This is a genomic window from Acinetobacter johnsonii, from assembly GCF_048551975.1.
GTDB classification, from domain to species: Bacteria; Pseudomonadota; Gammaproteobacteria; order Pseudomonadales; family Moraxellaceae; genus Acinetobacter; species Acinetobacter johnsonii_A.
The window spans coordinates 230,687-273,362 of the sequence record NZ_JBIMCF010000003.1; the positions used below are offsets into that span (position 1 = coordinate 230,687).

Consider the following 42,676-nt stretch of genomic DNA (forward strand, 5'->3'; position numbering starts at 1 on the left):
TTCTGTACTGAGTGATATAAAGGCCAAGTGATGTAGGCAATAATCGCAGCCCAAAGCACAGGTACAATAAAGTATTTCAGGACTTGAAAGCTCAAATAGAACAGAATAAAAATCAGTCCAAATAACAATACTTTTTGTAAGGCTGGTGCGTATCGTTGCACGGTATTCACTGCTATATCTCTAAGGTCAAAGTCATATTAACTGAAAAAAATGCGCACGAGAACGTACCCTTAGTAAGTTCTCGTGAATAACCGACTATAAATAGGGAATAGCCCCGTTTTATCTATAGCAAATATTTTAGAACCAAGCACTTGGGTCATCGACAATGGCGTTGAGCAGCGGTTGCCATTGACTTTGAATGGAGAGGTAATTCTTTTGTGTTTTATCAAATACGCTTAAACCTTGCATTGCCAATTGGCCATACGCAGTACGTTCTGAAATCCATGCTACAGGTTGCTGTTCAATTTTCGCAAAAAAATCTTGGATATCTTTGGCACTGGCACTATTGGCTTTGACCCGATTAGCCAAAAGCAAAATTTGCACTTTGCCTTTACGAATGCGTTTAATGTCTTGTAAATGCTTTAAAAAACGACGGGTACTGTCAATATCAAAAAACGAGGGTTGCAGTGGGGTCACAATCGCATGCGCTTCACTGACCAGCTGTTCCGCATGCTCACCAGACAGCGCACCCGGCGCATCGATAATTAAATATTCAATGTTTTTAGGCACTTCACCAATTGATTTTTCATGACGCCAATCCAAACTTTCAATATGTGCTATGTGGTCAGGGCGTTGTTTTAACCACTGACGAGCAGATTTTTGATTATCAGCATCGGCCAAAGCCACTTTATAACCTTTTTGTGCGAGTGCCGAAGCTAAATTGATTGCGGTTATTGTTTTGCCACAGCCACCTTTTTGGTTGGCGATTAATATCGTTTTCATGACCTTAAATGATTTTATTCTGCTCACCTCTAGCATATCATTCTTTTGTGTGTCGCATATGGCACCAAACCAAAGTTGTAAGTTTAAATCTTGCTACCTGTAGCACAAAATTAGGAAAAAACCATGTCCATATGGATGGCAATGTTGATCGGTGCAGCAATTGGTGTGGTCTTGACCACTCTTATTTTAAGTCACAGCCGAAATGGACGCATCAAAGCAGAATATGAGCGCTATATTGCCGAATTAGAACTAGAGCATCAGCAGGCTTTGGCTCAAGCACAAAAGCGCAGTGTCAATACCAGTCGTGCAGTGCTCAAAGGTAAAATGGCAGAGCAACTGGCACCGATTATGCCCCAGTTTGAATATTTACCCAGCGATGCCAAGTTTTTGGGTGATCCTGTCGACTATGTGGTATTTGATGGTTATACCGACCTGCGTGATGGTGAGGGAAGAGCAGAAGATATTGAAATTGTTCTCATTGATATTAAAAGCGGTGGGGCGAGGTTAACCAAAGGACAAGTTGCCATTGCGCAAGCGATTCAAGCAGGGCGGGTTCGTTTTGAAACGGTTCGTATCGACTTCGATACGATCGAATAAGCTTGATGATGTCTACCCATGAAAGTATCTTGCTTGATATAGAACAGATACCTTCTACGTGGCTATCATGACCCATCGCTTGAGTGTGGCTTTTGAGCACGTGCAAAAAACATCAATTGTCCGAGTTTAGGAATACCTTCGGCATAAAAGTAGTGTTGTTCTATCAAATTAAAACCTGCTGTTTTTAAGGCCTGTTCAATGTTTCGATTGAGATGGCAACCATCGGCTAAACGCTTTTGCACAGGTGTGAGTAAGTGTTGTAGACGTTGAATATAAAGGTTATTTGTATTTAATACATGTTCGACTACATGTAAGGTGCCACCCGGTTTGAGCACGCGTAATATTTCCGCCAAAGCCAGATCTAGCTCAGCAATACTACACAATGTCCATGTACTGACCACATGCTCAAGGCTCTGGTCAGCAAAAGGCAGCTTTTCCGCACGGGCTTGTACATGATGCACTTCAAATGCTGCTGCTTGTACCCGCTCTAAAGCCAAATGATAAATTTCAGGACTGGGTTCAAGGGCAAAGACAGTATCGACATTTTGATAAAAGGGCAGATTCAGCCCTGTACCAAAACCAATTTCCAATACCTCTCCCTGAATGGGTAAAAGCAGTTCGCGGCGCTTGTCCATTAAGCTTGGTACTTGCATGACCTGATTCAGGACATGTGGAAAGATGTGTTGTTGATAGTATTTATAAAGCATGATTGTTTTTGAGGCTCTGTTCTTCAGCTCTAGCCTAACTGAAAAGTGCTGTGGCTAAAAGTAGACTGCATAATTCGTTCACAATGTTACTAAGTTCATAAGCTTCTTTTCAGAAAACTGGACTATGATGAAATTGGTTCGTATTTTCCTAGGTTGATGGGAATGAGGTTTGCAATGAAATCTAAATTTATCCTGCTCAGTTTACTCAGCAGTTTGCTGTTACCCATCAGTGCAAGTGCCACTGTAGATTACAACATTGCCAAAGGTTTAGCGCCGACCTCTAAAGATCAATCGATTTCGGTGTTGAAACCGTTTAAAGGTGATTTTCGAATTTTAGGTTCTAAAATGTATTCGGATGATGCACAAGCCAAATTCTCTCCGATTGACTACGCCGTAAGCTGGGGCTTGTTCGCTGAACCTGAAATTGCACGCCATATTACCGTGAATCAATACGACCGTTATCTCAACTGGAAAATCGATCGTTTGCCTGTGCCTGCCGAGCAAGCCATGCAAATGGTGTCAAATATGCACATTATTCCAGCCAACCCAGAAATTGCTAAACAAATTAAACATGTAAAACGTGGTGATTTGGTTCGTTTAAAAGGTGAGTTGGTTGAAATTAAAGACAAAGATATGGTCTGGACCTCATCCTTAACCCCGACCGATACGGGCGATGGAGCATGTGAAGTATTTCGGGTCAGCTCAATCCAATGGATCGAACGGGTAAAGGGGTAATGTGGAAGTAGCGCTGTGTTACTTCATCGTGCTGTTTTAATGTTTTCTAGGCGATTAATAGTCATATGAAGTCTTGCTCCACGTGAAACCTAGTTGTCAAATCTGTGGATGCTTATAGGTGTATCAATGTTAATGTGTTTATAAATATTTGATAATAAAATTAATATTGTGATATTCGAAAACCACGTTCAAGTTGCTTGAACGTGGTTTTTTATCTTTATTTTGCAGTTAATGCCGTACCATCAAATTCAATACCATCCCATCCATTCAACATGAACTGACGAATATTTTGATGATCTGTTGCATCAGGTGTGGCTAAAACAGAAGCATAGTGTTCTGCAAATAGGCTTAAAGTTTGCGCTTGATCGAGACCTTGAAGTTGTGCAAACGAAAACACTTTTGCACTGCCTTGGTTTTCAGTTGCTGCATTGTGCTGTAAACCATTTTTAAATGCAGTTGGTGTATGTGTATAGGCTGCTTCAATAAAAGCCAATACATCTGAAAATTTTGCTTCGCCCGCTGCAAGCTGAGCCAATAGTACTTGTGCCATGCGTCTATTTCCGACTAAATTTATGTCCACATCATACCCAAAAATTGTATGTTTGGGAGTTTTTGCCTGAGAGAAAACCTTCTGTTTTGCATGAAGAACTGTTGCTAGTGATTTTGGGAATCTATGTTTTATTGGTCATAGAGCACACTAGGGTGAAGTAAATATATTCGGCGATGCAGGATTCAATATCCCATGTAAAGAATGTGTGAGTTTTGCATTTGAGAAAACTTTTGAGCTTATGTTAAGAATTGGCTCAAGCTTGAAAAGCCTTGATGTCGTTAGATTGATTCAGGTTTAATAACGTTATAGTTGATGAACTGTGGATAACTTTGGACTTATCCATACCGCATTTTGTAAAGAATAGGATAGGTCAATGAATTGGATCTTGGTGGCAATGGGGGGTGGAATAGGTGCCTGTTTACGTTACGGTGCAGGATTATGGTTGTTTAAACCCAGTATGAGTTTTCCATGGTCGACATGGTGGATCAACATCATCGGTTGTTTTGCTGCGGGTATTTTCTTTGCTTTTAGCCAGAAGTTTCCAGTACTACAACAAGAAGCGCGTTTATTTTTGATGGTGGGCATATTGGGCGGTTTTACGACATTTTCGAGTTTTGGCCTCGAAACTTTTCAGTTATTTAGACAGGGACAAACAGTGCTGGCTTTGAGTTATGCACTGTCGAGTTTAGTGGTGGGGGTCATCGTCCTTGGGATCGGATTTTATCTGTTAGATAGTGTGCTTAAACATTAAGAAAAAAGCTGGTTAAAATAGAAACCAGAAAAGAACGCATAAAAAAGAAGCCTAAGCTGGAGGAGGTCTTAGGCTTCTTGATATCTTTACTATAACGCGTATAGCTTAAAGAAAAATGAAATTATTGTGAGCGTTTGAAACGCGAGAAACGTTTATTGAAGCTTGCAACACGACCTTCATTACTGGTTTGGCGTTGTTCACCTGTATAAAATGGATGCGATGCACTTGAGATATCTAAACTGACGTAAGGATATGTCTTGCCTTCATACTCACGAGTTTGATGACTTTCTAAGGTACTGCCGATCACGAAAAACGCATCGGCATTGGTGTCGTGGAACAGGACTTCGCGATACTCTGGATGAATATTGGCACGCATAGACTTCTCCTTAAATGTATTATTTTGAAATGTTATAATATAACACTTAAGAAGTCAAAATAAACCCAGTGACTTTATGTAACTGGGTTTATTGAGTTGTAGCGATTTTATCGTGCCCGCAGTCTTTATTTATGCAGGAGGCGGGACCAACTCTTCAAATAGATCATTGAGGTTGTCGTGTACTTTGAGATGAATCAGATTCCAATAATGTCCTGAGACTGTGCGATTGACCATTAGTGTATCGGGGGAGGGTTTAAACACATCCCAATATTTTAGCGATGGTTTGACCAGTTCAATACCATCATGATGCGCTGAGTTCTCAGCAAAGTCATACAAAGTGGTCAGTGGACGCATGAGCACTTCTAACCATGCTTTATACAGTTCGGCAGGGAACTTGCCTTGCTCAGACATCGAGTGCAAAGCAGTCAGTTGCTGCTCGATGACCAAGATATTACTGTCACGCGCTGCTTGAATCAGTTGCTTAAAATGCATCAAGATTTCAGGCGATAGGGTTTTTACACCGCCATAGTCATACACGATCACGCTACCATCTTCTCGGAAGGCAAAGTTGCCCGGATGTGGATCGCAGTGGAAGCGCTTTAAGAAGAAAATCTCACGGCCAATGGCACGAAATAAACGACGCCCCAGTTCATTGCGTATGTCTTGTGACCATGTACTGGCAGTTTCAATGCTTTCGCCGTGCTCTAAGCTTAAGGTTAAAATATGGCGGCTTGAATAGTCTTTATAGACTTGAGGAATAATAATCTTAGGGTCTAGGGCCTGATGAAAGGTTCGTGCGACCTCCAAGTTTTGCGCTTCTATTTGATAGTTCAGCTCGTTATCCAAACTGTCTTGAATTTCTTTAAAGAGTTGATCTTGCAGCTTACGGTCAATTTTGAGCACACCCATTAAGCGGAGCGCTAAACGGACTTGTTTTAAGTCACTTTCACAGGCTTCTTCTACACCCGGATATTGAACTTTAACTACAACTTGCTCACCACTCGGTAAAGTAGCTTTATGCACTTGACCAATGGAGGCCGCGGCAAAGGGTTGTTCTTCAAAGGCTGTAAAAATTTTATTGAGCGGTTTACCCAGTTCTTTTTCAACTTGAGCTTTGATCTCTTGAAAAGGCATCGCAGGCGCTTGACGTTGTAATTTACTAATTGCACGTGCCACTTCAGGCGGGAAAATGTCTTTGTATTGAGATGCAATTTGCCCGACTTTCATCACGGCACCTTTCATTTCACCTAAGGTATCTGCAATTTGAAGTCCAATGTCCTGAAAAAGCTGACTGCGCGCCGCATTTTTTTTATCTTCATCGGCATTGAAGTTTTTAATTGAATTGGTCACAGTTTTGGTTGCGATACTTGCTGTCATACTGGCAAGTTTCATAAAGCGACGACCGGGCGTACGAGTCGTATTTGCCATGCGATATTCCTCGGGGCATTTTTCATTACATCTCAGATTTGATCATAGGCGACAAATGCAAAACCGCCTACTTTAAATTGTTAAGCTGATGTTTCTATTTAAATAATAGTGGTCAGTTGAGTGAATTGCACACAAGATGTCTCTGCATTTAAAAATCGCGTTACACTGTACGAAAAATTTTGAGTAAGAAATAAATGAAAGTTTATCGTTATTTTACAGGCAAGGACGATGTGCATTTTTGTGCGCGTGTCACACAAGCACTGAATGAAGGTTATAGCCTGTATGGTTCACCCACCATGACCTTTAATGGCAGTGAAGTGATCGTGGGGCAGGTGGTGGTTAAAGACGTTGAGGATGAAAGTGAGGTGCCGCAAGGTCTGAAAGACGCTTTGGCACAGCAGGAGAACAGCTAGAATAGGAAGAAACGGCCTCCTTCCTATTCATTGCCATGTATGGCTTATGGATAGTCCTGACTGAGGCGTTTATTGTTATTATAAAGACGGAGCAAGAGCAGTGCACACGCCACGCTTAAACCGACAATTAGTCCAATCCAAACACCTGCTGCACCTATGTTGGTATAGCGCGCTAAATAGATACTAACCGGAAAGGCCACGATCCAATAGGCAACCATGGTAATCCACATTGGGCCTTTGGTGTCTTGCATGCCGCGTAAGCAGCCTGCGGCACTAATTTGCCAAGCATCCATCAGCTGGTAGGCGAGTGCGAACAGCAGTAAATACATCGCAACTTCCGATACTTCATGATCTGAGGTATAAATCGCCACAATTTCAGGGCGAAACAATGCAATCAGCAGCATGGTCATCAGCGCCAAAACCGTACTTGTCGCCAGTCCGAGTTTTTGCACCTTTCGCATAGCCTCCCAGTTTTTTTCGCCATAATAGGTCCCAACACGAATAGTCAGGGCGATGGCAAGGGACATCGGAATCATAAACAACTGAGAGGTGACCGACATTGCAATTTGATGCGCTGCCACAATGGTTTCACCCAATGGGCTGAGAATAATCGCAGCGGTGCTAAAAATACTGACTTCGAAGAAAATAGCTAAGCCAATAGGTAGGCCAAGTTTTAAAATACGCTCGATCCAATAGCGATCCATCTTCTCCCAAGTACCAAACACTTGAGTTTTTTGATACGCCGAGGCTTTAAAAATGTAAGTGGCTAAGGTGAAAAACATGATCCACTGTAAAATCGCAGTGGCAAATCCGCAGCCTGCTGAACCGAGTGTTGGAATTGGGCCGAAACCATACATAAAGACAAAATTCAGGGGAACCAAAAGGACTAACGCCGCTAAGCTAATGACAGTGACAGGACGTGGATGGCCGAGTGCTTCTGAGTATCCGCGCAGTGCTGCATACATAGTCACCGCAGGCATGCCAAAGCCAATGGCATGTAAAAATAGGCTGGCTTTTGGCAGTAAGTTTTCAGGTACACCCATGAGTGGCAGTAAGAGTGGCATGCTTTGTAAAATTAAACCCGCAATGCTCCCCAAAATAAATGCCACCCAAAGGGATTGACGAGCAATAGTGGCGATTTTTTCAGGGGTGCGTGCACCATTGGCTTCTGCTACCAACGGTGTTGTGGCAATCATGATGCCGCTGAACAGCAACATTACTGGTATCCATAAACCGACACCGACGGCAATTGAGGCTAAATCGGTAGGGGATAAATGCCCCGCCATGATGGTATCAATTAACCCGAGACCCGCCTGAGAAAACTGCGTGATCAGGATGGGCAGCATTAACACCAGTAACTTTTTTAATTCGAAACGATGGGACGTGATTTTATTTGTAGTCGACACAAAAATTACTCATATTCATCATGTGCTTGGTCTAAATAAATTCAGCGTTGTAAAGTGAGAAGCACACCAATAAAAATTACGACGCCACCAAGTAAACGCTGCCAATTGACAGGGATTTTTTCGGTACCCAGTAGACCATAATGGTCAAAAATCATCGAAGTCAGGATTTGTCCAAAAATAACCAAGCCTGAAAACGTGAGAAAGCCTAATTTAGGCGCAGTATAGATGCTTATACTGATGGCATAAACCCCTAGACAGCCGCCGAGCCATAAGTACCACGGAATATTGGAAAAATCATGTAACTGTGGTTTGTCTACAGGTTGGAGCACAACCAAAAGCGCTAAAACGCAGGTCCCAATGAAAAAGGATAACAGCGCGGCTTGCAGGGGTGAGTATAGATATTCTCGGAGCTGTGTATTCAGCGCCGTTTGAAAAGTCATAGCAATGCCAATACCAAAGGCCAGTGGTAGCATAAACAGCAAGTGGCTCGATATTTTCATCATTTTAAACCATTCATTCTTCTTGTCTTTTTATCAGTCTAATTCAAATAGACACAGATTTCATAAGTGTCTTGATGTAGTCATGTTAAAATATGCAAGATTATCGCTGTGCTTTAGAGTCTCTTCCTTGACTGATTTACATCCTGCAAATATTCCGTTGTCTTTATATATTCACATGCCGTGGTGTGTGCGTAAGTGTCCCTATTGCGACTTTAACTCGCATGCGGTGCCAGATGGCAAACTCTCTTTAGATTTAGAGCAAGAATATTTACATGCTTTGGTGGAGGACTTTAAAACTCAACTCGATTTTGCTCAAGGGCGTCATATTCATAGTGTGTTTATTGGCGGCGGAACGCCGTCTTTGATTTCAGCGCAAGGGTATCAATGGTTATTTTCACAGTTAAAAGCATTACTGCCTTTTGAGGCGGATTGTGAAATTACCTTAGAAGCGAATCCGGGTACAGTTGAACATGACCCTTTTGCAGATTATTTGGCGGCAGGTATCAATCGGTTATCGATCGGGGTTCAAAGTTTTAATACTGAACATTTAACCAAGTTGGGACGAATTCACAGTAACGCCGATGCTATTTCAGCCATTGGTTTAGCACGTGATGCAGGTTTTAAACGCATTAATGTCGACCTGATGCATGGTCTGCCTGAGCAGACTTTAGAGCAAGCTCTACTGGATTTGAAGCTTGCCGTGGACAATGGTGCAACCCATATTTCATGGTATCAACTCACGATTGAACCGAATACCGTGTTCTTTAGAACCAAGCCTGTCTTACCTGTGGACGATGTGCTTGAAGAGATTCAAGCCCAAGGTGAAGCTTATTTAAAAGCGCAGGGATTTATTAATTATGAAGTTTCGGCATGGCGTAAAGAGCAGCCTTCCGCGCATAATTTGAATTATTGGCAGTTTGGCGACTATTTAGCGATAGGGGCAGGTGCACATGCCAAAGTTACCCAGCCAGATGGGGTCTATCGGTTCCAGAAAACTCGTTTACCGAAAGACTATTTAGCTAAAGTCCCTGCGGAGCATGTGCAGTTTAAGCGAATTGAAGCCGACGAACTTCCATTTGAGTTTATGATGAATGCTTTGCGTTTAAATGATGGGGTTGCAGCTGAATATTATGCACAGCGTACAGGTTTGAATCTGGATAGTTTGGCTGAAACGTTGGACTCATTACGCAGTCGAAAATTAATGGTAGATGATGCCACGCGCTTAACATGTACCGAGCAAGGGCATGTGTTTTTAAACTCAGTGTTAGAAGAATTTATCTAAGTTTTATCAAATCGAACGTAAAACCCCGTCCTTTAGGTCGGTGATATAAGCGAGTCGCGTCAGCGATACGACATGAAATGTCGTTTTAATTAAATTATTTACTTTTTGTCATTCTATTCTTTGATTAAATTGATAAAGTAATCGTATGAAAACACTTAAATTACGCATAAAACACAAACACAGCAAGGTGCTCGAACAGTTAGCATCTGAGGTGAACTTTGTCTGGAATTATGTCAATGATTTAAGTTTTAGACACCTAAAAGGGAAAGGTGAATTTCTTAGTACTTACGACATTGCCAAGTACACAAAAGGCACATCCAAGGAATGTAATTTACACAGCCAAACGATTCAGGCTGTGACCGAAGAATTAGTCATACGAAGAAAGCAGTTTAAAAAATCAAAATTGAAATGGCGGGTCAGCAACAGGAAATCAGCCAAAAAATCACTTGGATGGATACCATTCAAAAAAGTTGCTGTGAAATATACAGATGGCTATATCCAGTATGGCAAGCATCAATTCAAACTATCGGATAGCTATGGCATTGGCTCATACAAGGTTAAATCGGGTTCATTTGTTGAATATAGTCGTGGGCATTGGTATGTCTGCCTGACAGTTGAAGATCATACCAAGTCTGTCCAGTCCAAAGGTACAACTGCGATTGGTATTGATTTAGGCTTAAAAGACCTAGCCACCTGTTCAGATGGTTATGTGGTGACAAATCCAAAGCACTATCGTAAATATGAACAGAAACTAGGTATCGCTCAAAGAGCAAAGGATAAAAAACGTGTACGTGCATTACACACCAAGATCAAGAACTGTCGCAAAGATCATTTGCATAAAGAGAGTTCTAAGCTTGTAAAACGCCATGCAATGATTGTAGTTGGAAATCTGAGTGCAGCTAAACTGGTCAAAACTAAAATGGCAAAATCTGTTTTAGATTCAGGGTTTAGTGCATTCAAAACAATGCTTCGGTATAAATGCGAGAGCGCAAAAGTATTGTTTGAAGAAGTGAGTGAGAGATTCACGCCCCAAATCTGTTCGAGCTGCGGTGAGATCACCGCAAGCAGTCCGAAAGGTAGGATAGATTTGCGAATAAGAGTATGGGAATGTGAATGCGGTGCTGTCAATGATCGTGATTGCAATGCTGCCAAGAACATACTCGCGCTTGGACATAAGCGCCTAGCAGTAGGAATACCCGTCCTTTAGGTCGGGGAGGATGTCAAAAAGCCATGATTACTTAAATGGCATTCGATCAAGCCAAGAACTCCAATTAGTATAACCATCATCAAAGCCGATATATTTCAACATCACCAGTGGGTGATGTGTGCTGAATTAGCAGGAGACTTTCACTTAGGAGATTTTAGGCAGCCAACTTGCAAAAGTCTTCTGCCATTTGATTTGGTGTCTTAAAGTCCAAACGTTTTTGAATTCTTCGCTGATTATAAAATAACTCTATATATTTTGTAATCTCTGCTTTAGCTTGTTCCCTCGTTTGATAACTATGATGATGAACTCATTCATTTTTGAGTATGCCCCAGAAGCCTTCGATCGGTGCATTATCAAATGAGGAATATAGTCAAATCATTATAAAACCAATACAATGGTGCAATGAGTTATTCAGAACATTTTAGACGTAAAATTTTAGCTAAGCTTGAGGAAGGTTATTCTATTCGAGCGGTAGCTGCACAATTTGAAATTAATAAAAATACCATTGTTGAATGGAAGAAACGTATAGAGATTAAAAAAACTCGTGTACGTAAACCTTCTAAAATTAACGATGATGCTTTACGTGCAGATGTTGAAAAGTATCCTGATGCTTATCAATATGAACGTGCTGCACGTTTTAATTGTGGTGTTTCATCTATTGGTGCTGCATTAAAGCGCTTAAATATTACAGTTAAAAAAAGACGTTAATCCATCCTAAAGCAGATACAAAGCTTAGGGATAAATTTATTCAGCAAGTGAATGAATTAGAAAAAAACCACCCGATTATTTATCTGGATGAAAGTGGTTTTAAGTCACATGATTACAGACCTCATGGCGACTCACGAAAAGGAGTACCCTGTTTAGGGCAATATAATTGGCAATTAAAGAATCAGACCAATGCCATTGGAGCAATCCATAAAGGGTATTTATTTTCAGTCGGTTTATTTGACTGCAAAATCAATTCAGATGTTTTTCATTTTTGGATTGAGCAATTCTTCATACCAGCATTACCAGAAAATAGTGTAGTGGTTATGGATAATGCAGCATTTCATAAAAGAGCAGATATTCAGGAGTTATTGGAACAACAAGGGCATAAAATTCTTTGGCTTCCTGCATACAGCCCTGATTTAAATCCTATAGAACAGATGTGGGCATGGGTTAAACGTAAGCGTAAAGAATGGTTGATCGACTCAGTCGATGAGTTATTTCAAGTTTTTTTCGAATCCTGTACGAATAATAAAGTAGTTTGACTATATATTCCGCAAGGCCACGCTTACTCATTTAACTCAGGTTAAGGATGAGGCCAGAAAATTGGAGCGAAGGGGAAATTACAGGGGGAGTTGAATTTTAAGGTCAGACAGGAAATAAAAAGAGCGCCTAGGCGCTCTTTTTATGGGTCTAATACTGTTAGTTAGTAGTCAAAGCTAAAGTGTTCAGGTGCTAAAGAAGTCATGGTTTTTGAAGGATTGACCATTGCTTCAGCATGTCCTTGGGTACGTGGTAATAAACGTTCGAAATAGAAGTCTGCAACTTTAATTTTTGCTTTGTAGAATTCAGGTGTTTCTTGACCTTCACCAGATGCCAATTTAGCAGAAGCTACAGCCGCTTGTTGAGCCCAGAAGTAAGCCATCATTACATAGCCCGAGAACATCAAGAAATCGACAGATGCAGATGACACGATGTCACGGTCTTTACGAGCCGCCAGCATGATACGAACAGTTAAAGCATTCCATTGCGCGCAAAGCTTAGTTAAGTCCCAAGCAAAACGGCGCATGTATTTGTTGCGAGCATGTTGACCACAGAATTTCAGAATTTCAGCAGTGTAGTCACGAATGACTTTACCTTTAGAGGTCAGAAGTACTTTACGACCAATTAAGTCCAGTGCTTGAACACCTGTTGTACCTTCATATAGTGTCGCAATACGTGCGTCACGTGCAATTTGCTCCATGCCCCATTCTTTAATGTAGCCATGACCGCCATAGACTTGCATACCGTGGTTTGCAGCTTCCAAGCCTAATTCAGTTAAGAAGCCTTTTAAAATTGGAGTATAGAAACCTAAGTGATCATCATGTGCTTCAAATGCAGCAGTATCGCCACGTTCAAGCGCATCGGCCATTTTGTCGGCAATTTGCGCTGCATAATAAATCATTGAACGACCGCCTTCAGCAATCGCTTTTTGTGTTAGCAACATACGGCGAACGTCAGCGTGATGAATAATGGCATCCGCCACTTTTTCAGGGTCTTTTTTGCCAGAAAGTGCACGCATCGACATACGTTCTTTGGCATATGGAAGTGCACCTTGGAAAGAAAGCTCAGCATGTGCAATACCCTGAATTGCCGTACCGATACGTGCGGTGTTCATAAAGGTAAACATGGCATGTAAGCCTTTGTTTGGCTCACCAATCAAGTAACCGATAGCATTGTCAAAGTTCAGCACTGCGGTTGCAGAAGCACGAATCCCCATCTTATGCTCAATTGAACCACAGGTCACAGGGTTACGTTCACCAAGGCTACTGTCTGGATTGACCAAGAATTTAGGCACAATGAACAGTGAAATTCCTTTGGTGCCTGCTGGTGCATCTGGAAGACGAGCAAGTACGATGTGAATGATGTTTTCAGTTAAATCTTGCTCACCTGCAGAGATGAAGATTTTGGTGCCTGAGATGTTATAAGTGCCATCGGCATTTAATTCTGCTTTGGTCTTTACTTGACCTAAGTCGGTGCCACACTGAGGTTCAGTTAAACACATGGTACCAGACCATGTACCTGCCACTAAGTTCGGCATATACAGATTTTTCTGTTCGTCTGTACCAAACTGTAAAATGGTGTTCATACAGCCGATGCTTAAACCTGGGTACATTTGGAAAGACCAGTTTGCTGTGCCCATCATTTCCGATTTAATTAGGTTTAATGATTGTGGTAGGTTCTGACCGCCAAACTCTTCAGGGAAAGACAAACCTTGCCAGCCACCTTGGACAAACTGGTCGTAAGCTTCTTTGAAGCCTTTTGGTGTTTTTACTTCACCATTGTCGAAGGTACAACCTTCTTCATCGCCCGATTGGTTTAAAGGAGATAAAATATTTTCACAAAAATCTGCTGCGCCTTCTAAGATCATATCTACCGTATCAGCGTCGGCAGCTTCACCATTCGATAGGGTTTGATAATGTGCAGGATAATCCAGCACTTCATTCATTAAGAAGCGAATATCATGTAAGGGAGCTTTATATGCAGGCATGTGTGTAATCCTAATTTAGAAATAGTATTGGATTATTTAAATCGATCATTTCATTATTCATACATCGTATCAAAATACATTGATAGATCCGACTTGAGAAAATGTCAGAAAGGCGAATTGGTAGATAAAATCATCAATCAAAAAAGACAGTTCTGTTACACTGACTCGATGGTCTTTTGATCATGTACTTTTTTAATAAACTATAATTAACTCAGGTTTTCAGCAAGTATTATGCGCTTAAAATATATAACACTTTGTTTATTGGGTTTGAGTATCAGTGGGTGTACTCAGCATGTCATTAAATCCAATGCCTCTTCAGATCAGCAGCTCGGGCAACAAGCCACTCAAGGCCTTAATGCCATGTTTGAAAATGCCAGCTATGATTTTAAAGGTCAATTCTCTATTCAATCTGACTTTAATTTTAATGAGTCCAAGCCAAATTCCAAGTCCAATGCCCACTCAAATGGGACGAATTTAGATCCAGAGCTTAAAAAACAATTAGATCAACTATTAAAAAATCAAAAGATTTCCTTTACCACCAAAGAAAAACAAGCCTTATATGATGCACTTGCGCGTGAACAAAATTCGTATGCATCGTTGTATGGCAGTGGTGAATCACGTTCTGCTAAGGTTCAAATCGCAGAATCTTTGGTAAATTTACTCAATGACTTACAGTTTAGTTATCAAGGTTCTGTGCATTTCCGTCAAAAATTGGTGGCATTGACTTTGCAGTTAAGCTATCAAAAACCAACCTTACAAGTGCAAGCACAGTTGCCGATGGTGGTTGATTTTAATGATTATAAATTTTACACCAACTACCTTGCCTTTATGCCGTTCATGGTAAACCGTGAAAGTCAGGATCGCTTTGCCTATATTGACTTTTCTAAGCATAAAGAAGCATTCGGTAATATCGATTTTAAAAAGTTTGCTGAATATTTGAAGCAGATGAATGCACTGCCATATGCTTTGGCAGAGCCAAATCAGGTGCATAGTGTTGATTTAAGCAAGTCAGAAAAAGAAGCAGGCCTAAGCAAAAAAATTCGCTATATGGGTGACTTAGAAACAGCACAAATACAATTGGGCTTGTTTGAATACGTCAATAAACTACACTATACCCAGCAAATTCAAGCTTTTGATGCTAATAGTCTAATCAACGACGTCGCCAAAACGCCAAGTGCAGCGGATGTGGCAGCAGAAGCCGCTGATGCAGCCGAGATGGCTGTAAGTAGTGCAAGTGAAGACCCAGCCTATGATTCACTCGAACGTGTCAGTCATTTGGTAAACCAAAAAATGCAGAAACTGAGTGGTTATGGGCAGAGCGATGAACAAGATATTGTTGTAGATGCCGCTGCCGATGCTACGGTTGATGCAGCAGCAGATGTGGTTTATGCGCAGGCCGCGACAGAAGATGCTGATGAGACAACAACTGAAGTGTCTGCTTCTGCAGCACCAAATACGCTATCTGAAGAAGCTTGCGATGCGCTCATCAACAGCAAGAACATTCCTATTGGGAAGGTGACCGCATGCCGTGATTATCAAGATATTGATGTACTTGCACCTAAAGTAACCAATGAATCTGCAGATGAAGAGAGCTTTGGACAAACAGCGACCAATGTCTTGGAAGAGCTGAAACCACTTTTTATCGCGTATCAAACAGAGCAACTGGTAGACGCACAAAGCTTTAGACAGCTTTGGCAAAAACATCAGGCTGAAATTACACCGATCATGGCACAGCTGGGTAGCGAGCGTTCACCGTTTGTGATGGATGTTGGACTCGACCAAAAAGGTCGTGCGCAAAACATGGATTACAACATTGTGATTAGCGATGAGCAAATTGGTAAGCTGCAAATTAAGAGCACCAATCAGGTGTTTAATTATGGCAGTGCGACCGCCATTGACCGTCAAGCTTTAAGAAATGCCAAATCGATTGAGGAAGTGTCTAAAGGTTCATTGCTGGAAAATGTAGTGAAAGGCATGCTGGGCCCGTTAGGTGCAGATTCATCAAGTGTAGAGAGCGCATCATCAAGCACAACAGAATTACCTAAGGCTATTTCAGATTATTACCAGCAGGCAGCGCAGCAAAGCTATGCACGTCATCATTCTGAAGTCAAAGCCTACCAAGCGGTATTTGCTTTGATGTTTGCCGCACAGCGTCCAGAGTATATTCGTTACTATAGCTCAGCGACCATCAATGAAATTTCAGAAGTGTATGCCTATGAGTTCATGGATGTTGCAGAGCCGAAGGGTGCAGCACTTAAACGTCTGACTCAGTTACGTCAAAAACATGCTTTACAACACCAACAAGACTTTGACGAATTGGGCGAACGTGTCGCCAATATTGTTAATGATGCACTGGAAGATGTGCAAGAAAATCAGCAATCGAAAGATTTGGCGAAGAAATACAAAACCAAGCAAGCGGTCTTTGCTCAGGTCTATCAAGACAAATTTACCGATACCTATGAAATTGACCAAGAGCAGAGCGCATATTTGACTCAGTCTGCACAAGTCTTTGCTAAAGCATTTGCAGATGACTTAAAAGGTCAATTGACAGAAAAATCGTTGCAAGATTTGAAGCTTGAACATGACGACTTCTTTAGCGATTCGACCTATTACGAGACCTATAAGGCCGTACAGAAACACATGAACTAATCTGAAAAAAGAACCTCTGCAGAGGTTCTTTTTTATTTGTGCTTATAAAAAGTCTCTGAGGTTGGGTTTGATGCCATTCCAAATCGAAAAAGATTCAATTGCCTGACCAACCAGCATGCCGTAGCCTTCTGAGGTAGGTACGCCGCGAGCTTTGGCTTGATCTAGAAAGGTCGAAGGTTTGCCATAGGCCATTTCATAAGCATATTGAAATTGCAAAGCTTCAGGCAGAATTAAGGCATCGCCACTTAGGCTGGCAGAGGTTGCGTTAATCACCAAATCAAATTGCCCTTCGAGTGCATCTAAGCCGATGGCTTGTAATTCAGCTTGCGGTACAGCTGTTTTTAAGTCACTCACCAGTTGCTCTGCACGGGCAAGGGTACGATTGGCAATCACAATTTTTTTCACCCCTGCTTGGACCAGTGGGTAGATAACACCACGAGTTGCACCACCTGCACCGATGATTAACACATCAGTCTGGTCTAAGCTCCAGTCCAACGCACGAATGGCATCGACTAAGCCTTGTCCGTCGGTGTTGTCACCATGTAATTGACCATCGACCATCCACAGCGTATTGACTGCTTTTGCGATTTTAGCGCGTTTAGTAAGGACTGTGCAGGCTGCAAAAGCTTGCTCTTTAAATGGAACTGTGACGTTTAGACCAATGCCACCCTGTGAGAAGAATTCTTGGATGTTGGCGACGAAGCCATCGAGTGGCGCAAGACGTTTACTATAGTTGAGGTCGAGCCCCATTTTTTGTGCAAAGGCATGGTGAAGTTCAGGTGAGCGAGACTGCTCAATCGGGTTGCCAATAACAGCGAATTGTTTGCTCATCGCACCAAGTCCATGTGAGAAATGCCGTTCAATATACGGCAAATTAGACTCAGGCTAAAGCGTTAGACTATTTTTTTCTGAAGCAGAAGGCTTATGGATTACAGATGTTGTGAATCGTATCAAACAATAGCTTTGCCGCGGTCAGGATTAATCCGATACCTGCAAATACGGTGATGCTGATAGAAGCATTATCATTGAATGCACTTTCGGAAAAAATAGTGGTACTGATCGAGCTTAGCAACACAATAGCAAAGCAGAAAAGAACCATGGCGGTAGAGCTAACTCTTTTTGCGAACATGTTTGGGGCCTCATAGAACACAAAGGAGGATATTAAATATTGATGTCATTAAAATGAATGTATTGAAAATGACTTAATTTAGCTTACGGTTTTTGCGAATTTAAAAGAATCCAATTGCTGTTTTAAACCTGTGACAATGTTTTAATAAATGCAAAGAAATGACGCTTTGTGTAGTGGTCATTCTACGGGGAATTGATCGGGAAATATATAAAATTTAATGTATAAGCTGCCCTAATCTGGTGAAAAGGGCATACGTGGAGGATTTAGAATTGTAAGTCTATGTGTCTATTTGAGCAGCTTGAGCCAATCTTGCGGTTTGAGGTAATAATCGGTCAATTTTTTCTCAGCGGAATCAAGCTCCCATTCAGGTCGATATGACCAACCCGCCAAATTCGGCAAACTCACTAAAATCGATTCAATCCGGCCACCTGTTTGTAAACCAAAAAGTGTACCGCGGTCATAAACCAAATTATATTCGACATAACGACCACGACGATAGATTTGAAAGTCGCGTTGTGCTTCGCTATAAGGCTTGTCCTGGTTGCGCTGGAAGATTGGAAGAATGGCGTTGAGGTAGCCATTGCCCACAGCTTGGATATATTGGAAACAGGTTTCAAAGTCCCATTGATTGAGATCATCAAAGAACAATCCACCGACACCACGTTGTTCGTCACGGTGTTTTAAATAGAAGTAGCCATCACACCATTGTTTATGTTCGGCATAGACTTCAGCGCCAAAGGGCGCACATAAGTCATGCGCTGTCTGATGCCATGACAGTACATCTTCATCGTTGGGATAAAATGGAGTGAGATCGAAGCCCCCTCCAAACCACCAAATTGGATCTTGACCTTCTTTTTCAGCCACGAATAAGCGCACATTTGCATGTGAAGTCGGGACATTTGGATTTTTCGGATGGATCACTAAAGAAACACCCATGGCCTGTGCTTTGGCGCCTGCAATTTGCGGATGGCGTTCAGTCGCTGAAGCAGGGAGTTTAGATATGTTGATGTGTGAGAACATCACTCCACCTTTTTCAATCACCGTACCATTTTGCAGTACGCGTGAACGACCCCCACCGCCTTCAGGACGTTCCCAATCATCTATTCCAAACTGCGCAGTCCCGCCACCTGCACGTTCTTGTTGTTCAAGTGCCGCACAAATACGAGCTTGTAAGTCGAGGAGAAATTCGCGAACACGTTGGATATCCGCAGACGTTGGGTGCTGCATGAAAAGCCTCATGGGAAAAGATGAAAACTGCCTACATCAAAACATAAAACAGCAAAAAGATTAAGAATATTTTCCGAAGAGTCCTACTGCAGCATTCGATGTTGTTAAGCAATTCAAAAATGAAATGCTGCCATTCGAAAATAACCTGACCAATTCGCTAGGTTGAATTCTGATTCTAAGCTCAGCAGAATAACCACAGTACAGACCCGAGTTTGGCGATGCAGAATGGGCTGCATCTTCTGAATGCGGAAGAACTGATGGTAAATATGCGCGATTCATTGATTCAAAAATACAATGTTCCTGGTCCACGTTATACCAGTTATCCAACGGTGCCGTATTGGGAAGAGGCGCAGTTTTCTTTAGAGCAATGGAAACAGACGCTGAAAACATCGTTTGCTGAATCGAATTCAACTGAAGGCATAAGTTTGTATATTCATCTACCTTTTTGCGAAAGTCTTTGTACTTTTTGTGGCTGCCATAAACGCGTGACCAAAAAACATGAGATGGAACAGCCCTATATTCAGGCGGTTTTAAAGGAATGGTCTCTTTATTGTGACTTGCTTGAAGAAAAGCCGCGCATTAAAGAAATTCATTTGGGTGGAGGAACGCCCACTTTCTTTTCTCCAGCGCATTTAACTCAGTTAATTGAAGGCATCCTTGCGCAGGCAGAGATTGCCGAACAGCATGAGTTTAGCTTTGAAGGGCATCCGAACAATACCACACGGGAGCATTTGCAAGCCTTGTATGACTTGGGCTTTCGCCGTGTTAGTTATGGGGTGCAGGATTATAATGAAACCGTACAAAAAGCCATTCATCGGATACAGCCTTTTGAACATGTCGAGCAAGTGACGCAGTGGGCACGTGAAATAGGCTATAGCTCAATTTCACATGATTTGGTCTTTGGTCTGCCTTTTCAAAACCTCGATGATGTGCTCAATACCATTGATCAAACCAATCGTTTACGCCCAGATCGTCTGGCATTTTATAGTTATGCGCATGTGCCTTGGATCAAGGGCAATGGACAGCGTGGGTTTAAAGACCATGATGTGCCGAAAGATGAAATAAAGCGCCAGTGTTATGAAGAAGGGAAAAAGAAGCTGCTTGCGCAGGGTTATCATGAAATTGGTATGGATCATTTTGCTTTAGAAAGTGACGCGATGTACCAATCATTTCAGTCAGGCACTCTGCATCGCAATTTTATGGGCTACACCGCATCAAAAACCCAAGTGATGATAGGTTTAGGTATCTCATCCATCAGCGATAGTTGGTATAGCTTTGCGCAAAATGAAAAAAAACTCGAAGATTATTATGCGCGACTCGAAAACAATGAAATTCCCGTCTATCGCGGGCATATTTTGAGTACTGAAGATCTGATGATTCGTCGTCACATTTTAAATTTGATGTGTAGCTTCCAAACGTCGTGGGCAGATCCAAGTATGCAGTTTCCTGAATTGGCTGAGGTCTTGGGACAACTGGAAGAAATGCGGGACGATGGTTTATTAGAGATTGGACTACAAAGTATACGGGTGACTGAGCAGGGCAAAGCCTTTGTACGCAATATTTGTATGGCGTTCGATTTGCAGTTAAAACGCCGTCAACCCGAGAGTCGTATTTTCTCCATGACCATCTAATTTGATTGAAGTGCTCTAAGCCGGCCTTTTTTAAGCAGGCTTGCTTAGAGTATGTTTTCAAATTTTAAAAATCATCTTTCTTGTACAAGTGTGCCATGCGTTCATGTTTGGTTTTTAAATATTCTTCATTGAAAGGATTTAAACCGACCGTCAAAGGCACACGATCCACGACATTGATCCCTTGCTCTTGCAGTGCCGCAATCTTTAACGGATTATTGGTAATCAAACGGACTTGTTGAATATTTAAATGATCCAACATAATGCTGACCATGTCATAACGACGTGCATCGGCAGGGAGATTGAGCATTAGGTTGGCATCAACGGTGTCATGCCCTTGGTCTTGCAGCGCATAAGCACGGATTTTATTGGTGAGACCAATGCCACGACCTTCTTGACGCAAATACAGAATCACCCCTTGTCCAGCTTCATTGATCAGTTTTTGCGTGGCTTGTAATTGTGGGCCACAGTCACACTTTAGCGAAGCGAAGGCATCGCCTGTGAGACATTCTGAATGAACACGGACTAAAACGGGTTCTGTGATCGGCTGATCCAAACCTTTTGAGAGTGCAACATGTTCTTCACCGGTCTTAGGATCTTGAAATACGGTGATGTTAAATTCACCAAAAGCAGTCGGTAAACGGGATGTGGCAACAAATTCAATAGGCACAGCTAAACCTGTAAATAGTTCAGAAATTGGCTAAAGTATAGCGTAATGCATCGACATTGGTAGAATTGCATCAGCGAATTTATGCAGAAGATTTTCTTTTTTGTATAAAGCGAACGATAATAGTTGATAAATAGTAAGATTATTCAGGATAATCACCTGCACTAAACGAACACCCAGTGAGAGCACTGCTCAAAACTGCATCGCTAAAAATATGGCTGATTGAAGGTGATAGCATTCGACGATATGATCGAATTACCCATTTGACCTAGCTAGATTTGCCAGGCTTTAGAAGGCTTTGCCATATTATGTTGTATACAGAAATACCAGCTCATCGCCCTGTAACACCGTTGTTGGATACGATTGATCATCCTCAACAACTTCGCTCGCTTGAGCAAAGTCAATTAGCACAAGTGGCAGACGAGCTACGTCAATTTATTCTGTATGCCGCAGGACAAAGTGGGGGACACTTTGGTGCAAACCTCGGCGTAGTGGAGCTCACCGTGGCATTACATTATTGCTTTAACACACCGAATGACCGCTTAATTTGGGATGTCGGTCATCAAGCTTATCCGCATAAAGCATTAACGGGCCGCCGTGAACAGCTCACAACGATTCGTGCTAAAGATGGTTTGGCTGCCTTTCCTGCGCGTGATGAATCGGTGTTTGATACCTTTGGAGTCGGACACTCTTCGACTGCGATTTCAGCAGGTCTAGGTATGGCGCTGGCACGTCGTTATCAAAACAATCCATGTGAAGTGGTCGCGATCATTGGCGATGGAGCGATGACAGCAGGTATGGCCTTTGAAGCCATGAACGATGCAGTCGCGCATGATGCGGACCTGATGGTGGTGCTGAATGACAACGATATGTCGATTTCATGCAGCACAGGTGGTTTTGCTAAACATTTGGCTTCAATTTGGGAAAGTGGTAAGTCCATTAATATTTCAGCGGATGGCGAAGCTTATGTGCAGCCACATCCTGAATGGACCTATAACTCACGCTTACATAGCGCAGCGACAGATGCCGCTGACAACGTATTTAAAGCGATTGGTTTTGATTACTTTGGGCCTTTCGATGGCCACGATGTCGAACAGCTGACACAAGTCTTTACCGCATTGAAAAAACGTAAAGGACCACGTTTAATTCATGTCTATACCAAAAAAGGCAAAGGCTTCGCCCCTGCTGAAGCTGACCAAATCAAATATCATGCGATTACAAAAATAAATGCTAAGTCTGCGCCACAAACAGCGCCCAAATATTCAGATGTCTTTGGTCAATGGTTGTGTGATGAAGCCGCACAAGATGAGCGTTTACTGGCGATTACCCCTGCCATGTGCGAAGGCTCAGGTATGGTGGGTTTTGCTAAACAGTATCCACAACGCTTTTTTGATGTTGCGATTGCAGAACAGCATGCCGTGACTTTGGCGGCGGGTATGGCGTGTGAAGGCTTAAAACCTGTGGTGGCCATTTACTCGACTTTCTTGCAACGCGGCTATGATCAATTGATTCATGATGTGGCCTTGCAAAATCTGGATGTTACCTTTGGTATCGACCGTGCAGGTTTAGTGGGTGAAGATGGGCCAACTCATGCTGGGGCCTATGACTATGCCTTTATGCGCACTGTGCCGAACCTTGTGATTATGGCGCCTAAAGACGAAAATGAATGTCGTCAAATGTTGCATACGGCTTATTTATACAATGGTCCTGCCGCAGTGCGTTACCCGCGTGGCAATGGTTTGGGTGTTGAAATTCAACAACAGATGACCCCGATGGAAATTGGTCAGGCTGAAATTGTAGCGAGTTTTAATGATGCCCAAGACGACGTTATTAGCATTCTCGCTTTTGGTAGTCGTGTTCAGGCCGCAGTAGAGGCAGCACAGAAATTGGCTGAACAAGATTTAGCGGTTCGTGTGGTGAATATGCGCTTTGTTAAACCGCTTGATGAAAAGATGATAGCGACTTTAGCACCATCAACGGCTTTATTTGTTACGGTTGAAGAACATGCAGTAATGGCGGGTGCGGGCAGTGCAGTCAATGAATATTTGGCACAGGCTCAAATCGTCAAACCGATGTTAAATCTCGGTTTAGCGGATACCTTCATGCATCAAGCCACGCATGCGCAAATGTTGCATCAGGCGGGACTAGATGCAGAAGGCATTGAAAGCTCGGTGCGCCAAGCGTGGTCAAAACTTGTACATATGGTTTAAGCACCGTTTTTAAATTTTAGAAACATTTTTTCCCTAAAAGCCCCGATCTTTGATAAGATGCGCAGGCTTTTATGCATTATTCTTTATCAATATCTTCAAATTGTAGTGGGTGTTCAATGGAACCTATGGTGGTGATGGCTGCGCGTGCGGCTCAATTAGTCGGTCAAGAGCTTTTAAAAGCGCATCAAAATCGTCATAAGCTCGATCTACAAGTCGAAGAAAAAGGAATTGATGGTCCTGTAACGCGTGTAGACCGTTATTTGGAACAATTGGCTATCGATACCCTACGTAAAAGCTATAAAAATCACAGCTTCCTTGGTGAAGAGTTTGGTTTTCAAGAAGGTAAAGGTCACGACGCAGATTGGTGTTGGATCATCGACCCACTTGATGGTACGCTAAACTTCATTAACGGTGTTCCTCACTTCTGTATCTCTATTGCAGTTCAACATAAAGGCATTACTCAACACGGCGTAATTTACGACCCTGTGAAAGATGAATTGTTCTCTGCAAGTCGTGGTCGTGGTGCCATGATGAACCAACGCCGTATTCGTGTAAATGTGAAAGACAGCCTTGAAAATACATTCATGTCTGTAGGTCATGCTTACCGTGCAAAACGTAATGGTGAAGTGATTTCTTATGCAAAAAATCATTTTGATTCATTGTTAAATGTGACTGAAGCTGGCGCGCAGTACCGTCGTACAGGTTCTGCAGCATTAGATTTGGCGTATGTGGCGGCAGGTCGTTTCGACGCGTACTTCGAACTCGGTTTAAAGCCTTGGGATATCGCAGCTGGCGAGTTGATCGTGAAAGAAGCGGGCGGCACAGTGGTTGATGCACGTGGTGGTAGCGAATCTATGGAAAATGGCCAAGTACTGGCATGTTCTATGAAAATGTTAAAACCTCTGATGAAAGCAGTTGTACCTGCTTGGGGTGAAGCGGCTAAGTAATAGCATGCAGATCGTGTTTTAAGACATTGAAAAAGCCCTCATAAGAGGGCTTTTTCTTTGATAAGGATGAAAAAAGTAAAGACTTTTGTGGTGATTTATTTTATGGCTTTAACTTCTATAGATTGTAAAACATAGCCTGTGCTAGATTATGATCACGTCTGAATGAAGATCACTCTATCTCAGAAATAAAGTGGGTTAAAATTAGCCAACGTCCCCTATTTAATTAGCATTATAGACCTGTATTACCTTGCCATATCCTGATAGTACTAGAACAAGAGCTAGTACAATTAATTGCGTTTTATGGCTGATAGTTAAGGGATAGAACGTAGAATACTATTCAATATTTTTCTAGATGGTCAAAAAAATAAAGTGAAAACCTGCATTTATTCAATCTTTGAGGAAAATATTGTATCAATTTCACAAAAAGAGGTGACTTTTAAAAATATCCTGCTATAATCCGCCCACGCACTAAATTTCGTTCATTACCTGAACATTCTCTTCTATCATTGTGTATGCGCGTCCGGTCCAAAGAGAGGACATTATTTCGCGCCCCACCCAATCGCTTAAGCGATTCCTTCAGGTTGCGGCTGTAATCAAATGTGCGTTATACGCATCGTCGTTCTCGGATCGCCGCTGATTCTATATTTTCAGCGATTATTGCTGTGCCGCTTTTTGCCGATGTCCATCAGACCATATATTTAATGGAGCACCCATTTTTCGGGTGAAATACTCTATGAGCAAAACTTTTGCTGATTTTCCTTTACATGAATCGTTACAACAAGCTTTACAAAGCTTAGGTTTTACTTCTCCTACGCCTGTACAGGAACAATCGATTCCTGCAGCTTTAGAAGGTAAAGACCTTTTAGTATCTAGCCAAACAGGTTCAGGTAAAACTGCAGCGTTCTTACTTCCAACGTTAAACGCACTTGCAGCCCAAGAGACTTTCGTTCCGTTCAAAGAACGTATGAAAGTAATTACTCAACCAAATATTTTGGTTCTTTGCCCAACTCGTGAGTTGGCGCAGCAAGTAAGCCAAGACGCGATTGGATTTGTCCGTCACATGAAGGGTGCACGTATTGCAGCGATCATGGGTGGTATGCCTTTTGGTAAACAAATTCAACAGTTAAAAGGTGCACAAGTTGTTGTTGCGACTCCAGGTCGTTTACTTGACCTTGTAAACCGTCGTCAAATTAAATTAGACCAAGTTGATGCGCTTATTGTTGACGAAGCAGACCGTATGCTTGATCTAGGTTTCTCTGAAGACTTAGAAGCAATTAGCGATCTTGCTGCAAACCGTAAACAGACTTTAATGTTCTCTGCAACATTTGCTGGTCGTATCATTACACTTGCTGAACGCATGATGAATGATCCACACCGTATTGCAATCGAAACTGGTCACTCTACGAATACTGACATCACTCAGACTTTACACTGGACTGATGGCTTTGAGCACAAGAAAAAATTACTAACGCATTGGTTAAGTGCTGAAGACTTAGATCAAGCAGTTGTATTTGCTTCTACTCAAGAAGATACTGATATGTTGGCTGAAGAACTTGCTGAAGCAGGTTTATCAGTTGTAGCACTTCATGGTGCTATGCCACAAACTGTGCGTAACCGTCGTTTACGTAGCATCCGTGAAGGTCGTGCAAAAATTTTAGTTGCAACCGACGTTGCTGCACGTGGTCTTGACGTACCAACCATCTCACACGTAATCAACTTCGGTCTTCCAATGAAGAACGAAGACTATGTACACCGTATTGGTCGTACAGGTCGTGCGGGTCGTACTGGTAAAGCAATCACTTTAGCAACTTACCGTGAACGCGGTAAAATCCGTGCTTTAGAAGATTTCTTAGATGCGCGTTTGAATGTATCTGAAATTGAAGGTCTTGAGCCATCTCCACCTCCTGCACGCGGTAGTCGTGATGGTAGCGGTCGTGGTCGTGATGGTCGTGGTCGTGGTCGCGGTGGTTTCGGTGGTCGCGATGGCGGTGGTCGTGCTCGTTTCGAAGGTGAGTCCAACTTTAAACGTCGTGAAGGTGGTGATGACCGTCCGCGTCGTAGCTACGATGACAAACCTCGTGGTGATCGTCCATCATTTGGTGGTGAAGATCGTCCACGTCGTGAGTTTAATAATGATCGTCCACGTCGTGAAGGCGGTTTCGGTGATCGTCCACAACGTTCTTTTGATGACCGTCCAAAACGTGATTTTGGTGATCGTCCAGCGCCACGTCGTGAAGGCGGTTTCGGTGATCGTCCACAACGTTCTTTTGATGATCGTCCAAAGCGTGAATTTAACTCTGATCGTCCACGTCGCGAAGGCGGTTTCAACGATAAACCACGTTTTGACTCGAATGATGACAACCGCGGTAACCGTGTAGACTACAAACCACGTCGTGAAGGTTCTTTTGGTGACCGTCCAAAACGTGATTTTGGTGATCGTCCAGCGCCACGTCGTGAAGGTAGTTTTGGCGACCGTCCACAACGTTCTTTTGGTGATGACCGTCCTAAACGCTCTTTCGGTGGTGATGACCGTCCGAAGCGTACTTTTGGTGAAGATCGTCCAAAGCGTGAATTTAATTCAGATCGTCCACGTACTGAAGGCGGTTTTGACCGCCCACGTCGTAAGTTCAACGACTAAGTTGAGCTGAAACGAAAAAACCAGTGGAAACACTGGTTTTTTTTGTGTCGATTACTTTTAAAACATAAATTAAAATGTATACTGGATCATATTTTAATTGTTTTGATAATAATGATGCACAATAATGAGGTTGAATCCATCGCCACACTCTCTGACGTGAAAGAGGTCAATATGGCACATTATCTCGGACTCTTTTTGCTGATTTGCAACATTCTTTTCTTTGTCTATAGTCGTTATGGATGAAGAAATTCATCTTATGTAGCTTGTTTTCGCCGTTCAAATAAATATAAATACAACCAACTGAAATCAATTCGTGCACAAAATTAGACACGGAATACGCTAACATATCGTTTTTTAATCCTTTATAGTATGCATGCTGAAAAAATGCAGGAAAACGCACAGCTATGAATAATCAAGCGCCTCTGACTGCTCAAGCCCTCATTGAGGTCAAAGACCTGAGCTTTAAGCGAGGGGAACGTGTCATTTATGATCAGGTCAATTTAAAAATTCGACAGGGTCAAATTACGGGCATTATGGGACCATCGGGTACAGGTAAAACTACTTTACTGCGTTTAATTGGCGGTCAATTGACCCCTGAGCAAGGTGAAGTGCTTTTTGATGGGCAAAATCTTTCGAAAATGTCACGCAAAGAGTTATTCGCTGCGCGTGCGCGTATGGGTATGCTTTTTCAAAGTGGCGCTTTGTTTACCGATATGTCGGTGTATGAAAATGTGGCCTTTCCGATAAGAGCACATACCAAGCTGCCTGAGCATTTACTGTCAGAAATTATATCTTTAAAACTAGAATCTGTCGGCTTACGTGGTGCAGAACAGATGATGCCTTCTGAGCTCTCAGGCGGGATGAACCGTCGTGTGGCTTTGGCACGTGCAATTGCGCTAGATCCTGAGCTGATCATGTACGATGAGCCATTTGCAGGACAAGATCCAATTGTGAAGGGTGTACTCACACGTCTGATTCGATCATTACGAGAAGCTCTTGATTTAACAACAATTATTGTCTCACATGACGTGGCTGAAACCTTATCGATCGCAGACTATATCTATGTTGTTGCTGAAGGTAAAGTGCAAGGTGAAGGCACGCCTGAACAGTTACAGGCGAATGCTTCTCCCTTTGTTAAACAGTTTTTAACAGGTGCAGTTGAAGGGCCTGTCGATTATCAATTTAGCCATAAGGCATATCTAAATACTGAGGTGCAAGCATGAATGCGATAGCACTCTTAGGTCGACGCGTGATTGAACGGGTTCGCGGCATTGGTGTTGCCAGCCTAATGTTATTACAAATTTTATTTTCGATGCCCAATGCTTTAGGTGTTCGGTTATTTGTTTACCAAATGTACCGTGTTGGGGTGTTATCACTGCTTATTATTGTGGTGTCAGGGCTATTTATTGGCGCGGTACTGGGCTTACAGATGTATAGCATCTTGGTGACCTTTGGTAGTGAAGCGATGCTGGGTACAGCAGTTGCGTTAACCTTACTTCGTGAGTTAGCACCTGTAGTTGCAGCATTGCTGTTTGCAGGTCGTGCAGGTTCTGCATTGACGGCTGAGATTGGCTTAATGAAAGCCACAGAGCAGTTGTCCAGTATGGAAATGATTGGGGTTGATCCACTTAAACGTGTGATTTCGCCGCGACTTTGGGCCGGTATTTTCAGTTTACCGATGTTGTCTGTCATTTTCGCTGCGGTGGGGATTATGGGTGGTAAAATGGTGGGTGTGGACTTCTTGGGTGCAGATGAGGGTTCTTACTGGAGTGGCATTCAAAGTAGCGTAGAGTTTTATAAAGATCTCCTGAATGGCACCATCATTAAAAGTTTTGTTTTTGCTTTAATTTGTACATGGATTGCGGTGTATCAAGGCTATGCCTGTGAACCGACATCTGAAGGTATTGCGACATCAACCACACGCACTGTGGTCTATTCATCGCTCTGTGTTTTAGGTTTTGATTTTGTGTTGACTGCGGTCATGTTTGGAGGTGTTTAATGAAATCACGTGCAAGTGAGCTGGCAGTCGGCATATTTGTCATTTTATTCGGTATTGCTTTGTTCTTTATTGCGATGCGAGTGAGTGGCCTGGTGGGATCAAATCTCAGTGATCGCTATGAAATGAGTGCAACCTTCGATAACGTAAATGGTTTAAAACCACGTGCGAAAGTGACGATGAGTGGGGTAAAAATTGGTCAAGTTGACCAAATAAGCTTAGATCCTGTGACACGTTTAGCCACGGTTTCTTTTTCTTTGGATGGTAAATTAACGACCTTTAATGCAGCACAACTCAAAGAAGTTGAAAAGAATGCACTTGAAGAGCTTCGTTACAGTAGCGACTATACCGCTGCGGATGCTGCGCAACAAAAAGAAATGGAAAAGCAACTTATTGCGAACATGAAGTCCATCACCAGTATTGATGAAGATGCTTATATTATGGTGGCAACCAATGGTCTGCTAGGTGAGAAGTACTTGAAAATTGTTCCAGGGGGCGGTTTGAACTATGTGAAACGTGGTGAAAGCATTGGCAATACCCAAGGCACAATGGACCTAGAAGACTTAATTACTAAATTTATTACGGGTGGTGCAGGTAAATCGAAAGATGCTTCAGCAACAACTGAGCAACCTGAAACCACTGAAATAGCAGATGCCAACGTGTCATTTGTTGAATGATTTGAAGAGGACCAATTGTAGTGAATACTTTATTGAAACAAACACTGACAGCTAGCATTTTAACTACAATGTTTGCAGGTACTGCTTTTGCAGCACCAAGTGAAGCACCACCTGCTTTTGTTAAAAAAGTGGCAGATGCTTTGATTGCGCGTTTAAAAGCGGATCATGCCAAGCTACAAAACAACCCAGCTGCTGTGAAAACGATTGTTCGTCAAAACTTAGACCCGTATGTGGATTCACAAGCGTTTTCTCGTATTGTGATGGGGACTTATGCAACTAATCAATACAGTTCAGCTGCACAACGAGCGAAGTTTGAAAATAATTTCCGTGAAACACTGATTGAAAACTACGGTACCGCATTTGCGAAGTTCAGCAATCAGACGTATACCATCCGTCCGTATAAAGAAACCAATAGCAAAAACCCTGTGGTGACGATCGACTTTAATAACAAAGGCGAAAAAATCCCAGTGTCTTTCCAGTTGGCGGATAAAGGCAACCAATGGAAAATCCGTAATATCAATGTGTCGGGTATCGACCTTGGTTTACAGTTCCGTAATCAGTTTGCGGCAACAGTTAAACGTAATGGCGGCGACCTAGATAAAGCGATTGCAAACTTCCAACCTGATGCAGAAGCAGCAGTTGAAAAGAAAAAATAAGTAGGTGAAAGGTGATTAACTTTAGCAATCAGGAAATGCAGCTTTCAGGTCAGATTACATATGACAATGCTGAAAGTTACTATCAACAAGGTTTGAAGGTGATTCAGTCACAGTCTTATCCTGTGGTGGTGAATCTGGCACAGCTTGAGCATGGTAGTACATTGGCACTGGCAGTTTTGGTGCGTTGGTTGCGTCAAACACCCGATGCACGTAGTTTACATTTTAAAGCTGTACCTGAAAAAATGATGAAAGTAATTCAAGCCTGTCATTTACAGGATGACTTAAAGTTAATCCCTTAAATAAAAAAAGCACCTTAAGGTGCTTTTTTTATTTGTTGCGTTTCTTAAATCTATGAGGAAAAGCCGTGTTTTAATGTGTACTCAAATCCATTTCTTCCAGCGGAAGTAAATGAGTGGGCCAATCAGGAACGCCACTAATATTAGGCTCACCACAATAAAACTGGTGCCGCCTTTGGCAAAAGGCAACACATCGGTGTTCATGCCGTAAATACTGGCAATTAGCATTGGTGGAGCCAGCATACTGGGTAAGATAGAAAAGCGACGAATCGTATCATTCTGCTCGGTATTAATGAAGCCTGAGGTCGTGTCCAGTAAGAATCGCACTTTTTGGAATAAGAAGGCATCGTGCTCAACCAGTGAGCGCACGTCTTCACTGAGCTCTCGAATCTCTGCATCATAAATATGACTACCTAAAGCACGCGGGCGTGATAAAAAGGTCAGCACACGGCGTAAGTCAATCAAACACAGCTGTGCTTTTCCAAGCATATCTTCCAAGTGAGCCAGACGGGTAATCATGTCATCTAAGTCGAGAATCATCTCACGGTGACGGTTATTCAGTACTTCTGTGGAATACTTTTCCAAGTCCTTGTGGATATCTTCTAAGATATCCGCAAGCTCGTCCAGCTTCGCCTCGAGTAAACCGAGTAAGATCCAAGTTGGATCTTTATAGTCAATTTCGTAGTCATTGCGACGCGCACGCGCACGAAAGGCACGGAACGCTACCAATTTTTCCCCACGAAGGGTAAAGAGCCGTTCTTTATGTAAAATGAAAGCGACAGTTTGTACCGTGGCAAGGGCACCGCTGCTTTCTTCAGGCTCGCCATCGACTTGATAGTTTTTATTTTTCGTTAAAAAATACGTACTGATATGCAAAATACCGTCGTCATCACGGTAGAATCGAGCTGAAGATGAAATGTCTTCGAGTGATTTTAACGTAGGTAAATTTTGTTCATATGCATCTAAAATCCACTGTTGTTCTTCTTGGGAGGGAGCAATGAGGTCAAGCCAGACCAAATCGGGCTGAAGATCGAAATCGCCATTAATGGTGATGTCTTCTAAGCTACCGCGCTCTGTGGCGTAAAAGGCTTCAAGCATGCCGTCTTTCTCCTTTGCGCAGTAATGGTTGAAGTGGATGGGTGTATTTTAGACAAGGATTGCAATAAAAACACTGATCGAATGATTAAATTGCTAAAAAATATCCATTCATTTTAGTGAAGTTGCATGACAATTAAATATCAGAGTAAAAAATGACAAATTCAATTGCGATCTTTTGTGGTTCCGCATTAGGTTCAGATCAAATCTTTTCCGAAACAGCACGTCAGGTTGGACACACCATTGCAGAACAAGGCAAAACCTTGGTCTATGGCGGTGGTCGTTCGGGCTTAATGGGTATTGTGGCAGACAGTGCTTTAGAGGCAGGTGGCCAAGTGATTGGCGTGATTCCACACGTGCTGGTGGATCGTGAGTTGGCACATCAAGGCCTCACCGAGTTACATGTCGTCAAAGACATGCAAGAGCGTAAACTGAAAATGTCAGCCTTGTCGGATGGATTTATTGCAATGCCTGGCGGTGCAGGGACTTTAGAAGAAATCTTTGAACAATGGACGTGGGCGCAGCTCGGTATTCATCTTAAGCCGAATGCCTTTTTAAATGTAAATGGCTTTTATGATGATTTAATCAAGTTTCTAAAAATGACAACCAGCAAAGGCTTTACCCATGCGCGTTTTACCGACAGCCTGATTGTATCGGATTCGGTGACAGCAATTTTAAAGCAGATGGATCAGTTCCAAGCACCTGAACCGAAATGGGGCATGGTTGATCCTGAGTTGTTGGATATTAAAGCATGAAGGTGATTACGGTCGCTGCGGCTATTATTCTGAATGAACGGCAGCAGCTTTTATTGGTGCGTAAGCAGAACACCGCGTGTTTTATGCAAGTGGGTGGTAAGCTTGAGCCCAATGAAGCACCTGAGCAAACTATGCTGCGTGAGATTCGGGAGGAAATTGGAAGTGATGCGACGATTGAACAGTTTGTTGGTCGTTTTGAAACAGCCACCGCTAATGAACCTGATTTTAAATTGGTCAGCTATGTTTACCATGTTCAGCTTCAGCAAGCGCCACAAATTGCGGCTGAAATTGCAGAAATGAAGTGGGTCAGTTTGAATGATCAACAGACTGCACTTGCACCGCTGACCACTGAGGTGGTCATGCCATGGGTACGTGAACATTTGATGATTGACGTAGTCTAATTATTCAAGTGCATAGGCAATACACGCGGCGCTGACTTTATGACAACCCAATTGTTCAAGCTGTAAAGTCAGTGCCTGAATCGAGCTACCTGTGGTCACGACATCATCCAAAATCAAAACACGTCGGTAAAGTTTTACGTACTGACGTTGCTGTGGATCGATTTTAAACTGTTGATGAATTTGATCTAAGCGTTCCAGTCGACTGAGTCCTTTTTGCGAATGTTGATGCAGTCGTATCACAGGCTGCCAAATGGGAACATTTAACTGCTTGGCTAAGTCTTTGGCGAGGATCATTGATTGGTTATAGCCACGTTCCGCTAAACGTTGGGTTGAAATCGGCATTGGGACAATTGCTTGCACTTTCGGTAAGCAAATTTGCTGAAGAATGCCTGACAGTAGAGGCTGCCAATGCAGTTGCTGTTCATATTTGAACTGCTGAATTAGATGATCTAAAGGATATTGATACGGTCCTGCGACATGAATACTCAGTTCTTGTTTTTCAACGGTCTGTGGATGCAGTGGGAGTTGTTGCCAGCAGTCCAAACAGACCGAGTGCAGATCTGCGCGTACAATGCCACACAAGTGGCAAGGCTGTACTTTGTGTAGCAACTGTTTGGCTGTGTGCAGTAAATGACTAAACATAGGCATAGCGTGGTGCTTCAGGTAGCCAGCGTTTCAGTAAGGCTTCAGCATTTCTAGGATAGTCTCTTAAAATCTGCGCTGCGACAAAATGGGCTTGATTGAGCAAATGATCATCACGCTCTAGTTTGGCCACGCGGAAGCCCATATCGCCTGTTTGTTTGGTACCGAGCAATTCACCGGGACCGCGGATTTCCAGATCTTTTTCGGCAATTAAAAAACCATCATTGGTTTCACGCATGATGCGTAGGCGTTCTTGTCCATTTTGAGACAGTGGGCTTTTATATAGCAGGGCGCAAAAGCTAGCCTTGGCGCCTCGACCAACACGGCCACGTAATTGGTGTAATTGAGAGAGTCCTAAACGTTCTGCATTTTCAATCACCATGATCGAGGCATTTGGTACATCGACTCCCACTTCAATCACTGTGGTCGCAATCAAGAGTTGTAATTCATTGGCTTTAAACTGTTGCATCACGGCTTGTTTTTCGTCTGCTTTCATTTTGCCATGTACAAGGCCAATGTTGAGCTCGGGGAAGCGGTCTTTAATTTCTAAATACGTCGCTTCAGCAGCTTGAGCATCTAAGGTTTCAGACTCTTCAACTAAGGTGCAGACCCAGTAAGCTTGTTTGCCTTCTAGGCAGTTACTTGCAATACGCTGTAGGACTTCTTCTCGACGGTCAAGTGGAATGGTTACAGTTTGAATCGGCGTTCGTCCGGGTGGAAGTTCATCAATCACGGACGTGTCCAAGTCTCCATATGCGGACATGGCTAAAGTTCGTGGAATAGGGGTTGCGGTCATGACCAATTGATGTGGGGTCATATTCTGCGCACCTTTATTGCGTAGGGCTAAGCGCTGATCGACCCCGAAGCGGTGCTGCTCATCAATAATGACTAATCCAAGTTTGGCAAAGCGGACATTGTCTTGAAACAGGGCGTGTGTACCCACCACCAGATGCGCTGTGCCATCAACTATGGCTTGTTCGGCTGCGGCACGGGCTTTGCCTTTTTGTTTACCTGAAAGCCAAGACACACTGAGTCCCAAAGGCTCAAACCATTTTTTAAAGTTGAGATAATGTTGTTCCGCCAAAATTTCAGTCGGTGCCATTAATGCTACTTGCCAACCTTCTTCTAAGACATGGCAGGCTGCGACGCCTGCGACCAAGGTTTTGCCTGCACCGACATCGCCTTGAACCAAACGTAACATCGGTTTATTGAGTTTTAAGTCTTTTACAATTTCTTTGGAGACACGCTTTTGTGCATTGGTCATTTCAAAAGGCAGACTGTTGAGCAGTTGTTTGGCAAACTGACGACTGGCAGAAATACGTGGTGCTTCAATCTGTTGGATATAGGCACGACGGCTTAATAGACTGACCTGATGCGCAACCAACTCTTCAAAAATCAGTCGTTGTTGGGCAGGGTGTGAGCCTTGGCTCAGTTGCAGCATATTGGCATCGACTGGAGGATGATGGATGTAATCCAACGCTTGTTTAAGTGCATAGCCATTGGTAAATTTTGCGGGTAGCAGTTCAGGTAAATCATCACTGTGCTTGGCTAAAGCCTGTTTGATATATTCACGAAACTTCGGTTGAGTCAGCCCTTCTGTACTGGGGTAAATCGCAGTCAGTTGAGTTTGTGGAAGGGGCGTATGCTCTGTAATGAGTTGAATTTCGGGGTGATACATTTCCAGACCACGCGCGCCCACACGGACTTCACCAAAAATACGCAGACGGTTGCCAACCTTTGCGCGATCCGTTAAGCCTTTATAAATATGGTAAAAGCGCAAAGTCACTTTGCCAAAGTCGTCTTGCAGTCCAATCGCCATCGATTTACGTTTACCCGGCGGAAAGTCCACGCCTTGAATTGTGCCTTCGAGTAGGTAGCTACGCCCAACCGTCAATTGGTTCATGGGGATGATCGTGCTACGATCTTCATAGTCTCGTGGCAGATGAAACAGCAGATCATCTGTAGTGAAGAGATTCAACTTTTCAAGTAGTGCAGCAGAGGCAGCTCCGACCCCCTGCAACTGATGGACTGCAGCCATGTCCCCTCAACTTTGTCTGTGATTTGGTGCTAAATGCATATTTTATTTATAGGTTATGGTAAAACATCTCAGCGCGTTGCTAAACAGTTATTTCAGCAAGGCCACCAAATTACCACAATTAGCCGAAGTCCGAAATCAGATGATTGGGCTGAGCATTTAATTCAAGATATTCATCAGCTGGATTTGTCTCAAGTCGCACCGATTGATGCTGTGTATGTCTTACTCTCGCCTGAGGGCATTACGGTGGAATCGTATCAGCGAACTTTTGTAGACTCGATTGCACCCATGCTACAAGCCTTAGAAAGTCATCCTTTAAAAAAAGTGATCGTGGTTTCTTCCACACGTGTTTATGGTGAAAGTAAGGGCGAGCGAATTGATGATGATACTTGTCCCCAGCCGAGTGATGCACAAGGACAGGTGTTATTAAACATGGAAACTTTGTGGCAACAGGCTTATCCATCTGAATGTGTGATTGTGCGTCCAACAGGCATTTATGGAACCTCAGTTACGCGTATGATTAAACTTGCAGAAACCACAAAATCTTATCCAAAACTGCATTGGTCGAACCGAATTCATATTGAGGATCTGGTTGCTTTTCTAGCACACTTGCTTCACGTGGAACATACTGAAAAGTCTTACATTTGCAGCAATAGCCAACCATTGCCTTTACATGAAATCATTCAATGGTTTCAACAGCAGTTAGGATTTCCAGCTTTGGTTTTGGAGAGTGATGTGCCATCAGGTAAGCAAATTTATGCTTCACGTATGCAGCAGATGAATTTTGAATTACAGCATCCACATTGCTTTGATGATTATTTGGCGTTGTTAGCAAAGGGTGAGTCAAAATAATTTTTTACTTTCACTCATAAAAAATGTGAAACGTAGCTGAAAAATGACTATGGAGCGTGAAGAATCATAATAAATCCGTTCTATTGCCCTGAACTCTAGAACGGGTTTAACTAAAATTTTGATACTTATAAGAATATTTCAAGCATTTCGTATAAGGCGTATTATGTTAATTTTAGAAAAACTTTAAAGCATTTAAACGAAATATATGAACTTAATTTCAGCAATTTTATTAAAGGAACATCCTATTAGTGGATGTATTCAAGATGGAAGCGGGAACCCTAAACCGTTTCCAATTCTTGCTATTGATGGGATTCCATTAAATATATGGATAGATAACAATACCAATATCATTGAAGAGACAAATACTCTTGTTCCAGCACAAGGATGGTTATATGACTTTGAAAACAATCTGTCTTTAAGTAATGCCTGGAAACTTCTAAAACCTGAAGTTTCTGAATATGGTGCTGTCTCGACAGTCGTACCAATTTTAATTTGTCCTGATGATTTAGACCTTGTGTGCAACGTAATTATGGTTGAACAAGTTACTACAGAAACAGAGGTCACATGGATCAGATTTGGACGAAGCTGGAATCATACAAACGATCTAGTTACATCAGTAATTTGGGAAAAGCCCTTTGCATCTCCTGTCTTAACATTCAAATTGAGTAATTTTGAAGAAGCATACAATAATTTAAAAAGCTTAGATAAAGTCTGGAATGGGGTTATTTAACATAATGGCGGCTATATGAAATGCAACTAAATTTAGTTGCATTTTTTAATTTAAAGGGACTATACTTAGTCGTAACTGAGTAGGGCTAAAATATGGGTAAAACGGAAAAGTTATTGGAAAAATTTGGAAATTCAAAAAATACTTTTCCATATAAAGATTTAGTCGTTTTACTGAGCCAGCTCGGCTATGAAAAATTTGAAATGGCAGGCTCTCGTGTTCGGTTTTTTAATGAAAAAACTGAACATATGATTTTACTGCATAGACCACACCCTGAAAATGAAATCAAAGGTGGGGCATTGAAAGCTGTAAAACAGGCACTCAAGCAGGAGGGATTTTTATGAGCTATTTAAAGTACAAAGGTTATCTCGGAACAATTGAGCCTGATCTTGAAACAGGTGAGTTATTTGGAAAACTTGCTTTTATTCGTGATCTTATTACCTATGAAGCGGAAACTTTAAAAGCCCTTGAGAAAGCTTTTCAGGAATCTGTAGACGGCTATTTAGAATCATGTGCTGAACTAGGAAAATCTCCTGATCAACCATTCAAAGGCACTTTTAATGTCCGTATTAGCCCTGAATTGCACCGTAAGGCGGTTTTAGCATCAAGTAATTCTCTAAATTCCTTTGTCAGTGATGCGATTCAAGAAAAGTTAATGCGTTTAGGTGCGTAATTTATTGAAGCCTAGGCTACTACCTAAAAATTGAAAAACTCAGCAAAAATGGGAGCTTAAAGCTCCCATTTTTAGTTTCCTATAAGGTGTATTATGTTAATTTTAGGAAATCTAAATACTCTTCTGATTCACACGTTTTGAAAGCTCTTCTGCACTTTCTACACGTTCAGAGTAACGATCAGTTAGATATGCTGATTGCCCCCTGGTTAAAAGTGTAAATTTATAAAGCTCTTCCATTACATCTACAATCCTACGGTAATAAGAAGAAGGTTTCATACGACCATCTTCCTCAAACTCAAGAAATGCTTTAGGAACTGATGACTGGTTTGGTATTGTGATCATACGCATCCAACGCCCTAAAATACGTAATTGATTTACAGCATTAAAGGATTGCGAACCTCCACACACTTGCATTACAGCTAAGGTTTTACCTTGCGTGGCACGTATTGCTCCTGCTGCTAATGGAATCCAATCAATTTGAGCTTTCAATATCGAACTCATTGAGCCATGACGCTCGGGAGAGCACCAAACCATGCCCTCTGACCACGCTAAGAGTTCATGTAGTTCTTTAACCTTTGAATGTTGCATATCACCATCTTCAGGGAGAGGTAGTCCTTTTGGATGGAAGATTTTCACCTCCGCACCAAAATATTCAAGGATTCGACCAGCTTCCTGAACAGCTAAACGGCTATATGATCTCTCACGATTTGAGCCATACAGAAGCAGTATTCTTGGAGGATGTTCAAGGTTCTTTGCCTGAATTTTTTCTAAAGTCGGTTTTTCTAAAAGACTAAGATCAATATTTGGTAAGTTCATTAGATTCATACCTCTTTAAACACTTTTTTTCTAAGCCATAGCGAAACTGTCACTAAGGCAATCAATACAGGTACTTCAACCAATGGGCCAATCACGGTGGTGAAGGCGACAGGAGAAGCTAATCCAAAAGTGGCAATCGCTACAGCCAGTGCTAACTCAAAATTGTTGCCTGCCGCTGTAAAGGAAATAGCAGTCGTTTTAGGGTAATCGTTACCCATCCACTTACTCATAAAGAAGCTGATGAAGAACATTGCAACAAAATAGATCGTCAAAGGAATAGCGATTCTAAGCACGTCTAGAGGAAGGCTAATCACTTCACCACCTTTAAGACTGAACATTGCTACAATCGTGAATAAAAGCGCAATAAGGCTGATTGGGCTAATCTTTGGAATAAACTTAGTTTGATACCAATCCAAACCTTTCTGTTTGACTAAAATGAGCCGGGTTAAAAAACCAAGTAAGAATGGAATACCTAGATAAACCAGAACAGCATGGGTAATGGTCCAAAAGCTTACATCAATGATTTGTGCTTCTATCCCAAAGAATGGCGGTAAGAAGGTCAAGAACAACCAAGCATAAGTACTAAAGAACAAGATCTGGAAGATACTGTTAAACGCAACCAAGGCAGCAACATATTGATTATCCCCACATGCCAAACCATTCCAGACGAGGACCATCGCAATACATCGAGCTAAGCCTATGAGAATTAGGCCAGTCATATATTCAGGATAGGCATGCAGAAAAATAATGGCCAAGCCAAACATTAAGCAAGGTGCAATGACCCAGTTCTGAATAAGAGATAATGTAAGGGTACGCTTATCCTCAAAGACTTTAGGCAAGGTTGCATAGTCAACTTTGGCAAGTGGTGGATACATCATCAAAATAAGCCCTATTGCGATAGGGATATTCACTGAATTAATGCTTAATTGATCTAATACAACAGATGTTTGAGGGAAAAACACGCCAATACCTACGCCTAATGCCATGGCAATGAAAATCCATAGCGTTAGGTTTCGATCTAAGAATGAGAGCTTTGATGCGGACATTGAATTACTCGCATTGCATAGAGATAGATAAGTTGCTCGTAGATTTATTTAATACTTCAGCATTCAAAACACTGAACACTGCATTTACCCATTCTGGTAAATCAGGATTTAATCGGTAATACACCCATTGTCCCTTGCGCTCATCTAGCAAAATTGAAAGGTTACGAAGTAAAGCCAAATGACGAGAAATTTTAGGTTGGCTCAGTTGTAATATTTCTGTGATTTCACAAACACATACATTTTGTCTTTCTAAAATAATTTTTAAAATATCTAGACGTGTCGGGTCAGATAGGCATTTAAAGAAATCTGCTTGATCCATAATCTATACTCCAATATATGCTATTGCGAATATACGCATATCAATATATAAATGCAATATTATGAAGTCCTGAGTAAGTCCAATGTCATCAAAAGTTAAGATCTATCATAATCCAGCGTGCGGAACATCAAGAAATACACTGGCGCTAATTCGAAATACCGGAGAAGAACCTGAAGTTATTGAGTATCTTCTCAACCCTCCAAGTAAAAGTGAACTCATTAATTTAATTGAGAAATCAGGTCTTTCTGTACGTGAAGCTATTCGCAAAAACGTGGAACCTTTTGAAACGCTCAAGTTGGATCAGCAACACTGGACAGATGAGCAGCTTATTCAGTTTATGCTGGAGTATCCAATTTTAATTAACCGTCCATTTGTTGTGACTGAACTGGGGGTAAAACTATGTAGACCATCTGAACTCGTTTTAGATATTTTGTCTGCGCCTCAATTAGGAGCTTTTACCAAAGAAGATGGTGAAATAATCATCGATGAAAATGGTAAGCGGATTAAATAAATCCGCCTCATTTAACATAATGGGCGTTATACGAAACGCATATAAAAATAGTTTTATATTTCAAAAAGTTATGTTATAAAAAATCGGGGACGCAAACCCGAAAAGCCGACTTGGAAACAAGTCGGCTTTTTTATGAGCAGTTTTGATAGTTCTTGCCAATAAATTTGACTAAAAATTACGCTTTTCAACTTGAGTGATACAATTTTGTGATACATTATTGTATATACAAATTTGAATGTTTTTTATGGAACAGTATTTCGAATGGGATGAGGCAAAGAATCGAAAGAATCAGAAAAAACATGATGTCTCTTTCGAAACTGCAAGCCTTATTTTTGAAGATCCATTACGGATCTCAATCCAAGACAGACATACCGATGGTGAAGAACGTTGGCAGACCATTGGAAAAGTGAAAGGCGTACTAATGCTCTTAGTAGCTCATACCATCTTTGATGAAGATGACTGTGAAATCATACGAATCATTAGTGCAAGACAGGTAACTAAAGCAGAGCGAGATAAATATGAGCATGGTTAGATACTCACGCAAAGAACTGAATGAAAAATTCAGCGACAAGCAAGATGCTGAAATTGAACGCTTGCTTGCTAAGGGAACAATTCCTGACGATCAGCTAGATCTATCAGATATTCCTGAAATTACCGACTGGAGTAATACTGTACGCCACAATCAATTCTATCGTCCAGTGAAGCAACAAACATCTATTCGTTTAGATGCTGACGTACTTGCATGGTTCAAAGCACAAGGTAAAGGTTATCAGACACGCATGAATGAAATCTTGCGGGATGCCATGCTAAAAGAATTAAAAAATCATCAGTAAAAATGGGAGATTAAGCTCCCATTTTTTATTACAAAATTCATAAAATTTGATAGAATAGAAAAATTATTTGATTAAATTTTATAGAGTTTTTTATGAAAAAAACAATTATCGGGGCATTAGCTGTTTCAACACTTTTAATTTCTGCATGTAGTACATCACAACCTATGTGGAGAAAAGCTGGAATTACTCCACATGATGCTAATAGTGCTTTAGCAAAATGTCGCTATGACATAGGTTTAGCTAAAGTAAATCAAAATGAAAAAGCTGAAATGATACAAGATTGTATGATGGCACAAGGTTTTAGATACACCTATTAATCTCTATAAAATCCAAATAAATAGGTTTATTAATGAAAAAGTTAATAGGTTTTGCAGCCATAGCTGTTTTTTGTACAAATTCTTTAGCAGAAATCCCTGTAAAAAATAATAGTATTCCTTTCAATAAGCTGCCTATAGAGATTAAAGAAGTAGTTCAAAGTGAGTATATAGATACCTGCCAAGGCATATCTGAAGATGAAGAAATGCAAGTTAAAAATCCTAAAATCACTTTCAATAAAGGGTTTTTAGTAAATATAGATTTTAATAATGATGGCTTAAAAGACTATATTATCCGATCTTCAGACGTTACCTGTGAAGGTGCTTACTCAATTTTCACTGGAAACAGTGATGGCTTTATAGATATCTACTTTCAAAATGAAGCAGGTAAATATGATCATGTTCTTAACTATTGGTTAGGTCGTGAAGGATTGGAGCTTAAAAAAATAAAAGATGGCTATCGTTTTACTTCTGAATATAACGACAGTTATTTAGCGTGGGATAAATCTATAAATAAGTTTATTTCATATTATGGCCCTGAAAAAAGAAAAGATATTTTAGATATAAATGATGAAAACTCTACAACTAGCCAAACTTCTACAGAGAAAGGTGAAGTTCTAAGACAAGCTTTTCAATAATCTAGAAATATTCAAAGACGCCTTTACATAGGCGTCTTTTTATTTAACATAAAATCTCTTATACGAAATATATTTGTTAGAAACCATTTAAAGTGTCTGTATTCTCACCAATAAAAATGTCTGGTCTATGATGCGCATCAACATCATGGACTGGATATGAATCGAGATGC

At 41.7% G+C, this 42,676-nt stretch carries 48 protein-coding genes and 1 pseudogene (1 of these 49 only partly in view); 29 read left to right on the top strand and 20 right to left on the bottom strand.

Annotation, left to right across the window (positions count from 1 at the left end; translation table 11 throughout):
- Positions 1 to 161, bottom strand: partial view of an AI-2E family transporter gene (locus ACG9ZB_RS04675; protein ID WP_419324530.1) — the start only. 961 nt of this gene lie to the left of the window's left edge; the window shows 161 of its 1,122 coding nt (coding positions 1–161); its start codon is at positions 159 to 161; the stop codon falls past the left edge of the window.
- A 136-nt stretch (positions 162 to 297) separates the two neighbouring features.
- Positions 298 to 942: a ParA family protein gene (locus ACG9ZB_RS04680; RefSeq protein WP_419324455.1), complete on the bottom strand. Its 645-nt coding sequence runs from the start codon at positions 940 to 942 to the stop codon at positions 298 to 300.
- A 123-nt stretch (positions 943 to 1,065) separates the two neighbouring features.
- Between ACG9ZB_RS04680 and ACG9ZB_RS04685 the strand changes: the two genes are divergently transcribed.
- A complete protein-coding gene (locus ACG9ZB_RS04685; RefSeq protein WP_004691414.1) occupies positions 1,066 to 1,539 on the top strand; it encodes a Holliday junction resolvase-like protein in 474 nt (157 codons plus the stop codon).
- A 65-nt stretch (positions 1,540 to 1,604) separates the two neighbouring features.
- Here ACG9ZB_RS04685 and ACG9ZB_RS04690 read toward each other — a convergent pair whose 3' ends face one another.
- Positions 1,605 to 2,246 (bottom strand): class I SAM-dependent methyltransferase, encoded by a 642-nt coding sequence (locus tag ACG9ZB_RS04690; protein ID WP_419324457.1) that lies wholly within the window; start codon positions 2,244 to 2,246, stop codon positions 1,605 to 1,607.
- Between the two features lie 174 nt (positions 2,247 to 2,420).
- Between ACG9ZB_RS04690 and ACG9ZB_RS04695 the strand changes: the two genes are divergently transcribed.
- Positions 2,421 to 2,981 carry a hypothetical protein gene (locus ACG9ZB_RS04695; protein WP_058870379.1) on the top strand — a complete coding sequence of 187 codons (561 nt, stop codon included), beginning with the start codon at positions 2,421 to 2,423 and terminating at the stop codon, positions 2,979 to 2,981.
- Between the two features lie 217 nt (positions 2,982 to 3,198).
- Here ACG9ZB_RS04695 and ACG9ZB_RS04700 read toward each other — a convergent pair whose 3' ends face one another.
- The gene (locus ACG9ZB_RS04700) at positions 3,199 to 3,531 is read right to left on the bottom strand and encodes a HopJ type III effector protein (RefSeq protein WP_104221770.1); all 333 of its coding nucleotides are present in this window, start codon (positions 3,529 to 3,531) and stop codon (positions 3,199 to 3,201) included.
- Between the two features lie 373 nt (positions 3,532 to 3,904).
- On the opposite strand from ACG9ZB_RS04700, the gene crcB reads away from it, so the two are divergent.
- Positions 3,905 to 4,282, top strand: coding sequence for a fluoride efflux transporter CrcB (gene crcB / locus ACG9ZB_RS04705; protein WP_419324459.1), 378 nt, complete (start codon positions 3,905 to 3,907; stop codon positions 4,280 to 4,282).
- A 121-nt stretch (positions 4,283 to 4,403) separates the two neighbouring features.
- Here the strand turns inward: crcB and ACG9ZB_RS04710 are convergent, their stop codons facing one another.
- Both ACG9ZB_RS04710 and ACG9ZB_RS04715 read right to left on the bottom strand, forming a co-directional pair.
- Positions 4,404 to 4,658, bottom strand: a complete 255-nt coding sequence (locus ACG9ZB_RS04710) for a type B 50S ribosomal protein L31 (RefSeq protein WP_419324461.1) — start codon at positions 4,656 to 4,658, stop codon at positions 4,404 to 4,406.
- A 129-nt stretch (positions 4,659 to 4,787) separates the two neighbouring features.
- Positions 4,788 to 6,086: an ABC1 kinase family protein gene (locus tag ACG9ZB_RS04715; RefSeq protein ID WP_419324463.1), complete on the bottom strand. Its 1,299-nt coding sequence runs from the start codon at positions 6,084 to 6,086 to the stop codon at positions 4,788 to 4,790.
- A gap of 194 nt (positions 6,087 to 6,280) precedes the next feature.
- On the opposite strand from ACG9ZB_RS04715, the gene ACG9ZB_RS04720 reads away from it, so the two are divergent.
- Positions 6,281 to 6,499: a DUF1737 domain-containing protein gene (locus tag ACG9ZB_RS04720; RefSeq protein ID WP_176538351.1), complete on the top strand. Its 219-nt coding sequence runs from the start codon at positions 6,281 to 6,283 to the stop codon at positions 6,497 to 6,499.
- Positions 6,500 to 6,543: 44 nt separating this feature from the next.
- Here the strand turns inward: ACG9ZB_RS04720 and ACG9ZB_RS04725 are convergent, their stop codons facing one another.
- Both ACG9ZB_RS04725 and ACG9ZB_RS04730 read right to left on the bottom strand, forming a co-directional pair.
- Positions 6,544 to 7,845, bottom strand: a complete 1,302-nt coding sequence (locus tag ACG9ZB_RS04725; protein WP_419324532.1) for an MATE family efflux transporter — start codon at positions 7,843 to 7,845, stop codon at positions 6,544 to 6,546.
- A 101-nt stretch (positions 7,846 to 7,946) separates the two neighbouring features.
- Positions 7,947 to 8,408, bottom strand: coding sequence for a DMT family transporter (locus ACG9ZB_RS04730; RefSeq protein WP_419324465.1), 462 nt, complete (start codon positions 8,406 to 8,408; stop codon positions 7,947 to 7,949).
- A gap of 124 nt (positions 8,409 to 8,532) precedes the next feature.
- On the opposite strand from ACG9ZB_RS04730, the gene hemW reads away from it, so the two are divergent.
- Both hemW and ACG9ZB_RS04740 read left to right on the top strand, forming a co-directional pair.
- Entirely contained in the window at positions 8,533 to 9,687 is a 1,155-nt protein-coding gene (gene hemW / locus ACG9ZB_RS04735; protein WP_419324467.1) for a radical SAM family heme chaperone HemW, read from the top strand.
- A gap of 145 nt (positions 9,688 to 9,832) precedes the next feature.
- Positions 9,833 to 10,894, top strand: coding sequence for an RNA-guided endonuclease InsQ/TnpB family protein (locus tag ACG9ZB_RS04740; RefSeq protein WP_419324469.1), 1,062 nt, complete (start codon positions 9,833 to 9,835; stop codon positions 10,892 to 10,894).
- A 154-nt stretch (positions 10,895 to 11,048) separates the two neighbouring features.
- Here the strand turns inward: ACG9ZB_RS04740 and ACG9ZB_RS04745 are convergent.
- A pseudogene (locus ACG9ZB_RS04745) lies at positions 11,049 to 11,252 on the bottom strand (IS3 family transposase); the annotation flags it as partial.
- Positions 11,253 to 11,296: 44 nt separating this feature from the next.
- On the opposite strand from ACG9ZB_RS04745, the gene ACG9ZB_RS04750 reads away from it, so the two are divergent.
- Positions 11,297 to 11,602 carry an IS630 transposase-related protein gene (locus ACG9ZB_RS04750; protein WP_180135138.1) on the top strand — a complete coding sequence of 102 codons (306 nt, stop codon included), beginning with the start codon at positions 11,297 to 11,299 and terminating at the stop codon, positions 11,600 to 11,602.
- A gap of 47 nt (positions 11,603 to 11,649) precedes the next feature.
- Positions 11,650 to 12,144 carry an IS630 family transposase gene (locus tag ACG9ZB_RS04755; protein WP_419324471.1) on the top strand — a complete coding sequence of 165 codons (495 nt, stop codon included), beginning with the start codon at positions 11,650 to 11,652 and terminating at the stop codon, positions 12,142 to 12,144.
- Between the two features lie 161 nt (positions 12,145 to 12,305).
- On the opposite strand, the gene ACG9ZB_RS04760 is transcribed toward ACG9ZB_RS04755, so the two are convergent.
- Entirely contained in the window at positions 12,306 to 14,129 is a 1,824-nt protein-coding gene (locus tag ACG9ZB_RS04760) for an acyl-CoA dehydrogenase C-terminal domain-containing protein (protein ID WP_419324473.1), read from the bottom strand.
- 231 nt (positions 14,130 to 14,360) lie between these two features.
- On the opposite strand from ACG9ZB_RS04760, the gene ACG9ZB_RS04765 reads away from it, so the two are divergent.
- Positions 14,361 to 16,778 (top strand): hypothetical protein, encoded by a 2,418-nt coding sequence (locus ACG9ZB_RS04765; RefSeq protein ID WP_419324475.1) that lies wholly within the window; start codon positions 14,361 to 14,363, stop codon positions 16,776 to 16,778.
- A 42-nt stretch (positions 16,779 to 16,820) separates the two neighbouring features.
- Here ACG9ZB_RS04765 and aroE read toward each other — a convergent pair whose 3' ends face one another.
- The 3 genes from aroE to hemF form a co-directional block, all read right to left on the bottom strand.
- Entirely contained in the window at positions 16,821 to 17,609 is a 789-nt protein-coding gene (gene aroE, locus ACG9ZB_RS04770) for a shikimate dehydrogenase (RefSeq protein ID WP_419324477.1), read from the bottom strand.
- A 91-nt stretch (positions 17,610 to 17,700) separates the two neighbouring features.
- Entirely contained in the window at positions 17,701 to 17,907 is a 207-nt protein-coding gene (locus ACG9ZB_RS04775; protein ID WP_419324479.1) for a hypothetical protein, read from the bottom strand.
- A gap of 285 nt (positions 17,908 to 18,192) precedes the next feature.
- Positions 18,193 to 19,134: an oxygen-dependent coproporphyrinogen oxidase gene (gene hemF, locus ACG9ZB_RS04780; RefSeq protein WP_419324481.1), complete on the bottom strand. Its 942-nt coding sequence runs from the start codon at positions 19,132 to 19,134 to the stop codon at positions 18,193 to 18,195.
- 266 nt (positions 19,135 to 19,400) lie between these two features.
- On the opposite strand from hemF, the gene hemN reads away from it, so the two are divergent.
- On the top strand, positions 19,401 to 20,765 hold the full coding sequence (gene hemN / locus ACG9ZB_RS04785) for an oxygen-independent coproporphyrinogen III oxidase (RefSeq protein WP_419324483.1): 1,365 nt from the start codon (positions 19,401 to 19,403) through the stop codon (positions 20,763 to 20,765).
- A 64-nt stretch (positions 20,766 to 20,829) separates the two neighbouring features.
- On the opposite strand, the gene ribA is transcribed toward hemN, so the two are convergent.
- Positions 20,830 to 21,432 (bottom strand): GTP cyclohydrolase II, encoded by a 603-nt coding sequence (gene ribA / locus ACG9ZB_RS04790; protein WP_058870370.1) that lies wholly within the window; start codon positions 21,430 to 21,432, stop codon positions 20,830 to 20,832.
- 305 nt (positions 21,433 to 21,737) lie between these two features.
- Here ribA and dxs point away from each other — a divergent pair, with 305 nt between their 5' ends.
- The 8 genes from dxs to ACG9ZB_RS04830 all read left to right on the top strand — a co-directional run bounded on the left by dxs (position 21,738) and on the right by ACG9ZB_RS04830 (position 30,852).
- Positions 21,738 to 23,639 carry a 1-deoxy-D-xylulose-5-phosphate synthase gene (dxs, locus tag ACG9ZB_RS04795; RefSeq protein ID WP_419324485.1) on the top strand — a complete coding sequence of 634 codons (1,902 nt, stop codon included), beginning with the start codon at positions 21,738 to 21,740 and terminating at the stop codon, positions 23,637 to 23,639.
- 116 nt (positions 23,640 to 23,755) lie between these two features.
- Positions 23,756 to 24,586, top strand: coding sequence for an inositol monophosphatase family protein (locus ACG9ZB_RS04800; RefSeq protein ID WP_004691373.1), 831 nt, complete (start codon positions 23,756 to 23,758; stop codon positions 24,584 to 24,586).
- Between the two features lie 733 nt (positions 24,587 to 25,319).
- The gene (locus ACG9ZB_RS04805) at positions 25,320 to 27,224 is read left to right on the top strand and encodes a DEAD/DEAH box helicase (protein WP_419324487.1); all 1,905 of its coding nucleotides are present in this window, start codon (positions 25,320 to 25,322) and stop codon (positions 27,222 to 27,224) included.
- A 404-nt stretch (positions 27,225 to 27,628) separates the two neighbouring features.
- Entirely contained in the window at positions 27,629 to 28,447 is an 819-nt protein-coding gene (locus ACG9ZB_RS04810) for an ABC transporter ATP-binding protein (RefSeq protein ID WP_419324489.1), read from the top strand.
- Positions 28,444 to 29,223 (top strand): lipid asymmetry maintenance ABC transporter permease subunit MlaE, encoded by a 780-nt coding sequence (gene mlaE / locus ACG9ZB_RS04815; protein WP_419324491.1) that lies wholly within the window; start codon positions 28,444 to 28,446, stop codon positions 29,221 to 29,223. Before ACG9ZB_RS04810 ends, mlaE begins: the two co-directional genes overlap by 4 nt.
- On the top strand, positions 29,223 to 29,897 hold the full coding sequence (locus ACG9ZB_RS04820; protein ID WP_236769219.1) for an outer membrane lipid asymmetry maintenance protein MlaD: 675 nt from the start codon (positions 29,223 to 29,225) through the stop codon (positions 29,895 to 29,897). The genes mlaE and ACG9ZB_RS04820 overlap by 1 nt, the downstream gene beginning before the upstream one ends.
- Before the next feature lie 20 nt (positions 29,898 to 29,917).
- Positions 29,918 to 30,553 (top strand): MlaC/ttg2D family ABC transporter substrate-binding protein, encoded by a 636-nt coding sequence (locus ACG9ZB_RS04825; protein ID WP_125273539.1) that lies wholly within the window; start codon positions 29,918 to 29,920, stop codon positions 30,551 to 30,553.
- Positions 30,554 to 30,564: 11 nt separating this feature from the next.
- Positions 30,565 to 30,852: an STAS domain-containing protein gene (locus ACG9ZB_RS04830; protein WP_176538339.1), complete on the top strand. Its 288-nt coding sequence runs from the start codon at positions 30,565 to 30,567 to the stop codon at positions 30,850 to 30,852.
- A gap of 81 nt (positions 30,853 to 30,933) precedes the next feature.
- Here the strand turns inward: ACG9ZB_RS04830 and ACG9ZB_RS04835 are convergent, their stop codons facing one another.
- Positions 30,934 to 31,947 (bottom strand): CorA family divalent cation transporter, encoded by a 1,014-nt coding sequence (locus tag ACG9ZB_RS04835; protein ID WP_419324493.1) that lies wholly within the window; start codon positions 31,945 to 31,947, stop codon positions 30,934 to 30,936.
- A 152-nt stretch (positions 31,948 to 32,099) separates the two neighbouring features.
- Here ACG9ZB_RS04835 and ACG9ZB_RS04840 point away from each other — a divergent pair, with 152 nt between their 5' ends.
- Positions 32,100 to 32,699 (top strand): TIGR00730 family Rossman fold protein, encoded by a 600-nt coding sequence (locus ACG9ZB_RS04840; protein WP_419324495.1) that lies wholly within the window; start codon positions 32,100 to 32,102, stop codon positions 32,697 to 32,699.
- Positions 32,696 to 33,100 (top strand): NUDIX hydrolase, encoded by a 405-nt coding sequence (locus tag ACG9ZB_RS04845; protein WP_419324497.1) that lies wholly within the window; start codon positions 32,696 to 32,698, stop codon positions 33,098 to 33,100. Before ACG9ZB_RS04840 ends, ACG9ZB_RS04845 begins: the two co-directional genes overlap by 4 nt.
- Here the strand turns inward: ACG9ZB_RS04845 and ACG9ZB_RS04850 are convergent, their stop codons facing one another.
- Together ACG9ZB_RS04850 and recG are read right to left on the bottom strand one after the other, a co-directional pair.
- On the bottom strand, positions 33,101 to 33,748 hold the full coding sequence (locus ACG9ZB_RS04850) for a ComF family protein (RefSeq protein WP_419324499.1): 648 nt from the start codon (positions 33,746 to 33,748) through the stop codon (positions 33,101 to 33,103).
- Positions 33,735 to 35,780: an ATP-dependent DNA helicase RecG gene (recG, locus tag ACG9ZB_RS04855; protein WP_419324501.1), complete on the bottom strand. Its 2,046-nt coding sequence runs from the start codon at positions 35,778 to 35,780 to the stop codon at positions 33,735 to 33,737. The genes ACG9ZB_RS04850 and recG overlap by 14 nt, the downstream gene beginning before the upstream one ends.
- A 33-nt stretch (positions 35,781 to 35,813) precedes the next feature.
- Here recG and ACG9ZB_RS04860 point away from each other — a divergent pair, with 33 nt between their 5' ends.
- The 4 genes from ACG9ZB_RS04860 to ACG9ZB_RS04875 all read left to right on the top strand — a co-directional run bounded on the left by ACG9ZB_RS04860 (position 35,814) and on the right by ACG9ZB_RS04875 (position 38,029).
- The gene (locus ACG9ZB_RS04860; protein ID WP_419324503.1) at positions 35,814 to 36,629 is read left to right on the top strand and encodes an NAD-dependent epimerase/dehydratase family protein; all 816 of its coding nucleotides are present in this window, start codon (positions 35,814 to 35,816) and stop codon (positions 36,627 to 36,629) included.
- Positions 36,630 to 36,834: 205 nt separating this feature from the next.
- Entirely contained in the window at positions 36,835 to 37,359 is a 525-nt protein-coding gene (locus ACG9ZB_RS04865) for a hypothetical protein (protein ID WP_419324505.1), read from the top strand.
- Positions 37,360 to 37,451: 92 nt separating this feature from the next.
- Positions 37,452 to 37,700 (top strand): type II toxin-antitoxin system HicA family toxin, encoded by a 249-nt coding sequence (locus ACG9ZB_RS04870; protein ID WP_004812233.1) that lies wholly within the window; start codon positions 37,452 to 37,454, stop codon positions 37,698 to 37,700.
- Positions 37,697 to 38,029: a type II toxin-antitoxin system HicB family antitoxin gene (locus ACG9ZB_RS04875; RefSeq protein ID WP_151838552.1), complete on the top strand. Its 333-nt coding sequence runs from the start codon at positions 37,697 to 37,699 to the stop codon at positions 38,027 to 38,029. Before ACG9ZB_RS04870 ends, ACG9ZB_RS04875 begins: the two co-directional genes overlap by 4 nt.
- Before the next feature lie 111 nt (positions 38,030 to 38,140).
- On the opposite strand, the gene arsH is transcribed toward ACG9ZB_RS04875, so the two are convergent.
- Genes arsH through ACG9ZB_RS04890 form a run of 3 tightly spaced genes read right to left on the bottom strand, consistent with a single transcriptional unit; the run spans position 38,141 to position 40,210 of the window.
- A complete protein-coding gene (gene arsH / locus ACG9ZB_RS04880) occupies positions 38,141 to 38,845 on the bottom strand; it encodes an arsenical resistance protein ArsH (RefSeq protein ID WP_419324507.1) in 705 nt (234 codons plus the stop codon).
- A gap of 5 nt (positions 38,846 to 38,850) precedes the next feature.
- Positions 38,851 to 39,891 (bottom strand): ACR3 family arsenite efflux transporter, encoded by a 1,041-nt coding sequence (gene arsB / locus ACG9ZB_RS04885; RefSeq protein ID WP_419324509.1) that lies wholly within the window; start codon positions 39,889 to 39,891, stop codon positions 38,851 to 38,853.
- A 4-nt stretch (positions 39,892 to 39,895) separates the two neighbouring features.
- Entirely contained in the window at positions 39,896 to 40,210 is a 315-nt protein-coding gene (locus tag ACG9ZB_RS04890) for an ArsR/SmtB family transcription factor (protein ID WP_004781105.1), read from the bottom strand.
- Positions 40,211 to 40,292: 82 nt separating this feature from the next.
- On the opposite strand from ACG9ZB_RS04890, the gene arsC reads away from it, so the two are divergent.
- The 5 genes from arsC (at position 40,293) to ACG9ZB_RS04915 (ending at position 42,506) form a co-directional block, all read left to right on the top strand.
- Positions 40,293 to 40,721 carry an arsenate reductase (glutaredoxin) gene (gene arsC, locus ACG9ZB_RS04895; protein ID WP_004647748.1) on the top strand — a complete coding sequence of 143 codons (429 nt, stop codon included), beginning with the start codon at positions 40,293 to 40,295 and terminating at the stop codon, positions 40,719 to 40,721.
- Positions 40,722 to 40,965: 244 nt separating this feature from the next.
- Positions 40,966 to 41,253: a BrnT family toxin gene (locus tag ACG9ZB_RS04900; RefSeq protein ID WP_071852193.1), complete on the top strand. Its 288-nt coding sequence runs from the start codon at positions 40,966 to 40,968 to the stop codon at positions 41,251 to 41,253.
- A complete protein-coding gene (locus ACG9ZB_RS04905) occupies positions 41,240 to 41,554 on the top strand; it encodes a BrnA antitoxin family protein (protein ID WP_419324512.1) in 315 nt (104 codons plus the stop codon). Before ACG9ZB_RS04900 ends, ACG9ZB_RS04905 begins: the two co-directional genes overlap by 14 nt.
- Positions 41,555 to 41,646: 92 nt before the next feature.
- On the top strand, positions 41,647 to 41,871 hold the full coding sequence (locus tag ACG9ZB_RS04910; RefSeq protein ID WP_071852195.1) for a hypothetical protein: 225 nt from the start codon (positions 41,647 to 41,649) through the stop codon (positions 41,869 to 41,871).
- A 32-nt stretch (positions 41,872 to 41,903) separates the two neighbouring features.
- A complete protein-coding gene (locus ACG9ZB_RS04915; protein WP_071852196.1) occupies positions 41,904 to 42,506 on the top strand; it encodes a hypothetical protein in 603 nt (200 codons plus the stop codon).
- Positions 42,507 to 42,676: the final 170 nt, after the last annotated feature.

Bases quoted from the DNA above. Each gene is read 5' to 3' on its own strand.
- ACG9ZB_RS04680 (WP_419324455.1), bottom strand. From the start codon at position 942: ATGAAAACGATATTAATCGCCAACCAAAAAGGTGGCTGTGGCAAAACA.
- ACG9ZB_RS04685 (WP_004691414.1), top strand. From the start codon at position 1,066: ATGTCCATATGGATGGCAATGTTGATCGGTGCAGCAATTGGTGTGGTC.
- ACG9ZB_RS04690 (WP_419324457.1), bottom strand. From the start codon at position 2,246: ATGCTTTATAAATACTATCAACAACACATCTTTCCACATGTCCTGAAT.
- ACG9ZB_RS04695 (WP_058870379.1), top strand. From the start codon at position 2,421: ATGAAATCTAAATTTATCCTGCTCAGTTTACTCAGCAGTTTGCTGTTA.
- ACG9ZB_RS04700 (WP_104221770.1), bottom strand. From the start codon at position 3,531: ATGGCACAAGTACTATTGGCTCAGCTTGCAGCGGGCGAAGCAAAATTT.
- crcB (WP_419324459.1), top strand. From the start codon at position 3,905: ATGAATTGGATCTTGGTGGCAATGGGGGGTGGAATAGGTGCCTGTTTA.
- ACG9ZB_RS04710 (WP_419324461.1), bottom strand. From the start codon at position 4,658: ATGCGTGCCAATATTCATCCAGAGTATCGCGAAGTCCTGTTCCACGAC.
- ACG9ZB_RS04715 (WP_419324463.1), bottom strand. From the start codon at position 6,086: ATGGCAAATACGACTCGTACGCCCGGTCGTCGCTTTATGAAACTTGCC.
- ACG9ZB_RS04720 (WP_176538351.1), top strand. From the start codon at position 6,281: ATGAAAGTTTATCGTTATTTTACAGGCAAGGACGATGTGCATTTTTGT.
- ACG9ZB_RS04725 (WP_419324532.1), bottom strand. From the start codon at position 7,845: ATGCTGCCCATCCTGATCACGCAGTTTTCTCAGGCGGGTCTCGGGTTA.
- ACG9ZB_RS04730 (WP_419324465.1), bottom strand. From the start codon at position 8,408: ATGATGAAAATATCGAGCCACTTGCTGTTTATGCTACCACTGGCCTTT.
- ACG9ZB_RS04740 (WP_419324469.1), top strand. From the start codon at position 9,833: ATGAAAACACTTAAATTACGCATAAAACACAAACACAGCAAGGTGCTC.
- ACG9ZB_RS04750 (WP_180135138.1), top strand. From the start codon at position 11,297: ATGAGTTATTCAGAACATTTTAGACGTAAAATTTTAGCTAAGCTTGAG.
- ACG9ZB_RS04760 (WP_419324473.1), bottom strand. From the start codon at position 14,129: ATGCCTGCATATAAAGCTCCCTTACATGATATTCGCTTCTTAATGAAT.
- ACG9ZB_RS04765 (WP_419324475.1), top strand. From the start codon at position 14,361: ATGCGCTTAAAATATATAACACTTTGTTTATTGGGTTTGAGTATCAGT.
- aroE (WP_419324477.1), bottom strand. From the start codon at position 17,609: ATGAGCAAACAATTCGCTGTTATTGGCAACCCGATTGAGCAGTCTCGC.
- ACG9ZB_RS04775 (WP_419324479.1), bottom strand. From the start codon at position 17,907: ATGTTCGCAAAAAGAGTTAGCTCTACCGCCATGGTTCTTTTCTGCTTT.
- hemF (WP_419324481.1), bottom strand. From the start codon at position 19,134: ATGCAGCACCCAACGTCTGCGGATATCCAACGTGTTCGCGAATTTCTC.
- hemN (WP_419324483.1), top strand. From the start codon at position 19,401: ATGCGCGATTCATTGATTCAAAAATACAATGTTCCTGGTCCACGTTAT.
- dxs (WP_419324485.1), top strand. From the start codon at position 21,738: ATGTTGTATACAGAAATACCAGCTCATCGCCCTGTAACACCGTTGTTG.
- ACG9ZB_RS04800 (WP_004691373.1), top strand. From the start codon at position 23,756: ATGGAACCTATGGTGGTGATGGCTGCGCGTGCGGCTCAATTAGTCGGT.
- ACG9ZB_RS04805 (WP_419324487.1), top strand. From the start codon at position 25,320: ATGAGCAAAACTTTTGCTGATTTTCCTTTACATGAATCGTTACAACAA.
- ACG9ZB_RS04810 (WP_419324489.1), top strand. From the start codon at position 27,629: ATGAATAATCAAGCGCCTCTGACTGCTCAAGCCCTCATTGAGGTCAAA.
- mlaE (WP_419324491.1), top strand. From the start codon at position 28,444: ATGAATGCGATAGCACTCTTAGGTCGACGCGTGATTGAACGGGTTCGC.
- ACG9ZB_RS04820 (WP_236769219.1), top strand. From the start codon at position 29,223: ATGAAATCACGTGCAAGTGAGCTGGCAGTCGGCATATTTGTCATTTTA.
- ACG9ZB_RS04835 (WP_419324493.1), bottom strand. From the start codon at position 31,947: ATGCTTGAAGCCTTTTACGCCACAGAGCGCGGTAGCTTAGAAGACATC.
- ACG9ZB_RS04840 (WP_419324495.1), top strand. From the start codon at position 32,100: ATGACAAATTCAATTGCGATCTTTTGTGGTTCCGCATTAGGTTCAGAT.
- ACG9ZB_RS04845 (WP_419324497.1), top strand. From the start codon at position 32,696: ATGAAGGTGATTACGGTCGCTGCGGCTATTATTCTGAATGAACGGCAG.
- ACG9ZB_RS04850 (WP_419324499.1), bottom strand. From the start codon at position 33,748: ATGCCTATGTTTAGTCATTTACTGCACACAGCCAAACAGTTGCTACAC.
- recG (WP_419324501.1), bottom strand. From the start codon at position 35,780: ATGGCTGCAGTCCATCAGTTGCAGGGGGTCGGAGCTGCCTCTGCTGCA.
- ACG9ZB_RS04860 (WP_419324503.1), top strand. From the start codon at position 35,814: ATGCATATTTTATTTATAGGTTATGGTAAAACATCTCAGCGCGTTGCT.
- ACG9ZB_RS04865 (WP_419324505.1), top strand. From the start codon at position 36,835: ATGAACTTAATTTCAGCAATTTTATTAAAGGAACATCCTATTAGTGGA.
- ACG9ZB_RS04870 (WP_004812233.1), top strand. From the start codon at position 37,452: ATGGGTAAAACGGAAAAGTTATTGGAAAAATTTGGAAATTCAAAAAAT.
- ACG9ZB_RS04875 (WP_151838552.1), top strand. From the start codon at position 37,697: ATGAGCTATTTAAAGTACAAAGGTTATCTCGGAACAATTGAGCCTGAT.
- arsH (WP_419324507.1), bottom strand. From the start codon at position 38,845: ATGAACTTACCAAATATTGATCTTAGTCTTTTAGAAAAACCGACTTTA.
- arsB (WP_419324509.1), bottom strand. From the start codon at position 39,891: ATGTCCGCATCAAAGCTCTCATTCTTAGATCGAAACCTAACGCTATGG.
- ACG9ZB_RS04890 (WP_004781105.1), bottom strand. From the start codon at position 40,210: ATGGATCAAGCAGATTTCTTTAAATGCCTATCTGACCCGACACGTCTA.
- arsC (WP_004647748.1), top strand. From the start codon at position 40,293: ATGTCATCAAAAGTTAAGATCTATCATAATCCAGCGTGCGGAACATCA.
- ACG9ZB_RS04900 (WP_071852193.1), top strand. From the start codon at position 40,966: ATGGAACAGTATTTCGAATGGGATGAGGCAAAGAATCGAAAGAATCAG.
- ACG9ZB_RS04905 (WP_419324512.1), top strand. From the start codon at position 41,240: ATGAGCATGGTTAGATACTCACGCAAAGAACTGAATGAAAAATTCAGC.
- ACG9ZB_RS04910 (WP_071852195.1), top strand. From the start codon at position 41,647: ATGAAAAAAACAATTATCGGGGCATTAGCTGTTTCAACACTTTTAATT.
- ACG9ZB_RS04915 (WP_071852196.1), top strand. From the start codon at position 41,904: ATGAAAAAGTTAATAGGTTTTGCAGCCATAGCTGTTTTTTGTACAAAT.